This is a genomic window from Chloroflexus sp. MS-CIW-1, assembly GCF_030444705.1.
Lineage (GTDB): Bacteria > Chloroflexota > Chloroflexia > Chloroflexales > Chloroflexaceae > Chloroflexus.
On the sequence record NZ_JAUBWR010000003.1, the window covers coordinates 57,672 to 115,342 of the forward strand.

Here is a 57,671-nt window from a genome sequence, read left to right on the forward strand (position 1 = left end):
AGGAAGGGAGGACGGTTGGCACCCTCACGCAATGATTGCACAGCTACGGTACGTGCTCAATGCGAAAGCTGGGTTTTTGATTACGCTCTGAAAGCGGGTGAGGAGCACCTGTCTCCGCTGCTCATTCCTCTTCTTCGTGAAGCGACGAGCAAGGAATGAGGGGAAGCTGATGATCTGACGCCAGCCGATGCGCAAAACGAGTCGTTTCAGGAAGGCGATACCGGGTCGTGCAGGCCATTACCAACTCTGGTGATCGATCAAGGCTAACCCGATGACCGGGCGAGACAAAGACCGGTTGGGCGGTGGCTCGGGTCCGTAACACCCAACCGATCTGTTCATCACCGTCGTACAGTGGCTGACGGGCGCCACGTTCGGCAGGCGGAGGTGTAAATTGTCCGATCAAACGATGCTTGGCACAACCAATTGTTGGCCGATCAAGCAGTACACCGATATGACAGGCAATCCCACAGCGCCGTGGATGCGCGATTCCGTGACCATCACAGATAATCAAGTCAGGTGATGTGCGCAGACAACTAATGGCGGCAATAATGGCTGGCGCCTCACGAAAGGCCAGCAGGCCCGGTACGTAGGGAAAGGTAACTGGTTGCCGTACCAGTGCATAATCAACAGGAAGCAAATCGGGCAGGCGCAAGACCACAACCGCAGCCCGAATAATCGTCCCTTCGGCTTCAAAACCAGCATCAACACCGGCTACCAGACGAAGTTCACCGTAGTCATCGTGCAACCGTACTCGTGTACGTAGCACGTGTTGTTCGGCAATTGCTGCCGCAATCTGCTCATCAAGTTCTTTAGTCATCCGCGTAACGTTCTTCACGCCAGGGATCGGCATTATTGTTATAGCCGTAGCGCTCCCAGAAACCGAGACGGTCGTGATCGAGAAATTCAATACCCCGCAGCCACTTCGCACTCTTCCAGAAATACTTCTTTGGCACCAGCAAGCGCAAAGGATACCCGTGCTCTGGTGTCAGTTCCTGACCGTCATACTTATACGCTAACAGCACATCGTCATTGAGCAATACGTCAAGTGGTAGATTCGCCGTATAACCCTGCTCACTATGGGCAATCACAAAACGAGCCGAAGGCTTCAACGGCGGAATATGGCGGAGAAACTCGCGAAAACTTACCCCCTCCCAGACGGTATCGAGTTTGCTCCAGCGCGTGACACAGTGAATATCGGTTTTGATGGTCGTTGTAGGTAATGCGCGAAACTCGCGAAAACTGAAGCGGATCGGTTCGGCCAATTCACCCCAACAGCGGAGATCCCACTGCTCCTCAACATTGGTATACTTAGGTACAGAACCGTAGTGCAAGACAGGAAACTTATCGGTAACATACTGACCGGGCGGGACGCGATGACGCTGATCCGACTGAACCTGGTCTTTCTGCTTAAACGGGTTGAACATTCGTCCCTCCTTCGAGACTATTGATTAGGATGATCTTTTCAAACGGTATTATATCGCAGAAGTGAGGTTTTGCCTATGACAACCTTCGTCCGTGCATCCCTGGATCGACCGGCTTACACACTGCCCGGCCACTATTTTACCAGTTCAGAAGTATTCGCCCGCGAACAAGAGCGTATTTTTGCCACACAGTGGATTTGCGTCGGACGTAGCGCCGAAGTGCCGGCTGCTGGCTCCTATCGATTGATAGAGATCGCTGGTGAGAGTCTAATCCTGGTTCGTGATCACAACGGCCAGCTTTACGCCCATTATAACGTCTGTCGTCACAGAGGTGCTCGTCTCTGCACAGAAATGCAAGGTCAGTTTCATGAAACTATTCTGTGCCCATACCATGCCTGGGCCTATCGGCTCGATGGAACGCTGGCTGCTGCTCGTTATATGCAAGATGCACCCGGTTTTCGGCGTGAAGACTGGCCGCTGATCAGTGCGGCGGTAGCTGAGTGGGACGGTTTTGTCTTTGTATCGCTAGCTAGGCAACCAACACCATTTGCAGAAGCCTTTGCGCCGTTGATCGGTAAGTTTCAGACATGGGAAATGAGCCGCTTGCAACGTGGCGCGCAGATCGTCTATGAGGTTGCCGCCAACTGGAAACTGATTGTGGCCAACTATTCAGAATGCTATCATTGCCCGCTGATTCACCCTGAGCTGGTGGCCGTCTCTCCCTGGCAGAGCGGACGTAATGATCTGACCAGTGGCCCATTTCTCGGCGGTTACATGGAGCTTACTTACGACAGTATGACTCTGAACGGCCAGACCCGTCGGCCACCACTTCCCAAGTTGGCTGCTGAAGATCACAAGCGCGTCTACTACTATTCCATTTTTCCCAACCTCTTGCTCAGCCTGCATCCTGACTATGTGATGGCCCATCGGCTGATCCCGCGCCAACCGAATGCCACCACCGTGATCTGCGAATGGTACTTTGATCCCGAAACGATGGCTTCACCAGACTTTGATCCATCTGACGCCGTAGAGTTTTGGGATCGAACAAACCGGCAGGACTGGCACGTCTGCGAACTATCGCAACAGGGAGTCAGTTCACGCGCCTACCGACCCGGTCCGTATGCGCAATCAGAGGGACTGTTATGGCAATTCGATCAGGAATATTTGCGAGTGATGGGTGAAATGGTATCGTAAGGAAGTATCTTCTTATTGTGCAATACCGGTTGTCATTCTCCCAAAAGACAGGAGAGTGACAGAAGACACGCCACGGAAAGAGCATACTCAGCGACACGCTAGCGATGGGCAGGTGCTGGCAGGCTTATGCCAGACCTGCATCGGGGTCACCTTCAGAGACAGCAAGGCAACGATCGCGTTCAGATTTTCGACCCGCAGCACCGAAAGACACAACATGCGCATTCTGATGTTCACTTACGGCAGTCGTGGTGATGTGCAGCCATTTCTTGCCCTTGGCGTAGCACTTCGCCAGGCAGGGCACATACCGATTTTAGCAGCCCCAGAGCGCTTTGCACCATTTGCGATCTCACATCACATAGATTTTCTACCGCTCCCAGGCAATGTCGAGACCCTGGCCCGCCAGATCGCCGACGAAGCACGCAACCAACCACTCCGACTAGTATGGATCATCTATCGCTTTGCGATGCCAATTGGCGCAGAGATTGCCCGCCGCATCAAAAGAGCTGCACGTACCGTCGATATGATCGTATCCTCGTTTCTGACCGTCGCACTCAGTCATCTTTATGCCCAGGAATACGGGATTGCCGAATGCACGGTTGAACTCTTTCCCTTTTTCGATCCACCGGTCGAGATTGCCAGTATTATGTGGCCTACCGACCTCATTGGTCTCACCGGCAGACGCCTCAGCCACGTGTTTACCCAAACCGTCTTTCGTTTGAGCCAAAGCCTGAGTTACCGGATTCTGCGCTCCCGTTTTCCCGATATTGGCCCTGCCCGTCTCTCGTGGGCTACACCGGGACGTCATTTTGGGTTGTTGCAAGCGTATAGCGCTGCGCTCGTCCCACCCGGTTGTGCACCACTGACGGTACAAACCGGTACGTGGACATTCCCCCAATCCGAATGGCAACCGCCACCTGAATTGCAAGCCTTTCTGGAAGCTGGTCCACCACCAGTTGTTGTCAGTTTTGGCAGTATGGTAAGCCGCGACACACCATCGCTCATGACAATGATTATAAAAACGTTATGTCAAACCGGACTGCGTGGCATCATCCAGCGTGGATGGGCAGACGCTACGGTTCAGCGCGTTCCCAATACGATTTACCTGGCCGATGAGATTCCCCACGATTGGTTACTGCCCCAGGCAGCGGCAATGATTCATCACGGCGGCGCTGGCACTACCGCCAGCGCCCTGCGCGCAGGTGTGCCGTCAGTGATCGTTCCACTCGCTGCCGACCAGCCGTTCTGGGCCTGGCGTGCACACAAGACTGGGGCCAATCCACCACCCATTCCGGTCACTGAGCTATCGGTAGAACGATTGCAGAGCGCCTTGCAACAGGCACTCGATCCAGCGTACCGCTCACGAGCAGCAATAGTCAGTGCGATGATGCGAGCAGAAGGCGGTGCTCCTGCCGCAGTGCAGCATATTGAGCGTTGGGCTAGAGATAACGGTAGGTCAGGGTCGGAACCTGCACCAGCGCAACGAAGCGCGGGCAAATTGGAGCCTCACTTCTAGAGATGGGTGCCGAACGGTCTACGATACCTATCGGCACCCAAACGTAATCGCTGGTCATACTCGGATATAACACTTTCGGCAGATGAATGAAATAACAGGGCTGCTCCGCCAACATGCAGGCAGATGAGTATCATCTGACGGATCAACGAAGCGATGTCAGATCAAACAGAACAATCCCTTCATCGCGAGTACTGACTGCCAGTTGTGAACCATCAGGATTTATAGCGACAGCCAGAACTGCACCGGCATTTGATAAATCAATTTCGCGGAGTAACGTCCCATTATCCCGCTGGTAAAACATCAAATGACCACTTATTGTCCCTGCAACCAGCAAACGACCATCGGGAGAAATCGTCAGGCTGGTCAACCAGCCACGTTCTTCAGGAACGTTGAGCTGGAATACCTCGGTATTCTTACGAGTCACATCACGAACTCGTAACGAGCCGTCACTACTGGCACTAAAGAGCAGGTTGTCGAAGAAGATCAAACTGGTAATTGGTCCATTGTGACCTTGCAAAATCTGGGGTTGACCGCCACGAGTTACGTCCCAGACAGCAATCTTTGGCGAATCGGCGGGTTGATTCGTGATCGCAGCAAGATATGCATCATCCTTGCTAAATGTCAGCGAGTAAACCGGTCCGCCTAAACCACTGAGGCGACGTAAAAATTTGCGGCTTGCTGTCTCCCACAGATACACTTCACCCTGCTCATTCCCAACTGCAATCATGCTCCGATCTGAGCTGACCGTCAGATTGAGTGGGAATCCGTTCATTCCACTCAACTGCTCATTGGGGCGCCGATTGGTCAGATCAATGGCAACAATCTCACCGGCTTCACTGATAGCCACTACTTCAGAATCGCTAATGAAATCGATATACTGAGCCGTCGCTGCACCACCATCGAGACTGAATGTACGACCCGTATCGAGCATGTGCACCCGAACCGCACCATTGGCACCACTGGCGACCAGTAATTTGCCATCTGGCCCGTACCGGACGCCTGTAACTACACCCTGGGTTACCTGAAAACTTTGCACGACCTGGGATGAATCAACATCCCAAACCACCAGGTTCCCTCCCATATCACTTGACGCCAGGATGCGCGTACTATCTGGATGCCAGCTCAGACCGAGCAGACGCAATCCACGTTGCTGCAATACCCCACGCTCAGCCCCACTCACCGGACTCCACAAACGGACACTTCCGTCAAGACTGGCGCTGGCTAGCAGGCGGCCATCAGGACTATACGCCACACCTCGGATCACCACCCAACCATCGTGACCACGCAATTCTCGCTGTTCATTACCGGTTGCCGCATCGAGAAGGTAGACACTCCCGTTGATCGATCCAACAGCGATCTGACGACCATCGGCGGAAAAGGCGATACCGGTTAACCAAAAAGGTGTGTTCGTTTCAGGGTTCACCGGCGCACTAAAACGAAACGTCTCAATCTGACGACCACTTTCTACATCCCACAAGCGCGCTGTACCGTCACGCGATGCCGAAGCTAGCCGCTGTCCGTCTGGACTGAACGCCACATTTCCGAGTAGATCGGTATGACCACGGAGAACGGCTACAACCTGCCGTTTTTCTACATCCCAAATCCGAATTGTGCGATCGGCACTGCCCGATGCAAGCAACCGTCCATCAGCACTGAACGCCAGCGACCGAATCCAGTCTTCGTGACCGGCTAACTGCGCTAACTCACGACCCTTGCGCACATCCCACAACCGCACAACCGGATCATCTTGCGCACCAGAGGCTAGTATTGCACCATCAGGACTAAACACCAGCGAACTCACTTCTCCCTTGTGACCGCTGAAGGTGGTCTGTATGGTCAGTGAGGTAGCATCACGCAATTGAATAGTCTGACCAACAGCGACGGCAATCAGGGAACCATCAGGGCTGTAAGTAGCCGCTCCCAGATCATCTTCGCGCAATTGAGCAGTCTGCGTAATCGCTGCAACCTGTTGCAACAAATCGGCTTTTGAAACGGTTTCGGTGGTCGGTAGCGGAACATTGGTCGGCCTGGTCGCCAGTGCATTACCGGGCCAACCCGGTAATGAGGCGTTGGTCAGATACAGCCCTATCAATATCGCCAGGAGCACACAAACGCCAAGTGCAATCACCGCGAGACCGGCCACTATCGCCAGTAAGCACGAGGTACTAATCAGTGGTCGAGATGGTGCTGCAACCGGCGCACTCCCGACCGAAGAAGCTACCGGTGTCGGTGGAGGAGCAGGCGGTAACGTAGCTACCGATGTCGCTGTGGCGTAAGTTGGCGCGGGTGCAGGCGGTGTAGGAGTAGCCATGACCGGAGCAGCAGGCTTCTCGATAGGCGCTGTTGCCCCCATTGGCCGACCGGCCATCAAGCGCACCGTTTCTAGCGCGCTGCGCATCTCACTCACCCGTTGGTAGCGATTGGCCGGTTTCAGTTCCAACGCGCGCAGCGTAAGTTGTTCGGCCAACATCGACACCTGCGGATTCAGCGCCCGCGGTGCATTGAGCGGCACCCCCGCCTGCCGCTGATGCGCGGGTGTTGGCGGCCAACCGGTAAGCAGGTGATAGAGCACCGCACCAATTGCATAAATATCACTCACCTGACTCGGTTCCACCGAATGATCGTACAGCTCAGGTGCGCGATAGGGTGTCACTTCAGTGCCAATGTGGCGTGCACAGGCAAACGGCGCCAGATTCAGACTACCCTCCGGTGAAGACCAGAGGTCACATGTTCGCAGATCACCCAGTAAGAGCGGTGGCTGATGCTGATGCAAACGCTCAACAACGAGAAGTAAGCGTTCTACAATTGCCAGCGTCTCGCTCTCAGGGAGCGGTGATCCCCGCTCACGGGCGAAGCGTTCCAAATCTGTACCGCCGGGATCGTCGGCAACCAGGTAGCACACCTGGTCAATCACAAAATAGTCGCGCAGCGCCAGAAATCCCGGCATCTGGATTTGCGCCAATTCACGGGCCAGACGTAAAACATCCTCAAGTGCAGTCCGATCAGGTTGCGGCAACGCACTAATCAGCACTCGCAGAGAAAAACGCTGATCAATGGCTCGGTATAACTCGGCATCAGGATACGCAGCGAGTGCAACCGTAATCCGGTAATGCTCATTCAACAGTGAATCGATAGCGAGCATGGTAGCCCTTCAGCAAATGACTAGATACTTCTTTTCCCTAACCATCTCTCTGGCAGAGAGAGATGGTTAGCGTCGCTACCATCAGTATACGGGATGTCTCAATCGGCTGCTGCCACAAAATACGGCTGCAAAACGAGATCGCCACGGGCCTGAGCTTCAGTGATCCGCTCGACACAGCGATTAGCACTAATCACTGCCCCCTCGATAGAGGCCAGAAAATGCTGACGAGTGTAATCACCGGCCAGGAAGAAGTTGCGTACCGGTGTTGCCTGATCGGGGCGATATTGATCGACTCCCGGCAACGCCTGATACACTGAATTAGGGATGCGTACAATCGTGTGCTTCAGCAATTTCGCTTCGCGCGCATTCGGATGGAGGCGAACAAATTCACTCATCACAAACTGCACCAATTCATCGTCGGGCAGATTGATCAGCTCGGCTGCCGGCGCAACCACAAACTGCATAATACTCCGTTCACCTTTGTGGTACTCTGGGGCAACCATCGCCATATCGGCATAAACACTCAGGTGGGTTCCGGCACTGAAGAGAAGATTGTCAACTCCTGCAATCCGGCGATCAAAGAAGAGCTGCATCGTAATAACCGGTGAACCCTTCAGATGGCTCAGATTGGCAAAGTAAGGCAGCTCACGCAACGCCGGTGGAATCACCTTGCGCAGATTATGGACCGGCATCGCCGACACATACACATCGCCAGTTACTAAACGTCCATCCGCCAGCCGAAAGCCAGTCACCTGATTGGTTTCCTGATCGTATTCAATTGCCACTACGCGCGCGTTCAACTCTACGCGACCGCCCAGCCGTTCAATCTGAGCAATGAGCGGGCGCCAGATGTTGGTATCGGGTGAACCCTTTACCAACGCCATCCGCGGCGCTTCCTTCTCGTGGGCAAAGTGCAGCATTGCGGTGAGCGGTAACTTTGCCGAAACCCGATCGGCACGCTGGAAGTTGAGTGCTAGGGCCATCGTGTGCATTACTTCATCAAGCGAACGCTGCCCCATTCCATGGCGCAGATGCCAGGCGGCGTAGGTTTCGTGATCTTGCTCATCGACATACTTCTGGTCACCAAAGATCACCCGTAGCAACCCAAGCCCCATCCGCAGCTTGTCACCCAATGACAATGGCTTGAAGGCCAATACGCCGGCCAGCCCGTTAAAGGGTGTCGGCAGCCAGGGGACAAACCGAATGGGCGCCAACCCGTGGCGTTCGGAAACGAATATCATCTCGGCGGGCTTCCAGTTGAAGGTATCACCAAGACCGTACCGATCTAGAAAGGCCAGAAGGTTGTGGTAAGCGCCAAAAAAGACATGGAGGCCACTCTCGATCCAATCGCCATCGGCATCCTGCCACGCCGATACTTTCCCACCTGGCACATCACGCTTTTCTAACACAATAACGTCGTGCCCGCGTTCGACCATTGTGCGAGCAACTACCATGCCGGCTGGACCGGCTCCTGCTATCACGATCCGCATAGTGCTGTCTTCCCAGTATTCAATGTGCAAAAATGAACAACCTATATGGTTATAGCACGGTTAGCAGCTCTGCGCAAGGCAAATGAACAGTTCTTGCACAAGAAGGGAGAGGCGGCCTGCATGTTCCCGTGCTAACGACTGACTGTCTGTGGCGTCGTTCCCAGCGTTCTGCCGATTATGCCTGCACCGCATTAGTCGGGGCAGGTTTCGGCCATCCACTATAGAACGCGGGCCTTCGGCCCGCGCTCCTAGGTGAACGGCATCTGAAAGCTGTGAAAAGCCCTGTGTTCAGATACGCAAATACTCGTTGACCGATAGAATGTGATACAATCAAGTTGATCACCAACACCGTGCTCTTACCCTACAAACAAGTTTATGGTACGACATACTGCGCTTGCGCTCTTACTCTTATTGATTATGAGCGGGCAATTCTTTGTCCCCCGGTTGCCTCGTCCACTCAATCTGCCGCCGCCCCGTTCGGTTACAACCACCAATCCCCTGATCGGTGTACACACCCGGCTCACCGGCATTGGCGACGAATCGTACATTCATCGTACTCTTGCCCAGGTTAACGAAATGGGTGCATCCTGGATTGTCGAACTCTTTCCCTGGGCCTACATTCAACCTCGCTCACGCTACGGTTTTGACTGGACGGGCGCCGATATGGTGATCGCCCACGCCAGAGCACAAGGTCTCAATGTCGTAGCCCGCCTCGACATTGTGCCAGCCTGGGCGCGTCCGCCTGACACAACCGACCGTTACCTTGACCGCGAACACTTTGCCGATTTTGCCCATTTTGCTGCTGCTTTTGCCGAGCGCTATGCGCCGCTTGGTGTGCGTCATATTGTGATCTGGAACGAGCCAAATTTACGTTTCGAGTGGGGTGAACGCCCACCTGACCCTGGTGCGTATACCGACCTACTTAAGCAGACATACCCGGCGATTAAAGCGGTAGCGCCCCAGACCATTGTCATCGCGGGTGCACTCTCTCCTGGTCCTAGCCTTGACGGTGGTGCGCTGCGCATGGACGACATGCAATTTCTGGCTTCGCTTGCTGATGCCGGAGCATTCCCCTTCTTCGATATGTGGGCAGTCCATGCCTACGGCGGTCGCGAACCGCCTGACGCCGAACCGACGCATGATCGCGTCAATTTCCGACGTATCGAGCTGGTTCGCGAGCTGCTCGACCGGCTGGGTGGGAGTGACAAGCGTATCATCATCACCGAAGGCGGCTACAACGACCATCCCCGCTGGAGCGGCGCTGTGCGACCTGCCGACCGTCTGCGGTGGACAATCGCCACTTACGAGCAATCACGGCACTACCCCTGGCTAGAGGCCACGGTGCTCTGGCAATTTAGTACCCCATTTCTAACCCGCTCGTATCCTGACGCCTGGAACTTTGTTGACCCCGATGGAACACCTCGCACAATATATCTGGCGGTGCAAGAATATGCGCGTACCGGCCGAGTACCGGATGCTATGAGTGATAGGTAACCGTTGTGAACTCTTCAACGGCGTGCTGAAGCGATACATTGTTTACCAACCTCTACACACAAACAGCGCAAGATTGAAAGAAAGCGTGCAAATCACCACTCACTGTTTAGACGAGTCAAGATTAGACTGCTCACCTGCCTGCTGTGCGGCTCGTGATTTATCAATCAATTCTTTGAAAAAGACAATATGTGGTCGCTGTGCTGAATACACAACGTCGATGCTATCTCCTGGCTGAAAGCGATGATATTCTGAGCGAAGGACGATCCGATCTTTACGGTGCAGACGACCTGTTATGTCCCGGTATTCAAACACAATCCGATTGCGCGCATATTTACGTACAACATTGGCAGTCGTTGGTATTCCATTGACCATTACTTCCCGAAAATGATTGATACTCTGAACAAAACTAAATGCGATCAGACCAGTAGTAACTAGCGAGAGAAGACAGAGAACGAGCATGAAGATAATGAGTAGAAGTTCTGCATTCATGTGGTTATTCCTGATACGAATAGCTACTGGTATGAGCAACATTATACATGCATGTACGACGTGTCAGGTGGATTCGATTTGTGATGACGCAAACCTGCTGCTACCTGCCTTTGTAGCCGAATGCGGTATGATGGAAAGCAGCAACATCGGTCAGAGCAGGTACAGGTGTTGGTGATGGAAAAGAACCGGATCAAGATACTGGGTATACCTATTGATGACATCACCGAGCAAGAGGCGCTAGAGCGGGCAGATGCCATGATCAACGACGGTGCATGGCATCAGATCTGCACGGTTAATCCTGAGTTCATTATGGAGGCCCGGCGTAATCCATCCTTTCGGGCAGTCTTGCAGGCTGCCGATCTGAACACGCCAGACGGGTTTGGTATACTGCTTGCTGCACGCTGGCTGGGTACACCATTGCGTGGGCGGGTGACAGGCGTAGAGTTGACACTAGGTCTGGCACAACTGGCGGCTATGCGAGGGTATCGCATCTTTCTGCTGGGTGCGGCGCCGGGCGTAGCCGAGGCAGCCGCAGCCGCTTTAGTGAAACGCTGGCCGACATTGTGTATCGCCGGTTGTTACTCAGGCTCACCTGCACCAGAACACGATGAACAGCAACGCCAGATAATTGCGCTGGCGCATCCCCACATTCTGCTGGTAGCGTATGGGCATCCGCGCCAGGAACTATGGATTGCCCGCAACCAGCCTTTCTTACAGGTCCCGCTCGCTATCGGTGTCGGCGGGACATTCGATTACCTGGCCGGTAAGGTACCGCGTGCACCACGTTTCATACGCCAGCTCGGATTGGAATGGGTATTCCGCCTGGTAATGCAACCAACGCGCTGGCGACGGATCATCGATGCAGTACCGCTGTTTCTGTTTACCGTACTCTGGCAGGAAAGAATGATTCGCTATCGCGGTTAAGACATCTGAACCTGATGTTGATCGTCATTACCGACAGTAGAAGTGAGGAATGCTATGGCTCAAACGACAGCAGAGAAGATCGCCGCCCTCCGTGAACGACGTGAACGAGCGCGCAATCAAGACCCGGTGGCAATCGCTCGTCAACACGAGCGGGGAAAATTAACCGCCCGTGAACGCATTGATCGTCTCCTCGATCCCGGCTCGTTTGTTGAACTGGATGCGTTTGCCGTGCATCGTACTACGGCGTTCGGTATGGATCGGCGCAAACCACTCGGCGATGGGGTGATCACCGGTCATGGCACTATTGATGGCCGACCCGTCTGTATCTTTGCGCAGGATTTTACCGTCTTCGGTGGTTCACTGGGTGAAGTCTTCGCCGAAAAAATCTGCAAAGTGATGGACCTGGCTTTACGAATGGGTGTCCCGTGCATCGGGATTAATGATAGCGGTGGTGCGCGCATCCAGGAAGGTGTGGTCAGCCTTGGCGGGTATGCCGAGATATTCTACCGGAATGTGCTTAGCAGCGGCGTGATCCCCCAACTCTCGATTATCGCTGGCCCATGTGCCGGAGGTGCTGTCTATTCACCGGCCATGACCGATTTTATCTTTATGGTCAAAAATATTAGTCAAATGTTTATCACCGGGCCGGATGTTATCAAGACGGTCACCGGAGAAGAAGTTGGCTTTGAAGAATTGGGTGGGGCAATGACCCACAATACCCGTAGCGGGGTAGCCCATTTCGCGGCTGATAGTGAAGATGAATGTTTCGATCAGTTACGGACTCTGCTTTCCTTCCTACCCTCTAACAACATGGAAGACCCGCCCTACCAGCCGCCAACTGACGATCCGGAGCGGATGGACGAAGACCTTCAGAGTATTATCCCCGACAATCCACGCAAAGCCTACGATATGATCAAAGTTATCGAGTCGGTCGTTGATGATGGGTTCTTCTTCGAGGTGCAACCGGCCTGGGCGCAAAACATTGTGATCGGTTTTGCCCGTCTTGATGGTCATGTCGTGGGGGTTGTTGGGAACCAACCGTTACAAATGGCAGGAACCCTCGACATCGACAGTTCGGTGAAAGCGGCCCGCTTTGTACGTTTCTGTGATGCGTTTAATATTCCCCTGATTACATTTGTCGATGTACCAGGCTTCTTACCAGGGACGCAGCAAGAATACGGTGGTATCATTCGCCATGGCGCAAAGCTCCTCTACGCCTATTGTGAAGCAACCGTGCCGAAATTAACAGTCATTACCCGCAAGGCGTATGGTGGTGCCTACGACGTGATGGCAAGTAAACATATTCGAGCTGATTTTAACTTCGCCTGGCCCACCGCTGAAATCGCTGTAATGGGGGTTGATGCGGCAGTCCGGATCATCTTCCGCAAAGAGCTGGCCGAGGCCGATGATCCGACAACCCGCCTGGCTGAACTGGTCGAAGACTATCAAAATCGCTTTGCGAACCCGTATGTAGCCGCCGAACGTGGATACATTGATGCTGTGATCGAGCCACGCGAAACACGACCCGCTCTGATCCGTGCCCTGCGCCTGGCCCGCACGAAACGCCAGAGCCTGCCAGCACGGAAACATGGCAATATTCCGCTGTAGATGAGCGGATAGGAGGGGTGCAGCGACGCTGCACACTGCCTGGCTTTCGGTTTTTCAACATTTTCACCCTGCCCAGCAGCGCTGAGGTGAGAGGGTAAAGGAGGGAGAGCAGAAGCGACGGCTGCCCAGCCTGTGCGCAGCACGTGCAGAGCGCGCAGATACCCGTTCCGACTAACGTCTGCGGTCACCCCCTTGGGGAGGTCAATGTGCTTTCACTCCAACCACCTCACCTTCCCCCTTCCTCTCCTCGTGGCGGATCGGAAGGGGGCCGAGGGGAAGGTGAGGGCCGCCAACCGTACTCCGCAGCACCGGCACTGCAACCGGCATGGAGCCGTATGCGTTGCCCGCCAGCGTTCCTCGCACCATTTTAGCGTTGCCATGTCGAGCCTCATCAAAAGCCTAGGTGTTTGATCATGGTCTGAGAACTCTGAAAAGCCCTAGCCCTGATTACCTGAACTTGCACAACCGGACAGGAAACTGGTAACATATGTACCTGAGCCTATGCTATCATACAGCTACGGCTTTGATATTATCGGCATTCATCCATCAAACAGGATGGAAAGCATGAGCGAGGCAGATGGCGCGACAGAACAGATCATCGAAATGCGCCTGCCGAGTCGGTTGGGGTACGAGCGAATTGCGATGGATACTGCGGCTTCACTGGCAAGGCGCATGGGCTTCACCCCTGAGCGAATCGATGCGTTACGCACGGCCATCGGTGAGGCAGTAACCAATGCCATCGAACACGGCAATCAGGCCGACGCGGCAATGAAGGTAGTGGTCGTCCTGACAATACGAACCGATGAACTCATCATTAGTGTAGCCGATCAAGGACGAAAGGTACTCGATCCAGCTCAAACTTTCTTGCAACCACGCATTACCGATGCGTTTCAGCGGGCAGATAAAGGGGGATGGGGAATATGGCTGATCCGTGAATTAATGGACGAAGTCGAGTTTTCTTTTGCCCCAGGTAGTGGCAATCAGGTTCGGATGGTTGTACATCTTGAACGACCACCGGTTATCAAACCATAGGCCAGGCAGCTATGCAGCTTATCATTCCCAGCGTTCTTGGCTACGAAGTTGTTGTGCGTGATGCGGTGGCCTCTTTCGCGCAACGGTATGGGCTACCACCTGACCGAATCGAAGATGTCAAGACGGTATTGTGCGAGGCATGTACAAACGCGATTGAACATGGTAACGGCTCCGATCCGCATCGCAGAGTTCGGGTCTGCTGTACTGTTGACGAGCAATCGCTGGTTATTGCAGTTTGTGATGAAGGAGAATTGCCACCGACATTGCCCGGAAAACCGGTAGAATGGTTCTCAATGCCCTACCCTTCACGCCGTGGCCTAGGTCTTAAGTTGATCGTCGCGCTATCAGATGAAGTGAGCATCGCCGCTGACCCAACGTTCGGAACTTGTATCCGTCTCGTCTTTTATCGTGATCCTCGTTCAGGGATCCATACGTCCTGAGCTTACTGAAAGACTTGCTAAATAAGGAGCGCTCCATGTTGGAAGACGAGTTAACTGTGAATATCCGCCACCGTGATGGCGTCGCCGTCATTGATTTAATAGGTGATGTGACGACATTTGCTGAAGAGAAGATCAATAATGCGTATCGCCAGGTAACAGACAAAGGTGCTCGCTACATTCTTTTCAATTTTCGCCAAAACGATTATATCAACAGCGCCGGTATTGCCATCCTGATCGGCATCGTGACAGAAGTTAATCAGAACGGGCAGCGTTTAGCAGTGAGCGGGTTATCGCCGCACTTCCAAAAAATCTTTCGCATGGTAGGTCTTGCTCAGTACGCCGAGATTTATCAAACTGAAGACGAGGCGATCAGCGCATTTAAACGACTCAATACGATTAACTAAGAGCGGGGGCTTTTCGGCGTTCTCAGCTTCGGGTTGCGTTCAATAACCGAACGGTTCAACAGCAGAGCGAAACCAACGAACGTCACCTCGTGCTTCAGCGATCCCTATTCCGTGCGGGGGCATGTGATTCGCTATCCTGCTCTTTGCAGGGCATAGCCAGAAGCCATCGTCTGACGTATCAGTACTCTATATTCATCCCCCAGGCCCTCGCTCGCGAGGAGCGCGGGGGAGAACACTAGCCTGCTCAGCGCCAGACATTATCGGCAAGATGGCCAAAGCATGCCAGCGTTACAGGCATCCGCGTAAGATCGGCTCGGGATGAGAACGCTTCCTTTCCTCTCACTTTACCCCGAACCCGAAAAGGAACCTTCCCACACCTACCGCGGAATACCAGAACGATTATCGGTCATAATGGCAGCACGCAACTCTTCGGGCGTGACAACGGCATTCCCCAAACGACGTACTACGAGCGCTGCTGCAATATTAGCCAGCGCCGCCGCAGTACGACCGCGACAACCGGCAGCAAGCGCCAGCGTTGCAACTGCAATGAAGGTATCACCGGCACCGGTCGTATCAAAGACTTCGCTCACGTGGTAGGCAGGGATGTGTTGACATGGCTCATCATCGCCGACAAGCACTAATCCTGCTGGCCCCCGCGTCACAATAACCAGCCGGGCAGCCAGTTCTTGGTAGAGACGAATCACCCCGACTGTCAGCGCTCCTTCATCTGTCAGTGATGTGCCTAATGCCGCAGCAGCTTCGGCATCGTTACAGCGAAAGAGGTCGGCGTGATGGTAATAATGTGAATTCCCCTGCGCGTCAACGGCAAACAGAACACCATGCTGCTGACACAGAGTACGAATTGCCTCTACGACGCGCGGGGTAAGCAAACCGAGCTGATAATCGGAACAGATAACGGCATCGGCATCAGGCAGGTGATCGGCCAACGCTGCGATAATCAGCGCTTCGGAATCTGATGATAAAGGACGCCGGTCGAGGTAATCGAGCCGAGCGATCTGTTGGGGTAAGCGTGGCGCAGCATCAGCTAGAATGCGAGTTTTACGAGTCGTAGTCCGCTGAGGCAGCGTAATCACCCCTCGATCATCAACCCCAGCCGCCCGCAGCAGGGTGCGCAAATGCTCTCCTTCTGCATCATCGCCAACAATCGCCACTAAACTGGCCTGCGAGCCGAGGGCAACGATGTTACGTGCCGGATTGGCAGCTCCACCAAGAATCGTCTCACGGCGCAGAAATTCGAGCACTGGAACCGGCGCCTCGCGGGAAAGCCGGGTCGCTCGACCGTACAGATATTCGTCGAGTGTAATGTCACCAACCACGATAATGCGTCGACCGGCGAGCATAGCCGGGTCAGGAAGGGTATGATCAGCGTGATGATCAATGGTCATAACAGTTCGCAAGGGCGGCTCCGGTTGGCCGAGCCGCCCATCTGTTGCCATCAGGCACGATCGCCGCCGAGTACGGCATCGCGGAATCGCTGCATACCAACTCGAATCTCATCACTGCCAGTCGCATACGACAAGCGTAGATAACCGGGCGCACCAAAGGCTTCACCGGCCACACAGGCAATATGCGCCTCTTCGAGCAGATAGAGATTCAGCTCGTCGCTGGTAGTGCAGACCTTCCCGTTGCGCAGTGGTCGGTTGAGCAGCGCACTCACGTTGGGGAAAACGTAGAACGCACCATCGGGAACCGTGCAGGTAATACCGGGAATGTCAGCCAGGAGACTGAGGATCAGATCGCGACGCCGCCGGAACTCAGCCGTCATTGCGGCAACCGTAGCTTCGATAGCCGGATTGGGCGTGTAGGCGGCCAGGGCTGCATCTTGCGAGATGCTAGAGGTGTGGGTACTAGTGTGACTCTGAATTGCCTTGATCGCCTCGATAATCGGTTGTGGACCGGCAACATAGCCAACACGCCAGCCGGTCATTGCATACGCTTTGGCTGCACCATTAACGACCAACGTGCGTTCGGCGAGATCAGGGGCTATACGTAACAGACGTGCGTAAGGCACATACGAAATCGCATCATAAATCTCATCGGTAATGATAATCGCCGGATGATCGCGCAACACTGCCGCCAATGCAGCCAGCTCTTCGGCGCTGTACACCGCACCGGTCGGATTTGAAGGCGAATTGAGTACCACAATCCGCGTTCGTTCGCTCAAGCTGGCACGCAATTGATCAGGAGTCAGCTTAAAACCGGTCTGTTCAGTTGTCTGAGGCGTCACGGGGGTCGCACCGGCCAGCTTCGCCTGTTCCACATAACTTACCCAGTATGGTGCAGGAATAACCGCTTCATCACCCTCATCGCAGAGCGCCTGAAACGCAAGGTAGAGGGCCTCTTTCGCACCGGTCGTCACCGTCACCTGACCAATTCCGTAGCTCAGCCCTTGATCGGCACTAACACGGGCAGCAATCGCCTTACGCAACTCAATCGTACCACCGGTAGGCGTATAGTGCGTATGGTTGGCATGAATACCGGCAATTGCAGCCTGCTTGATCGGCTCGGGGGTGTCGAAGTCTGGTTCACCAACACTAAACGAGATCACCTTAATGCCGGCCGCCCGCATTTGGGCAACACGCGCCGTCATTGCCGCCGTAGCCGAAGCCTCAAGCGAAGCAAGCCGACGGGCAAAGCGATATTCCATCCTGGCTGACATGATCGCTCCTGTCTACATGCATAGTTTGTGTAAACGTCGGTATAACAAATACATTTAGAGCGATTATACCAGAGACGGTACCTCTTGCGATCGCGAGCGACAGCAATGCAGAGCTTTTCGGCGTTGTCGGCTTGTTCAACGATGGATCAACACCGACGAATATCACCCGTTCGCTGACGATGGCGCCTGACCTGCGCGTTCAGCTAAGTGTGTGAGAAATCAGGAGTGGAAAGGATGGCTAAAGTGAAGGTCAACCGCGTCTACAACATGCACTGCCTTCCACGCGAATCTTGCGCTAGGTCGGATGAAACCTTCAAAAACCTTTACAGCGTTGTCCTCTTGTTTTGTTGTAGAGATGCCAAATTGTAGTACAGTTGACATCACAGGGGGAAATCCGAGATATGCCGTACTATTACAAGCAATCGCCGACGTACTCCCTGAGAGGACGGACACCTCTTGTTGTAATCAGGCAGGTCGGTTAACGCCGTGGACGTATCTCCATACCAAGTATCTCAAGTGCAGTAATAATGCCTTCGCGCAGCGTCCCCCGACTACGAACGTCACCGAGATCGATACCAAGTCCAATCATTGTTTGCGCAATAGTGGCCCGAATACCGGTAATAATAATTTGCGCACCCAGCAACCGTGCAGCGCGAACCGTCTGTAGCAGATGATTGGCTACCGCCGTATCAACCATTGGCACACCGGTAATATCGATAATAACCACGTCGGCCATGTGTTCGGCAATACCCGATAACAGATGTTCCATAATGTATTGGGAACGGCGAGAGTCGATGCTCCCAATGAGCGGAAGCAACAACACACCTTCAAACAGTGGGACAACCGGTGCGCCGACTTGGGCGATAGTCTCCTCGAGTGTACCCTGACGTTCGGCAAGAGCCTGTACTTCGGCCACCAACTGCCGTTGTTGATCGTAACGTCGCTGCATATGGGCAACAATCTCAGCGACAATTTGGGTCAGGTACGGTCCTATTGGCGCACGTGGGGGAAATTGAGTACGCGCATAGGCCAATTCAGCCGCACGATCAGGCTGATATCGTTCTACAACCGGAATGAGTACATCAAGCACATTTGAGACAACTTCAGGCTGAAAAGTAAGGAGCGTAGCAAAGCTGCGATCGGCTTCGCGCTCAACGGGAATCTGGTTATCAAGCCCGCACAACACGGCGCAAAACCATTCAGTCAATACGAGCAAAAACCACTCTTGACGCAACGGATCATCGGCAGCAAGAGTGACCGCGATATGACGCTCCTCTGGAACCGGGGGTTTACCACCGGCGAAAATACAGATCGTGCTAGCGATATTCGCCAATTCCAGGTAGCGTTGGGTCTCTTTACGCCAGTGACTGCTTTCCTGGAAACCGGTAAAGATCACCGCAGGTAATTGATTGCGCAGAATACAATCCTCGAGGGTGTGACTAAGATCGACCAGCGTCGCTTTACTGGCCATAAATGGTTGCACGTCTGGCGCCAGTGTGTTTTTGATCAGATTGAAGAGAGAGGGAAGACGCTGATTCTCACTTGTCACTGATAACTCCTAACGTTTGCGCAATATAAAGGGGAATGTGAGTGCGTAGATAGCTAAAGTGTAATTTGAGTTACAGGGTTTGTCAAGATTATATGTAAAGCTGGGCTTTTCTGGCCGTTTTCGCCAATGAACGTATTTCACATCCCTACGGCGATGCCCGACCCACACGATTGCCCTTAGGTGCACGGGCCGGTGCGCGAGCCTCCGGCCCGTCTCCTCCGGTATGCGGCTGACACCCGTCGTTCAATCGAGACCCACCCTTGAGGACAGGCGCCCCTCACACGATTGCCTTTAGGTGCGCACGCCTCCGGCCCGCCGCCTCCGGTATGCGGCTGACACCCACCGTTGCTCCTATCAGCAAGTCATCAGGGCGGGTTCACGCCTCAACCTTCCCCTTCCTCCCCCTTGTAGAAGAGGAAAAGGGCCGGGGAAGGTGAGGGAGCGAGGCGTAATCTACAGCATGTATCCTGAAAACCTCGAAAAGACCCAAAATGTTCAAGCAAAAAACCTTGACGAAGGAGCGAGCGGTATGCTATAATTCGCACAATAGTTCGAGATCGTGCGGGAAAGCTCTCGCTCGGTTCGGTACAGATGGGACGATAACACACGAGAGACGAGGAGGGTTGACATGGCAAAGGATCTAAACAAGGTACAACTAACGGGTCATCTCGGCGCCGATCCGGAAATGCGTTACACTGCTCAGGGAAGCGCAGTAACGACCTTCCGAGTGGCGAGCAACCGCACGTGGCGCGACAAAGATGGCAACACCCACGAAGAGACCGAGTGGTTCCGCATTGTCGCGTGGGACAAGCTCGGTGAAATCTGCAATCAATACCTCACCAAAGGAACCCGCGTCTATATCGAGGGTCGCCTCCAGACCCGCAAGTGGACCGACCGCGACGGTCAGGATCGGTACACCACCGAGGTCATTGCTCAAGATATGATCATTCTCTCCCCGAAAGGTGAGCGTGGCCCTGTTCCTGATGTCGAACCATCATACGAAGAGCCGGTTGATGAGACGGTACGCCGTATCCCACCACCGGCAAACTCACGCCCGGCCAATACTCCTCCCCCAGCCCGTACACCAGCGAGTAAGATACCATCACGGAACCAGCCACAACCGATTGACGACGAGGACATTCCGTTCTAGCCTTCATCAAGGCGAGAAGGTTCACCGATAGAGGAGGTAAACGTTTTTTCCTGGTCGGCAGGGACGCGCAGGTGTGACGACCGTGAGCGGCTCTGACCTACAGACGGCGCGCTAGTTTTCCTCGTTCAGCAGGCGCACGCGGGTGTGACGGGGCGAGGTTCCACGCCGTCTACCCGCGCTGTCCCACGTCGGCTGGGAGGATGGCGCTTTTCACCGGTCAGCAGGCGCACGCAGGGCGGACAGAGCGAGGTTCCACGCCGCTCATTTGCGCGGTCTCGCGCCAGCAGAGGGGATAGCGCGGTTGCACCGGCCAGCAGGAGTACAAGGGGCGGACAGAGCGAGGTTCCACGCCGCTCATTTGCGCTGTCTCGCGCCAGCAGGGGGGACAGCGCGGTTGCACCGGTCAGCAGGCGCACGCGGGGCGGACAGAGCGAGGGTCCACGCCGTCCATCTGCGCTATCCCGCGCCAGCGAGGGGGATAGCGTGGTTGCACCGGTCAGCAGGACGCTCCCGGTTAGATTGATGTACCATCCGAACACATCATCTCCCTAAAATGCGACAACATTCGGTATCACCGGTTCAATGCCCATCGTCGTGGACAACTCTTGTAGGGAGAAGCGCTGCCTCACTCCGACCGGTTGCCGTGCCCACACGGTTCACCCAACAGCGCCGCCATCAGGTGCATCCTATGGCCATCGTCCTGGCGGATAGCGGTGCAACGGATACCGCTCCGACCGACGCATCACTGTGTACAGGCGCAGCGCCGCTGCACACTAAACGATCTGCTTCTGTGACAGGATATTTCAAAGAGGCTCTTATGCTGAAAAGCCCTGCATCCTTACTAGGATACACACGGTGAGCAAAGGCTTGCTGTGGGATCGTCGGGGAAGGTGTCAATACTGAGCGAGATGACATATTCCAGACGAAGGTACAGTCATAACCGGGTATATCCTGTAACCGATTACACACCAACCGTAGCACGGGCGAGTCGGAGGGCAGCCTCAGGATTCGGCGCCGTTACTACCTCTTCCAGACCGATATTGAGATGAACCAACGTTTGCGCCACCGCAGGACCAATGCCACTGATCAGCGTGCGCGCACCGAGTAACCGAATCGCTGTAGCGGTATCAATCAAAGCTCTGGCAACTGCCGTGTCGATAATCGTGATGCCGCTAACATCAATAATCACTGCCTGAGCACGACGTTCGGCAACAACCTTCAGCACCCGCTGGCGCAACGCCTCGGCCCGCCGACTGTCGAGGTGTCCAACCAGGGGCACCAGCAAAACTCGTTCGTCAATCGTCAATACCGGCAACTCAAGAACAGCAACCAGTTCAAGCAATCGTTGCTGCTCGAGTGCACGCCGTTCAATCTCCTGGCGGGCAGTCTCTGCCGTATTCCGAGCAGCTTCAGCCTCTTCCGCACGCTGTTCAGCAATCTGCAATGCCTGCATTTGAGCGGCAAGGATGCGGTCGAGAAAGGCCCAAAGGGCGATGAATAGAGCGGTAATACTGCTTGCTTCTAAAAAAGTTACTAAATGAGGATCGATACGCAACCCATTAGGCGATTGGTTAAAGGTTATGATTGGAATTGCTGCTCCGATACAGACAAGTAAAGTGATGATTGAGAAAGCTCGGTTCCCTTGCAATCCTGCTAATAAGATAATAACAGAGAGAAATGGTACGACAGACAGGCTTATTTCAGAGAGCCAAACAGCAATTGCTACCTCACAGCTAATGACCATGATCCCAAACGTTGCAATTGCCTGCCAGAGTTGATAATTACGGACCAGTAAAAGTAAGGTCAGGCTACAACCAATGATAGTAATCACTGTGATTGTCAGGATGACAACAATGAAAATGCTCTGGCTAACGAGGTAGGCCACTAGTGAAACAACGAAAGCAATAAGTGCAATTATCAACGTGCCAAGGGCAACTGTTCGGACGATTTGCCGGTATAGTTGTTCAAGCGACGGTTGTGTGTTACTCATGGCGCGCCCCTGTTTGTAACCTTTTTAGCCAGAGATATATCGTAAATTATACGGCTTTGTAGAATAAAAACAAATAGACTCTTCGCAACATTCTGTATCGACAAGCTAACGCCTATGCTATACTGCTGAGCAAATGGTATCAGTTGACGGTCTTACAAGTATATCTGTTCTGTGTTAAGTACCATTGTCATCGTAAGAGGTGTCTACTGTGTCTTATCGAAAGACTGACACCCTGAAACTATAGGATACGGAAGCACAAAGCTTTCTCGTATATTCTTCCAAACGAGTCAGAAGGTGGACAGGTGCCTTTATAGAGGAAGACCGTTGCGATTGAGTTCATTCGTTTTGGCAAAACATTCTCGTACAAATCATTGCTGAAAACAGTTGAAAAAACATTGTACAGCTAGTATCATCTACGATGTATTCTAAGAGCAACACTTCACGTTTTCAGGAGCCAACAATGCACACTTCAGTCAGTTTTCCGGCTATCAAATCATTCCGCTGGCTCGATTTCATCCGCTCGGAAATGATCCTCTATTGGCGGTTCACTCGTTACGACATTTCAGCAACGGTCATTCCAGGATTACTCTTCTTACTGGCGGCCTGGCACAGTGATCAGCTCAATTGGAGCACCTTGCCAAATCTCATTTTCTGGGGTGCTATCTATTTTTGGCTCTACTGCATCTGCTTTTGCATCTCTAACCAATTGGCCGGTGAGGCCGAGGATCGCCTGAACAAACCGGATCGACCGCTCGTGCAAGGACTCGTGTCGCGGCAAGGTGCCTTCATCCGCTGGGTGATCGCAATGGGATTATTCTCGCTGCTCGGCTGGTGGTTAGGGGTACTGGAATGGACCTTGCTGTGGCAAGTCACACTGACACTACACAACTTTGGTCATTGGGCCCGTCATTATTGGCTGAAGAACCTTTCGATGGTGCTCGGTGCAATCGCGCAATTAGCAGCCGCATGGCAAATGGTACGACCATTAACACTGGAAGCCTGGACATGGTTACTGGTGCCTGCGATTACGTTGTTGTCAAACGCATCGTTGCAAGACCTACGTGACATAGAAGGAGATCGGATGAACCGACGCCGTACCATGCCAATCGTGTTTGGTGAGTGGCCTACCCGCATATTTGTTGCAATTGCTTTCATATTGCTGGCAGTGCTCTCACACATTGCCCTCTTTGTCCCAACAGGTCTCAGTGCCGGTACACTGCTACTTGATGTTCTGCTTGCAGCGCTTTGCGTGGTGATTGGCGGTCGAGTGTTGTTGCTTCGTAACCCTCATGCCGATCACGTCTCGTACATGATGTACACGTACTGGTACTGCTTCGTGCTAGCTGCGGCAATTGTGGCGTTGTAATACCCCTTTGTATTTATTATCAGGATCAAGAAAAAGGGATCGCGCCATCGCGTTCCCTTTTGCACATCGTCAGGCAGTATTTAAAACCGGCTCCACAAGTACTGATTCGTTACTTCGTGGTGAAATTGCACTTCGGCACGCTTGATCAGTGTCCCTAACTTCCGCGGACAACGGTCGGCAACGATCAGCTTGAGATCGGCAAACCGGCTGTGTACCCCTTCACCGAGAATACTTGCCATGAATGCACTCTGGCGGAAGTTGGTAATGGCGTCGTAGATGTTGTCGGGAAGGGTTGCTGTACCATTACGAACATCAGTAGTTGGTAGTGGTCCTTCAAGACCGGTGCGCAGTAAGGCATAGATCGCCATATAGGGGTTGGCATCAGGAGCAATTGAGCGCACCTCGATCCGGGCCGAACGAACGTTGCCGATCGGAATGCGGATCATCGAGCCGCGGTCAGTCGGTGAGGCTTTGATCTGATTGGGTGCCTCGAAATGAGGATCGAGCCGTCGGTATGCGTTGACGCTCGAATTCAAGATCAAACAGAGATCCTGAGCACTATTGAGAATGCGATCAATGAATCTCCAGGACAGTTCTGAAAGTTGTTCAGGGCCATTGGCATCGTAGAAGAGATTGACGCCCTGACGCGATAGCGAGATGTTCGTGTGCATTCCATTACCATTCACACCGGTAACGGGCTTGGGTAAGAAACAGGCCGTCATATCGAGCTTGCTGGCTACCTGACGACAGATCAACTTGTACAGGAGAATCTGGTCGGCAGCAATCGTGGCTTCGGTGTAGCTGTAGTTCATCTCAAACTGCGATGGCGCTACCTCTGGATGATCTTTCTCGTTCTCAAACCCCATTGCCCGCTGCGCTTCTGCCGCCATATCGATAAACTGACGGAGCGGATCGCCGGGTAGCGAGTGGTAGTAGCCACCGGTGCTGACCATCGTAAACTCACCGGTTTCACGGAAGCGCTGTTCGGCATTGCGACCTTTGAACAAGAACCCTTCGATCTCGGTCGCGACGTTACAGGTGAGACCATCACGCTGGTACAGTTCATTCACGTAGCGGTGCAGCCGTCCACGCATATCGGCTTCGTAAGACGTACCATCTTGATTGAGCACATACCCAAATACCAGCACCTTCCCCGGCCCAAAAATATCAGCCGGTAGCCAGTAGAAGGCTGACCAGTCAATCGCGAGCCGCAGATCCGATTCGGCCTGTACCGAGAAGCCTCGTACCGATGAGCCGTCAAAGGTGAGGTTGTCAGCCGAAGTCAACAGAAACTTTTTGTCGTAATCGAGCATGTGCAACCGGCCTTCGAGATCGGTAAAACAGACGGTGACCGCCTTGATCCGGCGCTCATCGGTCAGGTAGCGCATCCGTTCTTCGCGCATCACCTCTAGCGAGACTCTGGCCAGGCGCTGGCGCTTGACGCTCAAGTTCAGCTCTTCCAACTGCTCATAGGGAATTTCGAGGAAATCGCGTAGCTCTGCCATGATTGTTCCTTATGTTCTGGACGGCGGTAACTGTTGTTTCTGCGTATTATACTCTGAACCGCAACCGACGCTGCGACGCAGGTCAGCTGCGGTTCAGTTGGTTTCACACCTGCGGTTATCGTCCTAGGGGTTGGAATAGGGCAACCGGATGTCAGAGACCTGCCAACCTTGTACGGTGAAGGTGACCGTGACCGCAAACTGTGCATTCCCGTGGTGACAGGTCAGGCGAAGTGGGATCACCAGCTCGGCACCGGGGAGTGGAAACGCAGGAGACCGGTACGGCCCTAAGACGATGATCGGTGGTTGTTGAGCCTGTTGCCAGGCTTTGCTTAGCAGATGGAGTGCAGCCGGTTGACGAAGCTGACCAGCAACATTGCGAATCGCCGATTGATCTTGATGGTCGATCACGTGAAGTAGCTCGTAAATCGGTGCAGTGGGTTGGTGAAATGGTCGGATCAGTTGTACGGCGCTGTTAACTAAGTAGTCTGCTTGTACCAGCGCAAAGTAGAAAAGGATAAAGAGGCCAGCCAATCCAATTAGGAAAGAGCGCTGCATATCGTTTCCTGACGGGTGACAAAGCACAACCGGCGGCGATCATCAGGATCGTCGCCGGTTGGTCGCAGGTTACTTCAGGGTACGTAAGTAAGCCATCAGATCAGCCATCTGCTGGTCGGTAAGGTCATGTGGTGGCATGTACCCGATCCGACCACTGCCGCCAGTGCGAATCCATTCGGCGATATTGGCTTCGCTTCGCTCTTTACCGTTTGGCAACCGACCTTTGTAATCTACTCCTTTAGGTAACGACGGGCCACTGGGGCTGAGTACACCGGCCAGTCCTGGCCCAACAAGCACTTCTTTCGTGGTGGTATGACAGGCAGTACACTGACCGAAAACTTCTTTCCCTTTCTGGACATCGCCTTTGGCCGAGATCGAAGTGTCACGGAGCGCTGCCGGCAGTTCGTTGGCTGATGCCGAGGTTGATGACGAAGTGGCCTGATTACCACCACCGCAGCCGGTGATGACAGCGATCATAAACAGGGTAAACAGCCATGCACTCAAGCGATTCATCGGTGTCCTCCTTGTTCACCTAAACACACCTATCCCAAAGAAAGACCGACAACGTCTAAGCCAGGGTTTAAACAATCAAGCAGCCAGGAAAATTGGGAGGGTGCGCGGTGGCGGTGTCGGAGGATCACAGGAGAGTCTGGGTAAAAGTGAGGGGGAAGACAAATGAAACAGCAGTATCACAACGATGATCACAAGAGCAGTTACTTGCGCCGGTGGCAGCGTTTCAAAAACCGCCCGTGGTCGCACGGTTTCGATAGGCGACGATGTCGGCAACTCGTGATCAAGCGTCGTAGATGATGATGGGACGTTGCAGAGAAAAACACCGGCCGAGTTACGCTCGCGCAGAAGGTCGTGAATGAAACAATGTATGACACAGCTCAGCGGGCTAAGGAACCCTAGCTCAATCACGACCAGAACGGCAAGGGTGTGAATCCCCCGTTCGCCCAATCGATATAATCGCCGAAATGTGCGGCTTTTGTGCGAGATCGTGCTATTTTTCACGCTCTTATGATGCGACAGGTGAGGTCGTTTGTCAAGCACTGAGGGGAATCGGTTCTGGAGATGAACGTTAACCTGGATCGCCATCTGATCGGTCATCGTTGTCAGTAGCAATTGCGGGACTTGTACCAGCTTATACTACTTCTGGCACGAAGAACCAGCTCTCATCGCGCCACCCGCGTGCCGTACCGCCCACATCCGTTCACACCGTTCCGTTCGTCGACGCAGGAGGGTGGGTGCACGAAACCCCCAGACGCAGTCCGAATGGGCTGTAGCGCCACTCCGCGCCATGCGGTGAAGGGAGCAGCCAATCAGGGATGATTGTCGCCGTACCGTTCTGCGAGAAACACAACGGTGCTGGAGAAACGCTGGCCGCCGATCTACCCCATCGTGGTAGTTGCCACCTGCCACGGCCACTGTGAGACCAAACGATGCGATACATCCCTATCCCCACAGTGGCGGCGGAACGACAGACGCGGGTGGTATGGTCACAGTGGTACTATACCCTACCAGGCGCACCGTGCTCTACAGGTCGGCTATCGGGTTCCATTCAGCGTTGGCAGGTAGTATATTTCTTTTATATAATGTGCTGGTACGAGAAAAGTACGAGATATGGAGGAAGGTTTAAGGTAAGGAAGGAGGTTTCGCCATCATCGCCCTCTGGCATGCTGGCGTCTCGCTCTTGCAGAATATCCGCCGGGAGGATGCGTTCGCCCCTGTTCCCGTGCTGTTCAAATCCTAATGACTCACCTTGCCACTCGCTGCTCACAAGGAGGAATACATGGCCATCACCAACCAGGAACGGATCGGGAAAGCACTCGAACTGCTGCGTCAGGGGCTACAACCCTTCATCGAGCGTGAGTTGCAGAATCACTACGGCAAATATTGGGTGACGACCGTCACCAGTACCTGGCGCAATGAGCTGGCCTGGCGTGACGATGATACCCCTCATCTCGATACTGCGGCACTGCTGAAGATCATGTGGGAGCAGTGGAATGAGGTGTTTCGTAAGACCCTAGGATTTACCGAACGTAGTCTGGTCAGTGAGCTGCGCGAGTGGCGCAACAAATGGGCACACCAGGAGTCGTTCTCAACTGACGATACCTACCGGGCGCTTGACTCAGCAGCCCGATTGCTTGCGGCGGTTTCCGCCACGGTGCAGGCTGATGAGATCGAACGCATGAAGTTTGATCTGCTCCGGGTCCGATTTGACGAGCAGGTGCGGAGCGAAAAGCGCAAGGCGGGCGGCTCGCTGATCGAGGCTGCGGCCAGTGGCATGCTCAAGCCTTGGCGCGAGGTCGTGACGCCGCATCCCGATGTGGCCAGCGGACGCTACCAGCAGGCCGAGTTTGCTGCCGATCTGTGGCAGGTGCATCTCGGTGAAGGGAGTGACGAGTATCGCGATCCGATAGAGTTTTTCCGTCGTACCTATGTGACCGAGAGCCTGAAGCGATTACTTGTGGGCGCCGTCAAGCGACTCACGGGCAAGGACGGCGATCCGGTGGTGCAGTTGCAGACCAACTTCGGCGGCGGGAAGACCCACTCGATGCTGGCGCTGTATCATCTCTTTTCCGGGTATCGTCCTGCGGAGTTGCCCGGTGTGGATACGGTGCTCACCGAGGCCAGTGTGACGGAGTTACCAAAGGTGCGGCGGGTGGTGTTGGTCGGCAATAAACTATCGCCCGGCAACCCAACGGTCAAACCCGATGGGACGGTCGTGCGGACTCTGTGGGGAGAGCTAGCGTATCAGCTTGGCGGCCCAGATGCCTATGCCCGGATTGCTCACGACGACGAACGCGCCACCAACCCCGGTGACCGGCTGCGTGAGTTGTTCAATGCCCATGGCCCGTGTCTCATCCTGATTGACGAATGGGTTGCGTATGCCCGCCAGCTCCACGACCAGAGCGACTTGCCGGGAGGAAGTTTCGAGACGCAGTTCACCTTTGCGCAGGCGCTGACCGAGTCGGCAAAACTTGCGAATCGCTGTTTACTGGTCATCTCGCTGCCGGCTTCTGATACAGCAACCTCCTCACCGGTCGATGATGTGGAAGTCGGCGGGATCCGTGGTCGTGAAGCACTGGATCGGCTGCGGAACGTTGTCGGGCGTGTCGAGTCGTCGTGGCGTCCGGCAACCGCCGAAGAGGGCTTCGAGATCGTGCGCCGCCGGTTGTTCCAACCGCTCGCCGGTCCAGAGGCCTTCAAGTATCGTGATGTGACGGCGCGGGCGTTTGCCGAGTTGTACACGACTCATGCCGCTGAGTTCCCGCCGGAGTGTCGCAACACAGAGTACGAACGACGGATCAAGGAGGCGTACCCGATCCATCCTGAGATTTTTGACCGCCTCTACGAAGACTGGTCAACGCTGGTCAAGTTCCAGCGCACCCGTGGCGTCTTGCGTCTGATGGCGGCGGTGATTCACTGCCTATGGGAAAAAGGTGACCGCAGTCCGCTGATCCTGCCATCGACGATTCCTATCGACGATTCGCGGGTGCAGTTTGAACTGACGCGCTACCTTTCCGACAACTGGGCGCCGATTATTCAGAAGGATGTTGACGGCCCGAATGCACTGCCACTGAGCATCGACCGCGAGGTGTCTAATCTGGGCAAAGTGTCGGCAACGCGGCGCGTGGCGCGGACGATCTACCTCGGTTCGGCCCCGAAGTCGGCGGTGACCCGGCGCGGATTGGAGGAACGCCGGATCAAGCTCGGCTGCGTCATGCCGGGTGAGTCGCCCTCTGTCTTCGGTGATGCGCTGCGCCGACTCGCCGCAACCGCAACGTACCTGTACCAGGATGGAACCCATTACTGGTACGATACCCAGCCGACGGTCACCAAAATGGCCGAAGATCGCGCCGAACAACTTCGCCACAATCCAGATGCCGTGGCCATGGAGCTGGAAAAGTACCTGCGTGAGTACGCACGTGCAATGGGAGGTTTCTCACGGGTGCATTTGCTGCCGCGTTCAGGTGCCGATGTACCAGACGATCTCGAAACTCGTCTGGTGATCCTGTCAACCGATCATCCGTACAGCAAAGGGACGGGGAATGCTGCCGAGCAAACCGCACGTACTTTGCTCGAGTCGCGTGGGTCGGCGCCGCGTCACTACCGCAATACGCTGGTCTTCCTCGCCGCCGACAAGGCGCGGCTCCCAGACCTCGACGGGGCGCTGCGCACATTCCTAGCCTGGGAGTCGATCCTGAATGAGAAAGAGACGCTGAACCTTACTCCGTTTCAGGTCAAGCAGGCCGAGAACCAACACAAGAGCGCCAGGCAGACTGTGGAAGCCCGCTTGCCGGAAGTCTATTGCTGGCTGCTGGTTCCCGAACAAGCGACGCCGCAATCCCCGATCACGTGGCAAGCTATTCGTCTCAGCGGAGACGGTGCGCTGGCCGTTCGTGCCTTCAAGCGATTGCAACACGAGGAGCTGGTTCTGACTCGGCTGGGATCGACCATTCTGCGCCGCTACCTGGATCAGATACCGCTCTGGCGAGGCGATCACGTGACGGTGCGGCAGCTCGTAGAGGACTTTGCGACCTACATCTATCTGCCGCGACTGACGATGCCAGAGGTGCTGATCGCCGCCATTCAGGATGGGATTGCCTCACTCACCTGGGTTACAGAGACCTTTGCCTATGCCGAACGCTACGACGAGCAGACGCAGCGGTATGTCGGGCTACGCGCCGGTGAGCGGATCACGCTCACCGTTGATGATGCCGGAGTCATCGTCAAACCGGATATCGCCCGTCGGCAACTGGACGCCGATGCCCAGGCCGCACGTCCGGCCGAGGTCGTGCAGCGTGATCTGCCCCCGACGACCCATCCGCTGCCGTCCCATCCGACCCCGCTTCCGTCGGATTCACCGCCGCCCCCTCGCCCGGCACCATCCACACCACATCGCTTCTACGGCTCGGTCCGCCTTGATCCCAATCGGGTCGGTCGCGATGCCGGTCGGATTGCCGAGGAAGTGATCGCGCACCTCATCGGACAAGTAGGCACCGACGTCACTGTCACGCTTGAAATTGAGGCCAGGTCGCCAAAGGGCTTTTCCGACCAGATTGTGCGCATCGTGCTCGAGAATGGTCGAACGCTGAAGTTCACGACGTGCGAGTTTGATGAGTGATGGTGCATGTATTGGTGGTCCTGTTCCCATCTCGTTATGATAGCTTTCGGAAAGGAGGTTCGTATACGATGGTCGCCGTGTCGTGACCATCGCATGCGCTGATGTATATGGCACGCCTGGAAGATATTCAACCTGATGCACTCCTCCGCGGTATCTTGCCCAACGTCACGGTTACGGTGGTCAGTGTTCAGTGGCATGGATCCGATGCACTGACCCTCGTGTATCGTGAGCCAAACGGGCGTGTCGCCGATCGACTGCTCTTCCGCAGCGACGAACCCAATCTCGCGCTGGTTGAGCAGGGGCGCCCGTGGGCGTTTGATGGCGATGGCACGCTGTTCCGGCTGGTCGCCGAAGCCCATCGCATCCGGCTCGCGCATCTGTTCGATCCACTGCTGGCAGTGCATACCTCGCTGGTGGATCCGCTCCCCCATCAGATTACCGCCGTCTACGAGCTGATGCTGCCACGCCAGCCACTGCGCTTTTTGCTGGCCGACGATCCCGGCGCGGGGAAGACGATTATGGCTGGACTCCTGATCAAGGAGCTGATCGCCCGTGGTGATCTCCAGCGCTGTCTGATTATCTGCCCCGGTAACCTGGTTGAGCAGTGGCAGGATGAACTTGACCGTCGCTTCCACCTGCCCTTCGAGATTCTGACCAACGATAAGCTCGAAGCCGCTCGCACCGGCAACTGGTTCCTGGAGAACCATCTGGTGATTGCTCGCCTCGATAAACTGGCGCGCAACGAGGACGTTCAGGCGAAACTCGCGGCGCCGGATAACCGCTACGACCTGGTGGTGATCGATGAGGCCCACAAGCTCTCGGCCAGCTTTTTCGGCGGTGAAATCAAGTACACGAAGCGCTACCGGCTGGGTCAGCTCGTTTCCGGCCTTACCCGCCATTTGCTCTTGATGACAGCGACACCGCACAACGGGAAGGAGGAAGATTTTCAGCTCTTTCTGGCCCTCCTCGATGGTGATCGCTTCGAGGGGCGCTTCCGTGATGGGGTGCATCAGGTTGATGTCTCCGATCTGATGCGGCGCATGGTTAAAGAGAAACTGCTCACCTTCGATGGGACACCGCTCTTCCCAGAGCGGATAGCCTACACGGTGCCATACAAACTCTCGCCCGAAGAGGCGCTTCTCTACCGCGAGGTGACGACCTACGTGCGTGAAGAGTTCAACCGCGCCGAAGCGTTGCAGAACGATACCCGGGCAGGGACGGTGGGGTTTGCGCTGACGATCTTGCAGCGCCGGCTGGCTTCCTCGCCAGAGGCGATCTATCAGTCGTTGCGCCGAAGGCGCGAGCGGTTGGAACGACGCCTGCGTGAGTTGGAGTTGGCGCAGCGGGCAACGATTGTTTCCCCAAACCTTCGTGATCTCTCGACCGAAGATATTGAAGACCTCGAAGATGCACCGGACAACGAGCTGGCGCAGGTCGAAGAAGAGATTCTCGATCAGGCCACCGCTGCACAGACGATAACAGAACTCCAGCGCGAAATCGCGGCATTGAACCGCCTGGAGCAGCTCGCCAACCAGGTGCGCCGGAGCGGACGGGATACCAAGTGGCAGGAGTTGTCGAACCTGCTGGGTACCATATTTACGCCCGCAGCGTTGGCGACTCGGATCACCGAGACATCACCACCGTATGATGCAGGAACCGTTCCAAAGCCAACCCCTTCGCCACATCAAAAATTGGTTATCTTCACCGAACATCGCGATACGTTGACCTATTTGCACCAGAAGATCGGCAGTCTGTTTGGTCGGCCTAACGCAGTCGTGGTCATTCATGGCGGTATGGGGCGCGAAGAGCGACGAAAGGCGCAGGAACTCTTCCTCAACGACCCAGACGTGCGTGTCTTGCTGGCGACCGACGCTGCGGGTGAGGGTATCAACTTGCAGCGGGCGCACCTCATGATCAATTACGATCTCCCCTGGAACCCCAATCGTCTCGAGCAGCGTTTTGGACGCATTCATCGCATTGGTCAGACGGAGGTCTGTCATTTGTGGAACCTGGTGGCCGATGAAACCCGCGAGGGCGATGTGTACCGGCGCTTGCTGGACAAGCTCGACGAGGCCCGGCGAGCGCTTGGCGGTCAGGTGTTCGATGTCCTTGGGAAGCTCCAATTTGATGGCAAGCCCTTGCGCGATCTGATGATCGAGGCGATCCGCTACGGCGACCAACCGGAGGTACGCGCCCGTCTTTCGCGCGTCGTTGAGGACGCAGTGGATAAGGAACGATTGCAATCGTTGCTCGAGGAGCGGGCATTAGCCCACGACGTGATGGACGTGAGTCGGGTGATCCGCATCCGTGAAGAGATGGAACGCGCCGAGGCGCGCCGACTGCAACCACACTACATCGAGTCCTTCTTCCTCGCTGCCTTTCGTCGGCTCGGCGGCGTGGTGCGCGAGCGGGAGTCGCGGCGCTATGAAATTACCCGTGTCCCGCCATTGGTGCGCAGGCGCGATCGGCAGATCGGGGTGAGAGATTCGGTCCTCGAGCGCTATGAGCGTATCTGCTTTGAGAAGGACCTCATCAATCCTCCGGGCCGACCGCTGGCCGCGTTTGTCTGCCCCGGCCATCCGCTCCTCGATGCGGTGATTGATCTAACCCTGGAACAGCATCGTGACGTGCTGAAACGCGGTGCGATTCTGGTCGATGAACGAGATGTCGGAACGGAACCGCATGTCCTCTTCGTTCTCGAGCATGCCATTCAAGACGCCAGCCTGCTCCCGTCTGGCGAACGGCGCACGATCTCACGTCGCATGCTCTTCGTCGAGATCGATGCGCACGGGCGGAGCCGCCTCCTTCAGAACGCACCCTACCTCGACTACCGCCCGCTCGCCGAGGATGAACCCGATGCCGCTACACTGCTGGCGCGTCCTGAACTGAAGTGGATCGGCCGTGAGCTGGAACAGCAGGTGATGAATGATGCCATTTCCCGGCTGGTTCCTGAGCATCTCCGCGACGTGCGTGATCGTCGCATTGCCTGGATCGAGAAGACTCGCGCTGCGGTGCGTGATCGTTTGACCAAGGAGATAGCATATTGGGATCATCGGGCCGAAGAGCTGAAACTCCAGGAACAGGCGGGGAAGCGGAATGCACGGCTCAACTCCCAAGAGGCGCGGAAACGCGCCGATGATCTGCAGGCGCGCTTGGAACGACGGATGGCCGAACTTGACCGCGAAGAACAGATTTTTCCCCTCCCGCCGGTTCTCGTTGGCGGAGCCGTAATCGTGCCGCTGGGTCTGATTGCCGCGATCACCGGCCGTCCGCTGCTGTCGCCACTCCAGCCGGTGGATACGCAGGCAGTTGCTGCGCACGCTCGCGCCATCGTGATGGACATCGAACGTCGGTTGGGATACGAACCCTCCGACCGGGAAACAGAGCGCCTTGGCTACGACATTGAAAGTCTTCATCCGGCGACGGGTGCGCTGCGGTTTATTGAAGTGAAGGGTCGAACCGCCGACGCCGATACGATCACGGTCACCCGGAATGAGATTCTGACCGCACTGAACAAACCTGACAACTATATCCTTGCCATTGTCATGTTCCAACCCGACGGCAGCACCGCCGTGCGCTATGTGCGCCGTCCCTTCCGCCGTGAACCCGACTTTGGAGTCACGAGTGTCACCTACCACGTCGCCGACCTTTGTAGCCGCGGAGAGCACCCGCTATGAACCACATTCGTTCGCGCAAGAAACTCATCGAAGTCGCCCTGCCGCTCGACGCCATCAACGCGGCCAGCGCCCGCGAAAAGTCCATCCGCCACGGCCATCCCTCCACCTTGCATCTGTGGTGGGCGCGTCGCCCGCTGGCGGCTGCCCGCGCCGTCCTCTTTGCCCAACTGGTCGACGACCCGTCGGCTTGGCCGGAGCTGTTCCCGACCGCAGAGGCCCAACAGCGCGAGCGGGAACGGCTGTTCGCCATCCTCAAGGAATTGGTGCAGTGGGAAAACACTACCAATGAGGAGGTGCTCGAGCGCGCCCGCTGCGAAATCCGCCGAAGTTGGGCGCGGCACTGCCTGGGCGGAACGGCGGCAGAACGCCTGTCCGACGACGAGATCGCTGAGGCCATCCGTACCGGACAGATCCCGCCGCTGCCGGGGGTACACGATCCGTTTGCCGGTGGCGGGTCCATCCCGCTCGAGGCGCAACGCTTGGGGCTGGCGGCCTACGCCAGCGACCTCAACCCGGTGGCGGTGACGATCAATAAGGCAATGATCGAGATTCCGCCGCGGTTCCGCGACTGCCTGCCGGTCAATCCGCAGGATCGCCAGCGGCTTGATCTGAACTCCTGGCATGGCGTGCAGGGCCTGGCGGCCGACGTGCGCTATTACGGGCAGTGGATGCGGGAACAGGCGCAGCGGCGGATCGGGCATCTGTACCCGCCGATCACCATCACTGCGGAGTTGGCGGCAGACCGTGCCGACCTGCGGTCGCTGATCGGGCAGCAGCTCACGGTGATTGCCTGGCTGTGGGCGCGCACCGTGCGCAGTCCCAATCCGGCCTTTGCCCACGTCGAGGTGCCGCTGGTCACGACGTTCATCCTGTCCAGCAAACCCGGTCACGAGGCGTATGTCGAACCCGTGGTGGCAGGGGACACCTACCACTTCACGGTGCGCGTGGGCAAACCGCCGGAGTGGGCGAAGCAGGGCACGAAGCTTGTCCGCGGCGCCAACTTCCGCTGCCTGCTGTCGGGCGCGCCGATTGCAGGCGACTACATCAAGGCCGAAGGGCAAGCGGGGCGGATGGGGGCGCGGATGCTGGCGATCGTCGCCGAAGGATCACGGGGCCGGGTCTACCTGCCGCCGACTGCCGAGCACGAGGCGATAGCGCGCAGCGCACAGCCGACGTGGAAGCCCGATCTGCCATTACACGGGAAGGCCCGCGACCAGATGCCGCTGTATGGGATGGAAACCTACGGCGACCTCTTCACCCCGCGCCAACTGGTGGCATTAACCACCTTTGCCGACCTGGTGGGGGAGGCGATGGAGTGCGTCAGACGAGATGCCCAGGCCGCAGGACTGCCGGACGATGGTGTCGGACTGAACGATGGCGGTACCGGCGCGACCGCCTATGCCCAGGCCGTGGGGGTGTATTTGGCGTTGGCGCTTGACCGACTCGCAATGACTGGAAACAATCTTGTGCGGTGGAATGGGGTTGGGGAGAAAGCACAACACTGTTTTGGACGACAGGCTCTTCCAATGATTTGGGATTTTGCTGAGCCAAATTTCTTGGCATCTGCCACAGGAAGTATAGAAGCGGCGGTGTTTTATGCATGCGATCCTTTAAACTTGATGAACGCTTCAGCGTCAGGGTTCGCAGACCAAGTTGATGCACAATCACAAACGATCAGTTCAGGAAAAGTGATTTCCACTGACCCACCCTACTACGACAACATCGGCTACGCCGACCTGTCCGACTTCTTCTACGTCTGGCTGCGTCGCACGCTTCGACCGATCTTTCCCGACCTCTATGCCACCCTCTCCACCCCTAAAGCCGAGGAGCTAGTCGCCACCCCCTACCGTCACGGCAGCAAACCGGCCGCCGAGCGGTTTTTCATGGACGGGATGACCCGTGCGTTGCACAACCTGGCCGAGCAGGCCCACCCTGCCTTCCCGGTCACCATCTACTACGCCTTCAAACAGCACGAAGTGCGGGAAGCGCAGCGAGACGAGAGCGCGACAGGTGAACTGGGTGATCCCGACCCACCCTCCTCCCTCCGCTCCGCTCCCTCCTCCACCGGCTGGGAAACCTTCCTGGAAGCGGTCATCCAGGCTGGCTTTGCCATCACCGGTACCTGGCCGATGCATACTGAGATGAGAACACGACAGATTGCTATGAACACCAACGCCCTCACCTCCAGCATCGTGCTGGTCTGTCGGCCCCGTCCGGCGGATGCGCCCATCGCCACCCGCCGCGAGTTTCTTGCCGCACTCAAGGCCGAACTGCCAGCGGCGCTGGCCGCACTGCAACACGCCAACATCGCGCCGGTCGACCTGGCGCAGGCCGCCATCGGGCCGGGGATGGCCATCTATACCCGCTCTGCCCGCGTGGTTGATGCCCAGGGCACGCCGGTGCGGGTGCGCGAAGCGCTGACCCTGATCAACCAGGTGCTCGACGAGGTACTGGCCGAGCAGGAGAGCGACTTCGACGCCGACACCCGGTGGGCGCTGGCCTGGTTCGAGCAGTATGGCTTTGCCGAAGGCGAGTACGGCGTGGCCGAGACGCTCTCGAAAGCCAAGAACACCAGCGTCGAGGGGCTGGTCGCTGCCGGGATGGTTGAAGCGAAACGGGGCAAGGTGCGCCTGCTCGCACCGAAGGACCTCCCGTCCCATTGGGACCCGGCCGGTGATAGCCGGGTCACGCATTGGGAAGCCGTCCATCATCTGATCCGGGTGCTGAACGACGGGGGTGAACTGGCGGCGGCGGCGTTGGCAGCGAAGCTGGGCAGTCGAGCCGACGTGGCGCGCGAACTGGCCTACCGGCTCTACACCATCTGCGAGCGCAAAAAACGCCCGGATGAAGCCTTTGCCTACAACGCGCTGGTGCAGAGCTGGAGCGAGATTGCGCGGTTGATGTACGAACAGCGCCAATCGCCCTCGATGCAGCAAGCGATGGATCTGTGACGTGCGGTGTCGGCACCCCCTCACCTTCCCCCCAGCCCCCCTTCCTCTCCCACGCTGCGGGAGAGGAAGGGGGGAGGGTGCTCCCTCACCTTCCCCCCAGCCCCCCTTCCTCTCCCACGCTGCCGGAGAGGAAGGGGGGAGGTGCCCTCTCGCCTACCCCCTAGCTTCCTTCCGCTCCCATACGGGTAGAGAAAGGGGGAGTTGAGCGTAGCAGTAGCGATCCTGCGTCTTTAACGATACCGAGTTCACGAACTAGATCACCCCTCTCCCGCAGCGCGGGAGAGGGGCCGGGGGTGAGGAACACCCCTCTCCCGCAGCGCGGGAGAGGGGTTGGGGGTGAGGGCCACCCGCAGCGCGGGAGCGGGGCTGGGGGTGAGGGCCGCCCGTAATCTCCTTAAGCCCCTACGGCAGCCACCGTTCCAGCCGATACGCACTGTCCCAGAACATCCACTCTAGCCGGGAGGAATAGATAAAAGCCTCACGCATCCGCTGTTGCAAGATAGCTGAAGTGTGTTCGGCGACGCTGTCGGTCAGCGCAATCGCCTGTTTGACCACCTCATCAAATTCTTGACCGGCGTAGGTGTCGATCCATTTCTGATATGGATTGTTCGGCGCTGCACGATGGTAGATATTGTGACCGACTTCTCGGTAGATCCAGAAACAGGGCAGAAGCGCCGCCATTCCTTCTTCATAACTACGACAGGCGGCAGTGGCTAGCAAGAAATTGGTATACGCAAAGCAGGCTGGCGACGGTTGTCGGGTCGGTGATTCAATGCCAAATTCCCGGAAGTAGGTGTGATGCAGGGCGCGTTCGACGACTGCTACCCCTTCGGCGAAGCGGACAAACTGAATGATCGCGGCTTCGTCGGGCGCCCGTCCGGCCATGGTTGCCAGCGCTCGCGCAAAATCGGCCAGGTAGAGCGCATCTTGCTGCATGTAGAAGGCAAATTTCTCGCGTGGCAGTGTGCCCTGGGCTAACTCTTCATTGAAGGGGTGTTGAATGATTGCCTGGTAGATGTCGGTAATCGACTCCCAAAGTGTTTCGGTGAAACGCATTGTAGTTCTCCCTGCGCATGACGAACGGAATGCTTGCCCGCAGGAAGCATAGACAGAGAGGGGAAATCAGCGATATCGGGGGATCATGTTCATATCCGTTCCGATTTCCTACGCCGGTATTACCCGGATCAGGTGCAAGGGTCCCTCTCAGCCTCGCGTGAATTGCGAAGCGCCCCTACGGAACGCTTTCGCGTATAGCGAGTACTGAGAGGAATGTCAAGCCTCTTTTCTGTCACATCGCTGGCCTATGTCGGGCAGGAATGCTGGGGACGGCAGGCAGGTTGAGCATCTGCCCCTTCCGTGGGGTGACCGTCCGGTGTTCCCGGAGACGGCAGTGCGGCAGGCGGGTCGAGAACCCGCCCCTCCCATACGCTGACGATACAATCGACGAGCGAAGCGTGGCGTGGTGAGACCACTGTCGGAATGGGAAGCCGAGCACTGCTGCGCGTACTGGAGAGAAGTGAGGAACACCTCTGCTACTCTCATTTCTCTTTCCTCTCCCTTCTCGCCACACCTCTACTTGGTAGGGTGAAAACCTTTGAAAAGCCCTATCGGTCACAACCGCCTGAACCAACTAGTGTTGGCCCCATTGCTAACCGCTTATCACGAACTATTGCGACAAACGTCTGATTGGCTGCACAACGATAGCCTTGGTGGTGAAAAAGAACGCCGACCGTTCGTCGTGGAATTGGGTCTACTAAAGCAATAGCGCTGGTTGATTGGTTAAGACGAATGCCAGCAGTACTGTAGGTGCTGTCTGGCAACCGCTGGGAGGCATTCCGTCGTACACTGGCGCCGGGGGTGTCGTATGGGCACAGCGCCGTCGTGTCTCTCCTGGTCGACTATCGGGTTCTATCCATCGTTAGGAGGCATCCGTCGCGCCTTGACACGAGGGGATGCGGATAGGCGCTCTTCTCAGCACTGGCAAAATGCACCTGGACGCAGTAAATGATTGAAGACACCCCGTTATCTCGCCGATCACGCTCGTCAGCGGATGGTAGGGGTAGGTTTTCAACCCGCCCGCATGGCGTTCTCCTGAGACGGACGCAGATTCTCCCGCTGCCACTACAGGACGCGGGCTAGCAGCAGCGGATGGGTGATGTTCGTCGGTGTCGCAACGTTGTTGAACCGTTCGGTCATCGTGAAGAACCCGAAACTGAGAACGCCGAACAGCCCTACCGAGGCACACACCAGCCGGCCACATGAGGGGAAATGTTCCGTTGGCGGCGAAATGACAACCCAGCACGCAACAGCGATATTGCCATCGCATGCTATACGAATGCTATACGATCAGCGCCGCAGCACATTCTTCGTGCATAACTGCCCGAAACCGGCCCCAACTTGACCATTTGCCATTGATGGCTGCATCGGATTGATCAGCTAATTGACGCAGTTGAGCTGCTAGCAGCGGTAATTCAGTTGGCAAGACTGACCGAAATTCGGCAACCTGTTCGGCTGGATCGGCAGCTTGAAGGGTACCGGCTAATTCATCGAGCAAGAAGACATAGCTGACGAAGAAACGAGGTGCTGGGGTATCGAGCTGGTAGGTGATCATGCTCAAAAATCGATTGATCCTCACCGTGAGACTAGTCTCTTCGAGCACTTCGCGGTTTAGTGCTTCTATGATACGCTCGCTATGACCGATCCCGCCGGTCAGCAGACGAAAAACGCCAGGCGGGTAATACGTCTTGCGTGCTGTGATCAGTGTTCCGTCGGGACGTCGGATGACCATCCCCACTTCACCAACCCGATCAGTTTTCGTCAGCGGATCGAAGCGACCGTCATCGAGGTGAATATGACGATAGCGAGGTGAACCGTAAGCTGCAACCAGATGCTCAATTTCACTACGATGCCATGCTGGGATACGAGCATACGCAGCCCGCCAGTTCAGATGAGCGTTGTGTTGACTCATACGTGGTATCACCTCACAGGCGCGAGACGATGGTCAAATCTGCTGCCGACCAGGTTGCCAGGTCTTGATGCGGATGATGGGAATCGCTGCCGCCAGAAATGAGCAGATGATGACGCTTTGCAGCGGCCAGCAATCGTTCACGGGTGGCCGCATCATGGGTTGGATAGTAGACCTCAATGCCGTCCAGACCAATGGCAGCCATCGCCGCTATATCCTCATCACTCGCCGGAACTGCATAGATTCCTTTTTCTCGTCCTGGATGGGCCAGCACGGCCAGGCCACCCAAATCATGCGCCACACCGATAATCTCGCCGATACTCAGCGGACGATATGCAGCAGCGAAGTGGGTCAGAATAAAGCGCATCCCGGCCTCTTCGTCTCCTTCACCAGACACCCGACCGGGTAATTGGTTATGGCGAGCCAGCACCGACGCAACATCGGCTACCGTCGGCGGTCGATCACGGTCGCTAAGGCCGGGTAAGACAAAACCGGCTGCGACCAGATCACGTCGTAACTGAGCCGCATCAGCCGCATTGCGCTGCACGACTTCTGCACAAAGATCAAGGATCAGGGGCGATTCTGGATCAATTGCATAGACCAATGTATGCCATAACTTACCATTGAAAGCACTATCGATTTCAACCCCACTGATAACTCGTACACCGTAGTGCATACCTACCATCACGGTCGTGATCACATTCGCCGTCGTATTGTGATCGGTCACAGCGATCATGGTCAGACCACGAGCAGCCGCTGCCGCCGCCAGCGCTACTGGCGTCCAGGTTGCGTGATGGGGAGTGGCGTTAGTGTGAATATGTAAATCGATCATGGTCGCTCCACCGGCAGGTTAGCGGCCTGCCATGCTTCAATACCGCCGTCAAGCTCTGCCACCGATCCGTAACCAAGATCACGAAAGATCTGCGCACCCCGCTGCCCGGCAGTTGGTTGATTGGCATCACCGTAAGTAACGATCAAGCTGTCTGCTGGCAGTGCTGCCAGTCGTTGATTGAGTTCAGGCGTTGCCAGACTCAGTGCACCTGGCAGATGAGCGGCCCGATACGCTTCACCGGATCGCATATCGACAAAAATAACCTGCCCAGCCTGCCAGCGCTGATATGCCTCGTTGACAGAAATGGTTGGTGCGGGTGGACTATTGGTCAGATCACCGTGTCCGGCAGCAGCTTCAACTGTCGGGACACTGGTTGGCGTAACTGCTGATGCTGATCGGCTACTGGTACTGGTAACTACGAAGGCCAGTAGACCGGCCAGAATAACGATACTGCCGATAATGACCGGCAATCGCCAGGTTGATGGTTGAGGAGTTTCGGATGAATCAAGATTTTCCATACGTCAAATATCGCCTTGTCTGGTGCTCGTCGTATTATAATGCAGATAGGACATCACCAACGCGCTGCGTCATGCACAGGACTGAATTATGCTCACCGAAATAGTACCAAACCTCTATCTCCTACGCCTTCCATTACCCTTTGCTCTCAACCATGTGAACGTCTACCTGCTCCGTGATGAACAGGGATGGACTGTCGTTGACGCAGGGTTACACACACCGGCTGCCGAAGCCACCTGGCAAGAGGGTCTCGCAGCATTGAACATTAACCCACAGCATATTCATACCATCGTTCTAACTCATTTTCACCCCGATCACTTCGGGATGGCCGGCTGGTTGTACCAGCATTCTGGCGCCACGGTCTTCCTTTCCCCGCGTGAAATCGAGTTGGCCGAGGAAGTGTGGATCCGCCGTGCCGATCATGACGATCCCAGTTTACACCATTTTCTCCGTCACGGTATGCCATCCGATCTGGTTAAACAAGTTGTTGGCGCCATCGCAACACTCCGTGCCGCCACTCGACCACATCCACCGTTAACTCCGTTACTGCCGGGGAGTCGTCTGACACTGGGAGGGCGATCTTTCATTGCCATCCACGCTCCCGGTCATAGCGACGGCCAACTGATCTTCTACGCACCAGACGAGCAACTGGCGCTGGTCGGTGATCAGGTACTGCTCAAAATTTCACCCCACATCGGTGTCTGGCCAGAAAGTGAACCAGACCCTTTACGCAAGTATCTGGCTTCGCTGGCCGAACTATCTACGCTGAGTGTTACACTGGCTCTCTCCGGTCATGGCAAACCGATCACCGACTGGAAAACACGCATCACTGAACTACAGCAACACCACCAGGAACGGCTGGCCGCGATGTTACATGCTGTTCAGAACGGAGCCGAGACAGCATTTGCGGTAGCGCAACAGGTTTTCGATGTCGAGCGATTTACACCGCATGAGGCACGTTTTGCGATTGCCGAAACCATTGCCCACCTCGATATGCTGGTAGCCGATGGACTGATCACACGCCATACGGCTGAGATAGTACGATACACACCCTAAGCACAGATTCGCCAATCTGTAATCTACGTGCGATATACATATTTCAATCCGCATGGTACGCTGCGAACGCCAATGAAGAATGGCGTCTGCGAGGCGTACCTATGCGTTGGATTGTTTCTGATCGAACCGGATGGCTCATCGTCGGATTAAGCGTACTCGCCGTGGTCAGCATGTTTGTCGATCTTGCCCTTACCATAGTGCTGATGGCAGGTTGCATCCTGATCCTGTTTAGCGAACGCTACCGACTCTTACGCTCGATGCGCATACTTGTCGATCATCTTCGTGATAACCCATTCAATGTCAAATTAGAAGTGGGGGTAGGCATCTGGGGCGAGTTTTGTTATACGCTCAATCGCTTCTTCCAACAATGGCGTACCGAACAACACCTGCAACGTCTTCAGCTTACCCAACCGGCCCTCCGTCAGCTCAACCCCCTAGCCATCAACCCACCGCTTGCTGGTACTGTCACCCGAATAGCTGTGCTAGGCATTGGCCGACTGACGATGATGGACCCGCTCGATGAAGCCCGTGCTCGCATTGCCCTGATCATAGAGCAGATCGGTTATCAGCAAGCCTTGATCGATTGGCGTGGTGACCATCTTTTACTCATCTTCGGTGCTCTGCACCCCGACCCCGATCCGATCCAGCGTGCGATAGCCCTCGTTGATGCGACAGTTGCCACCGCTCATACCAGTGGTCTGCCACTCCCACCATTTACACTGTGCAGTGGGATCGGGCGCGTTGGTCTGGTTCCGATCATCGGCCTCCACATCAGTGGGGAAGTTCTTGACCAGGCTTCAATCCTGACCCACCAAACCCTCCCCGGTATGATCACCTGTAATGAAGAGGTCTATTTTCATCTCCGAAGTACCGGCCAGCTCCCTCTTACCGCAGTTCGTTCATCTACTATGAACCGTGGTTACACCCTGGCTGTGAGCGACATCTTTGCACACCAGCGTGTTGAATAAGAGCCTAACTGCAATCTCCCCCTTTCCTCACCCCTCGCGGGCACGCCGGGCAGAAAGAGATGAACCACCTCCCCCTTCCTCTCCCCTTGTGGGAGAGGAAGGGGGCTGGGGGGTAGGTGAGGGCGCCAGCCGTCCTTAAAAACTCTGAAAACTCCCAACACAGTATCCTGAAACCTTGCGTTTTACATCAGCCCGACGTATAATATCTTTACGAATCGCTCCGACCAAGCCCCGTCGAATAGCGCGCTGCTGCTTCTGCGCAGGGATTTCTCATGGAAGAGCTTAATCATGTCAACCAAAACGAAAACAAAGGCATACACAAACCCGATCTGAACGACCTGCTCGACCGTGGCGATCAGGCGCTGATGGAAGTTATCATGCGTGATCCCACGCACGCCTATCGTAATCTCAAACACGGCGACACGGTTGATGGGCGGATCATGCGTATTGATCGCGATGAAATCCTGGTCGATATTGGCGCTAAGGCCGAAGGAGTGATCCCAAGCCGCGAGATGCAAACGCTCAGTGAAGAAGAGCGTGCGGCCCTTAAAGTGGGTGATCCTATTCTGGTCTTTGTAGTACAGTCAGAAGATAAGGAGGGGCGGGCTATTCTCTCGATTGATAAAGCTCGCCAGGAAAAGAGCTGGCGTGTACTGCAAGAGCGCTACGAACGGGGTGAGATTATCTACGCTCGTGTCAAGAACTATAATAAGGGTGGTTTGCTTGTCGATCTCGACGGTGTACGTGGCTTTGTTCCGGCATCACAGGTGTCGAGCATCAGTCGTAGCTCAGAGGCGCAAAAGCAATCTGAGATGGCACGGCTGGTGAATGTGGAACTGCCACTGAAAGTTATCGAGATTAATCGCAATCGCAACCGTCTCATTCTCTCTGAGCGTCAGGCGCTGGCCGAAACACGCGAGAGCAAAAAAGACGAGCTGCTCAATTCACTTCGCGAAGGCGATGTTCGCGAAGGGGTTGTCTCATCGATCTGCGATTTCGGCGTCTTCGTCGATATTGGTGGCGCCGATGGGTTAGTCCATTTGTCGGAGATCTCGTGGTCGCGGGTCAAACATCCCGGCGATCTCTTGAAGGTTGGGGATAAAGTAAAAGTCTCGATCCTTAGCATTGATCACGAACGCAAGCGGATCGCACTTTCCATTAAACGCACGCAGAGCGAACCATGGACGAAAGTGGCCGAACGGTACCAGTTAGGTCAGATTGTTGAAGGAACGATCACCCAACTGGCATCATTCGGCGCCTTCGCCCGCATCGAAGATGGGGTAGAGGGACTGATCCATATTTCTGAAATTGGTGACGAGCGGATTCAGCACCCACGCGAGGTGTTGAGTGAAGGTCAAGTGGTGCAGGCGCGGATCATTCGGATTGATCCGGCCCGTAAACGCATCGGATTGAGTCTCCGACTCCACCACGAGCCGACCGAAAGTAGCGAAAAAGCGGAGGAGGCTGACTAGTGGTGGTTCCTGATCGCCTACGATGGCGCTCGTAGACGGTCAGCGTATCGTATGGATATATACTATCCCCGGTTTGTTGAGCAATATGTAGTCGTTTCCTCCAAGTGAACGAGTGGAGAATCGTATGTCTGACCTGTACAGCAAATTTACCAAACGTGCCAAGCAAGTCCTACAATTGGCAGCCGAAGAGGCACGTGCATTTAACCATCCATACATCGGTACCGAGCATATTCTGCTCGGTCTGATCCGCGAGAGCGAAGGTATCGCAGCTCGCGTGCTCGACGAGCTAGGGGTAAAGCTCCCACAGGCGCGCAGTGCGGTTGAGTTTATTGTTGGGTCTGGTGACAGCACCATGGTAACCGACCAGGAGTTGACCGCTCGTGCGCAAAAGGTCATTAAATACGCTATCGAAGAAGCGAATCGCCTCAACCACCACTATATCGGCACCGAACATCTGCTGCTGGGCCTGGTACGCAACGGCGAAGGTGTTGCGACCGGTGTCCTCGATATTCTGGGCGTGTCACTTGAACAGGTTCGCAATCAAGTGATGCGCGTGCTCCGTCACGGTACAACTAGCGCAACCGGTGAGACGCGGGCAGCGCCTGGCCCAACAACAACCCAACGCCAGTCGAAAACACCCTATCTTGATGCGCTTGGGACCGACCTGACTGAAATGGCCGAGCAAGGTCGTCTCGACCCGATTATCGGTCGCCAACATGAAATCGAGCGCGTCATCCAGATTCTCTCGCGCCGCACCAAGAATAACCCGGCGCTGATCGGTGAACCTGGCGTGGGTAAGACGGCGATTGTCGAGGGTCTGGCGCAGCGGATTGTGCAGGGTGATGTGCCCGATAGTATCAAGGGCAAGCGCGTGGTGACGCTCGATATGGGCGCACTGGTTGCCGGTACTAAGTATCGTGGTCAGTTTGAAGAACGGCTGAAGCGGGTGATCGACGAGATCAAAGAGTCGCGCTGCATCCTCTTCATTGATGAGTTCCACACAATTATCGGCGCCGGTGGCGCAGAGGGGACGCTCGACGCGGCTAATATTCTCAAACCGGCTCTGTCGCGCGGTGAGTTGCAGACGATCGGTGCAACAACGCTCGATGAGTACCGCAAGTATATCGAGCGTGATGCTGCTCTGGAACGCCGCTTCCAGCCGGTGATGGTCGAAGAACCATCGATTGAAGATACGATTCAGATATTGCGCGGTATCAAGTCGCGCTACGAAGACTTCCATCAGTTGCAGATCAGCGATGAGGCCATTCGAGCGGCGGCTGTGCTATCGGCACGCTATGTTCCCGACCGGCAACTACCTGATAAGGCGATTGACTTGATCGACGAGGCGGCTTCACGGGTTCGGATGTATCGCTCAGCTACCCCACCACGACTGCGTGATGCCTTACGCGGTCTGGAAGCGCTACGGAAAGAACGTGAAGCAGCGCTTGAGGATCAACAGTTTGAACTGGCGAACGATCTGAAAGAGCGTGAAGAGCGGATGCTGATGCGCATCCAGGAAATTGAAGCCGAGTTGGGAACTCGCAGCAATGAACGTTACGAGCGACCATACGTAACCGAAGACGATATTGCTGAGGTTGTCGGGATGTGGACGGGTGTACCCGTGACTCGGCTGACCGGTAATGAAACTCAACGGCTGATGCAGATGGAGGAATTCCTCCACAGCCGCATTGTCGGTCAACACGAGGCTATTGTAACTATCTCGAAGGCGGTACGCCGTGCACGTGCCGGGTTGAAGGATCCGAAGCGTCCAATCGGGAGCTTCATCTTCCTCGGTCCTACCGGTGTTGGGAAGACAGAGCTGGCGAAGGCGCTGGCCGAGTTTATGTTCGGTACCGAAGAGGCACTGATCAAGATTGATATGTCGGAGTTCCAGGAGCGCCATACTACCTCGCGACTGGTTGGTTCTCCGCCAGGCTACATTGGCTATGGCGAGGGTGGGCAACTGACCGACGCAGTGCGCCGCAAGCCCTACAGTGTGGTGCTGTTCGATGAGATCGAGAAGGCCCATCCCGATGCATTTAATCTGCTCCTCCAGGTGCTCGAAGATGGTCACCTGACCGATGGCAAAGGGCGACGGGTTGATTTCCGCAACACAATAATCATTATGACCAGCAATGTCGGTACCGAGCACATCCGCCGTGCGTCACGGATCGGGTTCGGCGGCAATGCCGCTGAAATTGACCAGAACGATATGCGGCGCAAGGTGGAGGAGTCGCTCAGAATGCTCTTCCGGCCAGAGTTCCTTAACCGGATCGACGCCACTATTATCTTCCATCCGCTCACAACGGAGGAGATTCAGTCGATTACGCAGTTGATGCTCAAGCGCGTCCAGACGCAACTTGACGAGCATCAGATCAAGTTGGTGGTGCAGCCCGACGCACTCGAATTGCTCGCTCGCCGCGGCTACGATCCGGCCTTCGGTGCACGCCCCTTGCGACGAGTTATTACGAACCTGATCGAAGACCCGCTGGCCGAAGGGTTGCTCTCTGGTCAGTTCCGCGACGGTGATACGGTGATCGTCGATACGTTTGAGGATCAGTTGCGCTTACGCTCGCAACGTGAGATCGATCAGGAAAAGGTTGAAGAGAGTCCTGCTCTGGTGTAAGACTTGATATTCACCCATCGGAAGCACCCCTCCACTACCGTGGAGGGGTGTTCGTTATTTACACAGGACTGGTGAACGGTATAATGAAAGCAAGACTCACGCCTTGAGTGGAGTAAAGCGATGATCCGATTCCTCGGCTGGGTGACAGGCATTGTGCTGGCGCTCGCAGCAATGCCATTGCAGGCCCAAAGCAATGCGCTCTACTTTATTGCGACCGGTCAGCGCCTCGATGACACGTATGGGTTTCTGACGGCCTGGATGTCAGGTGATGGAGCGTTGACACTTGGTCAACCCATCAGCTCACCTTTTCGCGACGGTGATCTGATTGTCCAGTATTTTGAGCGGGGTCGCCTTGAACTCCATCCAGCCTATAACAATGCCATTTTACGCGGACGTGTCGGCGCAGAGTATGTTGCTGCGCTAGGGAAATCGTTTCCCCCACCCACGAAAACCGCACGCGAGTCACCTGATCGGCGCTGGTTTGCCGAAACCGGCTATACCCTTGGGGCACCATTTCTTACCTTCTGGGAGACCCACGGCGCCGTTGATGTCTTTGGCCTGCCGATCAGCGAACCACGTTGGGAATACGTTGGGGGTACACTGCGATACGTTCAATATTTTGAACGGGCCAGGCTAGAAATTGATCCACGGACAACGAATGCAACCCCTTCCATCCAGATCGGTAATCTGGGACGTGATCTGGCCCGCTTGCGTGGCGTCGATCTGAGACCAGTTCCGGCAGACAATGCGATTCCGGTCGATGCCAACGGTCAACCACAAATCACACTCCCTGCCGCTCCGTCTCCATCGGCTACAGCACCACCTGCCACTGTACCAACCTCCACACCCGTGAGCAAGCCTGTGACACCCAAACCACTACCACCGACCGACCATACCGGTAAGCAGATCATTGTCGATCTCAGTGACCAGTGGCTCTATGCCCTTGAAGGTGACCGGATCATCTTTGACGCCCCCGTCTCCACCGGACGCGACGGGTTTAACACGCCGATAGGACACTTCAGCATTTACGCTAAGGTGCGCGAACAGACCATGCGTGGCTGCGCTGGTGGTGAATGCTGGGTCGTGCCACGTGTTCCCCACGCGATGTATATTGTCGGTGGCGTAGCCTTGCACGGAACGTACTGGCACAATCAATTCGGTACCGGTGTGCGCCGGAGCCACGGCTGTATCAACTTACCGCTCAAGGCAGCCGCCTGGCTCTACGATTGGGCGCCGGTCGGCACGCCGGTGACTGTGCGGCGCTAAGGCGATGATCTACCGACAGAGAGAAGGAGCGAACAGTGAGCACAGTTTCATCTACCGCAACGGAGATCAGAGACTGGCACCTAATCCCCCAATCCGGTGACGGACAAGCCTCATTCTGCGGCAAGCGAGAGATAGCTTCAGACGAAGATCGGGGTACAACTCCGAAATAGCTCAGGCTACCGTCATTCAACAATCACCGTCGCAACGGTCTGCCAAGTCCCGATATTACCCGCATTATCTAGCGGTTTCACGCGCAGCACGTACACGCCAGGCATTAACGGCGGCGTCATCAATACTGGTTCCGTGACAAACCACTCACTCTCGCCGACCGGGTCTGGCCCGAGATAGATACGATAACCGGCCACCCCGGACAGGGCATCACTCGCTGCTGGCCATGTCACACTGGTCGGCTGTAAACGTGGCAGTCGTAGCTCTGCAGGAGCTGCATCGAGCGTTGGTGGTGAAATATCGTATCCAACCGGCCCATAGCTTGCCAGCGTCTGACGACCATCTGGCCCCCACGCCCGCACATAGAGCGTATGCCATCCCTCACCCATATCGGCCAGGCGCGCATAACCATCGATAGCAGCGGGGAACATTGGCGCATCGGCAGGTGGTTCAGCATCCCAGGCCTGGCTCAACCCGCCGCCGCCCCAGGCCACGCTGAAGTCAATCTGATGATCAACGTTGTACCACCCACCTGGTTGTCCTTCACCGGTAAAGGTGATTACCGGGTCTTGCATGGCCATCGCGGTTAATATTTTGCCACCATGCTGATTGCAGCCGCCTATCTCTGGCAAATCATAGCCTTCGGCAAACCGCAACGGTACCGATTGTCGCTGGCTCCAGCCATTATTCGCAGCAGTGAACGCCGTAAAGTGCAGATGAGGAATACCAGGTGAACCTCGATCACCGGCATACCCCACCAGATCACCAACCGCAAAAGGAAACCCACGCTCGGTCGTCACCGGACGACTGAGATGAGTATACATCGTAAAGAAATTGTTCCCATGGGCCAGAATAACCGTACCACTGCGCGCTTCCCAATGCCAGAGTGTACCGGCAGCCGCAGCACGAATCGGTGCGTTGTATGTTGGCCCATGTACCTGAGCCAGATCGAGGGAGTAGCGATCCCAGCCATTGTGGGTACCGCATGCATAGCCTTGAATGATACGCCAGGGTTCGCCTGGTGGAGTGGGTAAGACGAGGGTAGGAGCAGCAAGCACAGGCGTTGGTTGCCCAAGCAGCGCAAGCATTCCGGCGATCAGCCAGCCCAGCACGAAGAGAGCACTGCGCCGACACGTCGAATGCAGCGACATGCAGTTGTTCCTCCGGGCGTTGTCCTGTCAGGGACATACGCCATTCAACGCGGAATCACATCGTCGCACATTGGTGCGACAAGAAACAGGACGATCCTGGTCCTGTTGCGGAGAGCACTCTCGTACACAACGAGGTGTACGAATATAAAGTTCCCTCATCTTCATCGATACAGGGACGGCAGCAAGATACCACAACTCGCGCAATCGGTCAAATGAGCATAGGCTTCCTTATGGTACAATGCGTGCAGTATACAGATAAAACAATCGCGACAGAACACGTATGCAGGAACAGCATTCTTCTCCGGCACCGGTGGTCTTAATCGTAGGTGCTGCCGATACCGGGCGGGCGCCAATCGCCGTTGCTCTGTTACGGCGCCTGGCACAAGAGCACGGTCAAACGTGGGATATTGCTTCGGCCGGTGTTGTCGGTCACGACGATGAACCACTGCAATCAACGGCTCGTGATGCACTGGCTGTGTTGGGGTTATCGCTGGATAATCACCTGGCCCGTTCACTGACCGATGAATTAGCCGCTTCGGCAAATGTGCTGATCGCGATAGATAGCGGTATTGCGCGTGTGCTGCGTAGTCGGTACCCGCAGGCAACCATCGCTTCGCTGGGTGAACTGGCCGGACGTAACCGTGATATTCCCGATCCGGCTGGCATGCAGATCGGGGCCTGGCTACACTACAGCCGCGAGATGGAGCAGTTGCTGAAAGCCGGTTTCGAGCGGATACAGGCTCTGCTCTGCGGGGAAACACTACCTAAAGCATCGCCATCATCGCCGCCACCAACGACGGCGCCCCCCCAACCTGCGGACACACCGTCTGAGCGCCAGACGATATGTACGCAGGCACTGCACCTGCTTGATACGATCCAGATGATGCCCGATGTCATTGATTGGGCGGCAGCGCGCAATCGTCTCCAAACGACACTTGCCGAATTGATTCCGCTGGCAAGCGGGCCAACCGATCTGACAATGCTCTACGTAGAAGCCCTGAATCGCTGGCTCAACCAGCGCAGCACCGTTCCATCTGCCGAACAGATCGCACGACTACGGACGGCCATTGAACGGCTACAGCAACCGGTCGATCAGGTTGCTGTCGCTGCGATTATGCACTGGTCAGATTGACCATATCGCTGCTGTATGACATAAGGAAGTCGTCCTACCCCCTGATTGCCCCGACAAGCGCACAGACGAAGACGATCAGCCACGGCGGAACGTGCCAGAGATGCAGGGCTGCAAACGCAGCTAACGCGATGGCAACATCAGCCGGATCACGAATAGCACTGGTGATCACCGGCTGGTAGAGCGCTGCCAGCAAAATCCCAACTACAACGGCATTAACACCAGCCAACGCGGCCTGAACTTCTGGTCGCGCACGTAGTGCAGCCCAAAAGGGTAGTACCGCCCAGACCAGCAAAAAAGAGGGCAGGAAGATTGCGACAAGTGCCAGCATTCCACCGATCCATCCACCAGGTGGTACAGCCGCCACGGTACCAATATACGCGCTAAAACTCAACAGTGGGCCTGGCACAGCCTGAGCAGCACCATAACCGGCAATAAACGTTTCACCACTCAGTACCCCAGAACCTACAACAACCGGTTCAAGGAGTGGCAAAACGACATGCCCGCCGCCAAATACCAGCGAACCGGTACGTACCATGCCTGCTAACAAGGTAAGTGTTGGATGAACAGCAAAGATGGTCATCAGGAACGAGCCGATCAGCAAGCAGGCAAAGAGGATACTAAAGAACAAACCGGCGCGTGGTGTGATTGGTGATGTGATATGAGCGTTCTTGTTTCCGTTGTCGGCAAGAAAACGCCAACCGAGCAACCCACCACACCCGATCACGATCAGTTGAACCAGGGCATCTGACCAGATCACGAGAATCATGGCGGAAATAATCGCCATAGTGGCCCGTAATCGATCCGGAGTGAGCCGTTGTGCCATCTGCCAGACAGCCTGAGCGACCACTGCTACCACAACCACCTTCAGGCCATGCAACCAGCCACTGGCCGGATCACCAAACACGCTTACACCGTACCCAAATCCGATCATGAGCAGTGCTGATGGCAAAGTAAAACCGAGCCAGGCGGCCAGGCCACCGATTACGCCTGCGCACATCGTTCCGATAGCAATGCCTACCTGACTACTGGCCGGCCCCGGCAGAAACTGGCAGAGTGCGATCAGATCGGCATACGTCGCTTCATCAATCCAGCGTCGCCGCTCAACCAGTTCAGCCCGAAAATAGCCCAAATGAGCCACCGGCCCACCAAATGACGTTAATCCTAATCGTAAAAAGACCAAAAAGATATGCAGTGGGGAAGGCGATGAAACCATAATATCAAGATGAAGAACGAAACACGATAAAATACCGGTAGCACTTGATGGAGTTCGGTCTTTCACCACTCGTAGCGTGGCCCGATTCAGGGTATGAGGAGACGCTGTAGCAGATCGGTCACCCGCACCACGAAACAAATACGATCAACAGATGGCTTCCGCATGCGCAGCGAGAAGGTGCATCAGCCCCGACAAACCGCAGCAAGGGTCATGGTGCAAGGTTCATGAAACGGTCTGCTACAACCCTCATTGCCGATGCTGCTGATACCAGCCGCACACCGGGCGCAGGGGACAGCCATCGTGGCGATCGAGGAAGCTATTCCGGCCCGGTTGCCGCGAATAGACCCGCCGCGCTGGTGGTCCATCACACCGTGGCCGGCTCAAACAGTAACGTACAGCCAACTCATTGAGTTGAGCATGGAAGTCGGCAAACAGTTGCGCGTCGATGGGCAATTGTGCCATAAGAACCTGTTGAACGTGCTGATAACCAGCCCGTTCCCAGGGAAATTGATCCGGCATGAGGCGGCCAAAGATACGACGGGTATACGCATCAATAACGAACAGGGGATGCTGACCAGCATAAAGCATAATCACATCTGCCGTCTCTTGCCCAATGCGCGGCAAGGTCAGCAACTCGGCGCGCAGAGTAGCCGTTGGCCGTCGAAGCATCGTTGCCACATCACCATAACGTTCCCGGATCGCATTGGCAAGCGCAACCAGACCACCGGCTTTCTGCCGATAGAACGCACATGGAAAGATCAAGGTCGCGACCAATTCAGGCGCGGCCTTAGCCAGAGCCGCTAACTCAATCAACCCGGCCTCGTACAGATGCGCCAGCGCGTCTTCAACCGTCTCCCAGCGGGTCTGTTGTACCAATACCGCCCCGATAATGATTTCGAGCTGAGGATCAGAACTGATAACCGGCCACCACGGCTGGCGCGCCGCAGGGCCGTAGAGGAGACCAAAATGATCAACCAGTCGTTGATAAACATCGAGCGGGCTGACGCGAAGGTGACTAACTATCGGCGATCTGAGTTGATCAACCTCTTGCATAGCATTCACCTCGAACCGACAATAGCGACACCAGCACGTCAGCTCAATAACCTGTCTACAACTGCGGAATCGCGCCCTGTACAGCGACCGGCATATACATTTCGCGCATATAGTCGGTCAGCATCCGGCGCGTGCTAAACATGGGAGCAACGGTTGCAATTGCCTCTTTGCAAATCTGCACCCACTCGACCGGCACACCGTTGGCGTCACGATTATCGTAAAAGCGTGGCGCAATCTCGTGTTCGAGCAGATGGTAGAGCGACAGCGCATCATTCCAATCTTGTTCTTCCTGATTGGCATACTCACGCTCTTCGCCAACCGCCCAGCCATTTCGCCCGTTGTAGGCCTCTGGCCACCAGCCATCGAGCACCGAACAGTTCGGAGCACCGTTGAGACTGGCTTTCATACCACTGGTACCACTGGCTTCATACGGACGGCGGGGAGTGTTAAGCCAGACATCCACCCCTTGCACTAGCGCCCGTCCGACCGCAATATCGTACTCTTCGAGAAATACAATGCGTCCGGCTAGACCCGGCTGCATCGCCATACGGTAAACCTCTTGAATGAACTGCTTACCCGGATCATCTTTGGGATGCGCTTTACCGGCAAAGATAATCTGGATCGGCTTACCAGGCCGATTCAGAATGTACTTCAGACGCTCAACATCTTTGAACAGCAACGTGGCCCGCTTGTAGGTGGCAAAACGGCGGGCAAAGCCGATCGTGAGAATGTTTTCTTCGAGCACCGGCCAGACCGGCGCTGGAATTCCCAAGCGCATGTAATGCTGTTGGAGACGTTGCCGACTAAAGGCGATCAGATCGCTTTTGAGCTTTTGCCGGGTATGCCAGAGCGTCTCATCAGGAATCTGATAGACTTTGCGCCAGAGTTGCGGATCATCAAGATTTTCTTCCCAATTCTTCCCAAGGTACGAATTGTAGAGGGTTCGTATCTCTGGTGCCAGCCAGGTCGCTGTATGAACACCGTTCGTAATAGAGGTAATAGGCACTTCGTCCTGAGCACGACCAGGGTAGAGCCATTGCCACATGCCGCGCGCAACGTGGCCGTGGAGTTTGCTCACGCCGTTATGGAAGGCCGAAAACCGCAACGCCAGCGCAGTCATGGCAAAGGTTGGCCCCCAATGCTGCTCTTGCAGAGCCAGATTCATGAACTCATCGCGCGTCAGGTTTAATTGCGGCCAGAAGCTCCAGAAAAATTTCTCGATCATCGGCAAGGGGAAGGCATCATTACCGGCAGGAACCGGCGTATGGGTGGTAAACACACAATGCGCTTTTACCTGCTCCATCGCCTCTTCAAAACTATAGCCCTGTGCTACCAATTCACGGCACAATTCAAGCACCAGAAATGCCGAGTGGCCTTCATTCATGTGCCAGACCGTCGGCTTATACCCAAGCCGGCGTAGCGCTCGTACACCACCAACGCCCAATACCAGTTCCTGTGAAATGCGCATCTCCTGATCGCCGCCGTAAAGCCGGGCTGAAAGCTCGCGATCCTGCGGACTGTTGGGATGGATGTCGGTATCCATCAACAACAACTGATTGCGCCCAACCTGAAACTTATACACTTTCGCGTAGATCGTCCGTCCAGGCAATTCAACCTCGACAACGACCTCGCGCCCCTCTGGATCAAGGGCCGGAAGCGCCGGTACATCGGCGAAATTAAGTTTGTTATATTCGGCAAATTGCCAGCCGCTCTGATCCAGACGCTGGCGGAAGTAGCCCTGTGGATAGATAAAACCGACACCGACCAGTGGAATACCCATATCACTGGCCTCTTTGATGTGATCGCCCGACAGAATGCCGAGACCACCCGAATAGATGGGCAGACTTTCATGGAGACCAAACTCGGCGCTGAAATAGGCAATCAGCGTATCTTTGGCGTCGGGGTAGTTTTTACTAAACCAGGTCTTTTTGGCGCTCATGTAGCTGTCAAAGCTCTTGAGCACTGCATCGTAGCGCTTTAGGTACGCCGGATCATTGGCGGCTGCTTCGAGCTTTCGTTGCCGAACATCACGCAAAAACTCGACCGGATTGTGGTAAACCAATTCCCACAGCTCTGGATCAATCGAACGGTAGAGGTCTTGCGCCTCGGGATGCCACGTCCACCAGAGGTTGTACGCAAGTTCGCGCAGACGGGCAATTCGTTCTGGACATGGCGTGAACAGAATCTCGTGTTCAAACCGCAGCATGATTTCCTCACCTGATATAACGGTAGTCAGTAGCCGGATATACCGGCATGATACCAGGAACTCCTCGATCACCGCCATTTTCATCAGTTTCTTCACACGCTGCGCAGCAGAAAATGACGGCTGAGTGCATTGTAGCGGTTTACGGCGAATTTGTCTACTATGCAACTAATTCTGTAGGTTGCAGTTGTGTCGGATGCGCTAATGAACACGACACAAGCACTTACGGCGATCCCTTCCCCTGCGTGAGCCTGGAAACGCTGGCCTCTAGACCGCACCCTGCCGTGCAAGGATAAAACGAGCGACCGTCTTACCAACAAGCCATCGGTACGGTTGAGCACCCATTTCTACGGCTCACGCCCTCTCTTCTGGAGTGGTGGCAATAGTATAATGGCAACGGCAAAGCAAACGATTGGGACGATCTGGCGACCAAACCACGAGTAAAGCATTCATGAAGCATATCCTTTCGGCAAACTGGGTCATCGAGCTACGAAGCGAACATCTCACTGCTCAGTTCGCCGCCCAAGAATTACGTCAGGCAGTACAGCGAATGGGTGGTCCTCCTTTACCAATCGTCGGTCAGGCCCACACCCAGCGCATTAGTCTCCGTCACGGTACAGCAGGTGATGGCTTTGTCCGCATGGCCGACGAGCACGGTTTACTTCTGATCGGCGAAGGGCCAACTGGCTTGCTATATGCAGTTTACAGCTTGTTAGAGACATTGGGCTGGTGTTGGGTTGGACCGGGCGCCGAGAATGAATACATCCCACACTTCACACACATCCCGTTACCTGATGCAACCGTCGCCGAACAACCGGCATTTACCCGTCGTGGTCTGGTCATCGGCCACGACATATTCTTAGCGCAGGCTGAAGCATGGATTGAGTGGGCAGCACGGGCGCGTCTCAACACGATATTCATTCACACGATTGGCGATAGCGGAATGCCATTGGGGGCCTGTCGGCTACGCTTTTGGCAACAACGACGGCACCAACTCTGGCCGTTGCTCAAGGAACGGGGATTACAGCTTGAAATCGGTGGGCACCACCTGAGCGATGCTCTCGCTACCCAACGTCTGCGAGACCAACCGGACGTGTTCCGGTTTAATGGTCAACGCCGAGTAGCCGATGGTAATCCGTGTCCGACGAACCCAACGACCCAGGCCCTAGTGCGCGAATGGGCAGGCAACTTCTTCAATATCGAACCAAATGCTGCCATGTACCACATCTGGCCGGTTGATCGACTCTACGGCGGCTGGTGCTCTTGTGCTCGTTGCGCAACGCTATCTCCGGCGGATCAAGCATTATTGCTGGTCAATGTTATGGCAGAAGAGCTGGCAACCGTC

At 55.7% G+C, this 57,671-nt stretch carries 42 protein-coding genes and 1 riboswitch (1 of these 43 only partly in view); of the genes, 21 read left to right on the forward strand and 21 right to left on the reverse strand.

Annotated elements, in window-relative coordinates; genetic code table 11:
- Positions 1-121: 121 nt before the first annotated feature.
- Together nfi and QTO31_RS17405 are read right to left on the reverse strand one after the other, a co-directional pair.
- Entirely contained in the window at positions 122-817 is a 696-nt protein-coding gene (gene nfi / locus QTO31_RS17400; protein WP_301430354.1) for a deoxyribonuclease V, read from the reverse strand.
- The gene (locus tag QTO31_RS17405) at positions 810-1,424 is read right to left on the reverse strand and encodes a sulfite oxidase-like oxidoreductase (protein WP_301430355.1); all 615 of its coding nucleotides are present in this window, start codon (positions 1,422-1,424) and stop codon (positions 810-812) included. The genes nfi and QTO31_RS17405 overlap by 8 nt, the downstream gene beginning before the upstream one ends.
- Positions 1,425-1,499: 75 nt before the next feature.
- Between QTO31_RS17405 and QTO31_RS17410 the strand changes: the two genes are divergently transcribed.
- Both QTO31_RS17410 and QTO31_RS17415 read left to right on the forward strand, forming a co-directional pair.
- Positions 1,500-2,615, forward strand: a complete 1,116-nt coding sequence (locus QTO31_RS17410) for an aromatic ring-hydroxylating oxygenase subunit alpha (protein ID WP_301430356.1) — start codon at positions 1,500-1,502, stop codon at positions 2,613-2,615.
- A 214-nt stretch (positions 2,616-2,829) separates the two neighbouring features.
- On the forward strand, positions 2,830-4,128 hold the full coding sequence (locus QTO31_RS17415; RefSeq protein WP_081910072.1) for a glycosyltransferase: 1,299 nt from the start codon (positions 2,830-2,832) through the stop codon (positions 4,126-4,128).
- A 142-nt stretch (positions 4,129-4,270) separates the two neighbouring features.
- Here the strand turns inward: QTO31_RS17415 and QTO31_RS17420 are convergent, their stop codons facing one another.
- Entirely contained in the window at positions 4,271-7,270 is a 3,000-nt protein-coding gene (locus QTO31_RS17420) for a protein kinase domain-containing protein (RefSeq protein ID WP_301430357.1), read from the reverse strand.
- Positions 7,271-7,368: 98 nt separating this feature from the next.
- The gene (locus tag QTO31_RS17425) at positions 7,369-8,760 is read right to left on the reverse strand and encodes an FAD-dependent oxidoreductase (RefSeq protein WP_031460893.1); all 1,392 of its coding nucleotides are present in this window, start codon (positions 8,758-8,760) and stop codon (positions 7,369-7,371) included.
- Positions 8,761-9,135: 375 nt separating this feature from the next.
- On the opposite strand from QTO31_RS17425, the gene QTO31_RS17430 reads away from it, so the two are divergent.
- Positions 9,136-10,254, forward strand: a complete 1,119-nt coding sequence (locus tag QTO31_RS17430) for a hypothetical protein (RefSeq protein ID WP_301430359.1) — start codon at positions 9,136-9,138, stop codon at positions 10,252-10,254.
- Positions 10,255-10,353: 99 nt separating this feature from the next.
- Here the strand turns inward: QTO31_RS17430 and QTO31_RS17435 are convergent, their stop codons facing one another.
- Positions 10,354-10,743, reverse strand: coding sequence for a DUF3592 domain-containing protein (locus tag QTO31_RS17435; RefSeq protein WP_301430361.1), 390 nt, complete (start codon positions 10,741-10,743; stop codon positions 10,354-10,356).
- 174 nt (positions 10,744-10,917) lie between these two features.
- Between QTO31_RS17435 and QTO31_RS17440 the strand changes: the two genes are divergently transcribed.
- The 5 genes from QTO31_RS17440 (at position 10,918) to QTO31_RS17460 (ending at position 15,151) form a co-directional block, all read left to right on the forward strand.
- Complete coding sequence (locus tag QTO31_RS17440) at positions 10,918-11,667, forward strand: WecB/TagA/CpsF family glycosyltransferase (protein WP_031460896.1); 750 nt, start codon at positions 10,918-10,920, stop codon at positions 11,665-11,667.
- A 54-nt stretch (positions 11,668-11,721) separates the two neighbouring features.
- On the forward strand, positions 11,722-13,275 hold the full coding sequence (locus QTO31_RS17445) for an acyl-CoA carboxylase subunit beta (RefSeq protein WP_031460897.1): 1,554 nt from the start codon (positions 11,722-11,724) through the stop codon (positions 13,273-13,275).
- A gap of 564 nt (positions 13,276-13,839) precedes the next feature.
- Positions 13,840-14,307: an ATP-binding protein gene (locus QTO31_RS17450; RefSeq protein WP_031460898.1), complete on the forward strand. Its 468-nt coding sequence runs from the start codon at positions 13,840-13,842 to the stop codon at positions 14,305-14,307.
- An 11-nt stretch (positions 14,308-14,318) separates the two neighbouring features.
- Positions 14,319-14,747: an ATP-binding protein gene (locus QTO31_RS17455; protein ID WP_301430364.1), complete on the forward strand. Its 429-nt coding sequence runs from the start codon at positions 14,319-14,321 to the stop codon at positions 14,745-14,747.
- A 35-nt stretch (positions 14,748-14,782) separates the two neighbouring features.
- Positions 14,783-15,151: an STAS domain-containing protein gene (locus tag QTO31_RS17460; RefSeq protein WP_031460900.1), complete on the forward strand. Its 369-nt coding sequence runs from the start codon at positions 14,783-14,785 to the stop codon at positions 15,149-15,151.
- A gap of 377 nt (positions 15,152-15,528) precedes the next feature.
- On the opposite strand, the gene QTO31_RS17465 is transcribed toward QTO31_RS17460, so the two are convergent.
- From QTO31_RS17465 to QTO31_RS17475, 3 genes are all read right to left on the reverse strand, one after another.
- A complete protein-coding gene (locus QTO31_RS17465) occupies positions 15,529-16,557 on the reverse strand; it encodes a bifunctional ADP-heptose synthase (protein WP_301430367.1) in 1,029 nt (342 codons plus the stop codon).
- 50 nt (positions 16,558-16,607) lie between these two features.
- The gene (locus QTO31_RS17470) at positions 16,608-17,831 is read right to left on the reverse strand and encodes a pyridoxal phosphate-dependent aminotransferase (protein ID WP_031460902.1); all 1,224 of its coding nucleotides are present in this window, start codon (positions 17,829-17,831) and stop codon (positions 16,608-16,610) included.
- 478 nt (positions 17,832-18,309) lie between these two features.
- The gene (locus QTO31_RS17475) at positions 18,310-19,380 is read right to left on the reverse strand and encodes a DICT sensory domain-containing protein (protein ID WP_301430368.1); all 1,071 of its coding nucleotides are present in this window, start codon (positions 19,378-19,380) and stop codon (positions 18,310-18,312) included.
- 628 nt (positions 19,381-20,008) lie between these two features.
- Here QTO31_RS17475 and QTO31_RS17480 point away from each other — a divergent pair.
- Positions 20,009-20,530, forward strand: a complete 522-nt coding sequence (locus QTO31_RS17480) for a single-stranded DNA-binding protein (RefSeq protein WP_031461418.1) — start codon at positions 20,009-20,011, stop codon at positions 20,528-20,530.
- A gap of 961 nt (positions 20,531-21,491) precedes the next feature.
- Here QTO31_RS17480 and QTO31_RS17485 read toward each other — a convergent pair.
- Positions 21,492-22,520: an STAS domain-containing protein gene (locus QTO31_RS17485; RefSeq protein ID WP_301430370.1), complete on the reverse strand. Its 1,029-nt coding sequence runs from the start codon at positions 22,518-22,520 to the stop codon at positions 21,492-21,494.
- Positions 22,521-22,980: 460 nt separating this feature from the next.
- Here QTO31_RS17485 and QTO31_RS17490 point away from each other — a divergent pair, with 460 nt between their 5' ends.
- The gene (locus QTO31_RS17490) at positions 22,981-23,886 is read left to right on the forward strand and encodes a UbiA family prenyltransferase (protein WP_301430371.1); all 906 of its coding nucleotides are present in this window, start codon (positions 22,981-22,983) and stop codon (positions 23,884-23,886) included.
- An 80-nt stretch (positions 23,887-23,966) separates the two neighbouring features.
- Here QTO31_RS17490 and QTO31_RS17495 read toward each other — a convergent pair whose 3' ends face one another.
- From QTO31_RS17495 to QTO31_RS17510, 4 genes are all read right to left on the reverse strand, one after another.
- Entirely contained in the window at positions 23,967-25,391 is a 1,425-nt protein-coding gene (locus QTO31_RS17495; protein WP_301430372.1) for a glutamine synthetase family protein, read from the reverse strand.
- 123 nt (positions 25,392-25,514) lie between these two features.
- The gene (locus QTO31_RS17500) at positions 25,515-25,946 is read right to left on the reverse strand and encodes a hypothetical protein (RefSeq protein WP_301430375.1); all 432 of its coding nucleotides are present in this window, start codon (positions 25,944-25,946) and stop codon (positions 25,515-25,517) included.
- A 69-nt stretch (positions 25,947-26,015) separates the two neighbouring features.
- Entirely contained in the window at positions 26,016-26,459 is a 444-nt protein-coding gene (locus QTO31_RS17505) for a c-type cytochrome (protein ID WP_301430377.1), read from the reverse strand.
- A 75-nt stretch (positions 26,460-26,534) separates the two neighbouring features.
- Complete coding sequence (locus tag QTO31_RS17510) at positions 26,535-27,044, reverse strand: hypothetical protein (protein WP_301430379.1); 510 nt, start codon at positions 27,042-27,044, stop codon at positions 26,535-26,537.
- Positions 27,045-27,738: 694 nt separating this feature from the next.
- Between QTO31_RS17510 and QTO31_RS17515 the strand changes: the two genes are divergently transcribed.
- From QTO31_RS17515 to QTO31_RS17525, 3 genes are all read left to right on the forward strand, one after another.
- Positions 27,739-31,077, forward strand: a complete 3,339-nt coding sequence (locus QTO31_RS17515) for a Swt1 family HEPN domain-containing protein (RefSeq protein WP_301430380.1) — start codon at positions 27,739-27,741, stop codon at positions 31,075-31,077.
- A gap of 107 nt (positions 31,078-31,184) precedes the next feature.
- Positions 31,185-34,754, forward strand: coding sequence for a helicase-related protein (locus QTO31_RS17520; RefSeq protein ID WP_301430381.1), 3,570 nt, complete (start codon positions 31,185-31,187; stop codon positions 34,752-34,754).
- Positions 34,751-37,705 (forward strand): DUF1156 domain-containing protein, encoded by a 2,955-nt coding sequence (locus tag QTO31_RS17525; RefSeq protein WP_301430382.1) that lies wholly within the window; start codon positions 34,751-34,753, stop codon positions 37,703-37,705. Before QTO31_RS17520 ends, QTO31_RS17525 begins: the two co-directional genes overlap by 4 nt.
- Before the next feature lie 402 nt (positions 37,706-38,107).
- Here the strand turns inward: QTO31_RS17525 and tenA are convergent, their stop codons facing one another.
- Positions 38,108-38,761 (reverse strand): thiaminase II, encoded by a 654-nt coding sequence (gene tenA, locus QTO31_RS17530; protein ID WP_031460180.1) that lies wholly within the window; start codon positions 38,759-38,761, stop codon positions 38,108-38,110.
- Between the two features lie 87 nt (positions 38,762-38,848).
- Positions 38,849-38,948, reverse strand: a riboswitch (TPP riboswitch).
- Between the two features lie 351 nt (positions 38,949-39,299).
- Here tenA and QTO31_RS17535 point away from each other — a divergent pair.
- Positions 39,300-39,470, forward strand: a complete 171-nt coding sequence (locus QTO31_RS17535; protein ID WP_160173287.1) for a hypothetical protein — start codon at positions 39,300-39,302, stop codon at positions 39,468-39,470.
- A 573-nt stretch (positions 39,471-40,043) separates the two neighbouring features.
- On the opposite strand, the gene QTO31_RS17540 is transcribed toward QTO31_RS17535, so the two are convergent.
- Genes QTO31_RS17540 through QTO31_RS17550 form a run of 3 tightly spaced genes read right to left on the reverse strand, consistent with a single transcriptional unit; the run spans position 40,044 to position 42,020 of the window.
- Positions 40,044-40,673, reverse strand: coding sequence for an NUDIX hydrolase (locus QTO31_RS17540; protein ID WP_301430384.1), 630 nt, complete (start codon positions 40,671-40,673; stop codon positions 40,044-40,046).
- 13 nt (positions 40,674-40,686) lie between these two features.
- Positions 40,687-41,502 carry a PHP domain-containing protein gene (locus tag QTO31_RS17545; protein ID WP_301430386.1) on the reverse strand — a complete coding sequence of 272 codons (816 nt, stop codon included), beginning with the start codon at positions 41,500-41,502 and terminating at the stop codon, positions 40,687-40,689.
- The gene (locus tag QTO31_RS17550; RefSeq protein ID WP_031460183.1) at positions 41,499-42,020 is read right to left on the reverse strand and encodes a rhodanese-like domain-containing protein; all 522 of its coding nucleotides are present in this window, start codon (positions 42,018-42,020) and stop codon (positions 41,499-41,501) included. The genes QTO31_RS17545 and QTO31_RS17550 overlap by 4 nt, the downstream gene beginning before the upstream one ends.
- 88 nt (positions 42,021-42,108) lie before the next feature.
- Here QTO31_RS17550 and QTO31_RS17555 point away from each other — a divergent pair, with 88 nt between their 5' ends.
- The 5 genes from QTO31_RS17555 (at position 42,109) to QTO31_RS17575 (ending at position 49,406) form a co-directional block, all read left to right on the forward strand.
- Complete coding sequence (locus QTO31_RS17555) at positions 42,109-43,074, forward strand: MBL fold metallo-hydrolase (RefSeq protein WP_301430387.1); 966 nt, start codon at positions 42,109-42,111, stop codon at positions 43,072-43,074.
- Positions 43,075-43,175: 101 nt separating this feature from the next.
- Positions 43,176-44,042, forward strand: coding sequence for a DUF3329 domain-containing protein (locus QTO31_RS17560; RefSeq protein WP_301430389.1), 867 nt, complete (start codon positions 43,176-43,178; stop codon positions 44,040-44,042).
- Positions 44,043-44,314: 272 nt separating this feature from the next.
- Positions 44,315-45,514 (forward strand): 30S ribosomal protein S1, encoded by a 1,200-nt coding sequence (gene rpsA, locus QTO31_RS17565; protein WP_301430391.1) that lies wholly within the window; start codon positions 44,315-44,317, stop codon positions 45,512-45,514.
- Positions 45,515-45,638: 124 nt separating this feature from the next.
- A complete protein-coding gene (locus QTO31_RS17570) occupies positions 45,639-48,140 on the forward strand; it encodes an ATP-dependent Clp protease ATP-binding subunit (RefSeq protein WP_031460187.1) in 2,502 nt (833 codons plus the stop codon).
- A 120-nt stretch (positions 48,141-48,260) separates the two neighbouring features.
- Positions 48,261-49,406: a L,D-transpeptidase gene (locus QTO31_RS17575; RefSeq protein ID WP_301430393.1), complete on the forward strand. Its 1,146-nt coding sequence runs from the start codon at positions 48,261-48,263 to the stop codon at positions 49,404-49,406.
- A 182-nt stretch (positions 49,407-49,588) separates the two neighbouring features.
- Here QTO31_RS17575 and QTO31_RS17580 read toward each other — a convergent pair whose 3' ends face one another.
- Positions 49,589-50,725: a M23 family metallopeptidase gene (locus QTO31_RS17580; RefSeq protein ID WP_301430395.1), complete on the reverse strand. Its 1,137-nt coding sequence runs from the start codon at positions 50,723-50,725 to the stop codon at positions 49,589-49,591.
- A gap of 280 nt (positions 50,726-51,005) precedes the next feature.
- On the opposite strand from QTO31_RS17580, the gene QTO31_RS17585 reads away from it, so the two are divergent.
- Positions 51,006-51,857, forward strand: coding sequence for a low molecular weight phosphatase family protein (locus QTO31_RS17585; protein ID WP_031460190.1), 852 nt, complete (start codon positions 51,006-51,008; stop codon positions 51,855-51,857).
- A 34-nt stretch (positions 51,858-51,891) separates the two neighbouring features.
- On the opposite strand, the gene chrA is transcribed toward QTO31_RS17585, so the two are convergent.
- From chrA to glgP, 3 genes are all read right to left on the reverse strand, one after another.
- Complete coding sequence (gene chrA, locus QTO31_RS17590; protein ID WP_367620659.1) at positions 51,892-53,070, reverse strand: chromate efflux transporter; 1,179 nt, start codon at positions 53,068-53,070, stop codon at positions 51,892-51,894.
- 246 nt (positions 53,071-53,316) lie between these two features.
- Positions 53,317-54,123, reverse strand: coding sequence for an endonuclease III domain-containing protein (locus tag QTO31_RS17595; protein ID WP_051871152.1), 807 nt, complete (start codon positions 54,121-54,123; stop codon positions 53,317-53,319).
- A gap of 55 nt (positions 54,124-54,178) precedes the next feature.
- A complete protein-coding gene (gene glgP, locus QTO31_RS17600) occupies positions 54,179-56,329 on the reverse strand; it encodes an alpha-glucan family phosphorylase (RefSeq protein ID WP_301430399.1) in 2,151 nt (716 codons plus the stop codon).
- 448 nt (positions 56,330-56,777) lie between these two features.
- On the opposite strand from glgP, the gene QTO31_RS17605 reads away from it, so the two are divergent.
- Positions 56,778-57,671: the beginning of a DUF4838 domain-containing protein gene (locus QTO31_RS17605; RefSeq protein WP_301430401.1), read on the forward strand. The gene runs 1,077 nt beyond the window's last position; only the first 894 of its 1,971 coding nucleotides appear in the window; it begins with the start codon at positions 56,778-56,780; its stop codon lies off the right edge, out of view.

Coding starts and splice junctions, on each gene's coding strand:
- QTO31_RS17505 (WP_301430377.1), bottom strand. CDS start 26,459: ATGAATCGCTTGAGTGCATGGCTGTTTACCCTGTTTATGATCGCTGTC.
- QTO31_RS17415 (WP_081910072.1), top strand. CDS start 2,830: ATGCGCATTCTGATGTTCACTTACGGCAGTCGTGGTGATGTGCAGCCA.
- QTO31_RS17470 (WP_031460902.1), bottom strand. CDS start 17,831: ATGTCAGCCAGGATGGAATATCGCTTTGCCCGTCGGCTTGCTTCGCTT.
- QTO31_RS17585 (WP_031460190.1), top strand. CDS start 51,006: ATGCAGGAACAGCATTCTTCTCCGGCACCGGTGGTCTTAATCGTAGGT.
- glgP (WP_301430399.1), bottom strand. CDS start 56,329: ATGCTGCGGTTTGAACACGAGATTCTGTTCACGCCATGTCCAGAACGA.
- QTO31_RS17510 (WP_301430379.1), bottom strand. CDS start 27,044: ATGGCGATCCAGGTTAACGTTCATCTCCAGAACCGATTCCCCTCAGTG.
- QTO31_RS17500 (WP_301430375.1), bottom strand. CDS start 25,946: ATGCAGCGCTCTTTCCTAATTGGATTGGCTGGCCTCTTTATCCTTTTC.
- QTO31_RS17420 (WP_301430357.1), bottom strand. CDS start 7,270: ATGCTCGCTATCGATTCACTGTTGAATGAGCATTACCGGATTACGGTT.
- QTO31_RS17575 (WP_301430393.1), top strand. CDS start 48,261: ATGATCCGATTCCTCGGCTGGGTGACAGGCATTGTGCTGGCGCTCGCA.
- QTO31_RS17425 (WP_031460893.1), bottom strand. CDS start 8,760: ATGCGGATCGTGATAGCAGGAGCCGGTCCAGCCGGCATGGTAGTTGCT.
- QTO31_RS17440 (WP_031460896.1), top strand. CDS start 10,918: ATGGAAAAGAACCGGATCAAGATACTGGGTATACCTATTGATGACATC.
- QTO31_RS17490 (WP_301430371.1), top strand. CDS start 22,981: ATGCACACTTCAGTCAGTTTTCCGGCTATCAAATCATTCCGCTGGCTC.
- nfi (WP_301430354.1), bottom strand. CDS start 817: ATGACTAAAGAACTTGATGAGCAGATTGCGGCAGCAATTGCCGAACAA.
- QTO31_RS17580 (WP_301430395.1), bottom strand. CDS start 50,725: ATGTCGCTGCATTCGACGTGTCGGCGCAGTGCTCTCTTCGTGCTGGGC.
- QTO31_RS17410 (WP_301430356.1), top strand. CDS start 1,500: ATGACAACCTTCGTCCGTGCATCCCTGGATCGACCGGCTTACACACTG.
- QTO31_RS17545 (WP_301430386.1), bottom strand. CDS start 41,502: ATGATCGATTTACATATTCACACTAACGCCACTCCCCATCACGCAACC.
- rpsA (WP_301430391.1), top strand. CDS start 44,315: ATGGAAGAGCTTAATCATGTCAACCAAAACGAAAACAAAGGCATACAC.
- QTO31_RS17520 (WP_301430381.1), top strand. CDS start 31,185: ATGGCACGCCTGGAAGATATTCAACCTGATGCACTCCTCCGCGGTATC.
- QTO31_RS17445 (WP_031460897.1), top strand. CDS start 11,722: ATGGCTCAAACGACAGCAGAGAAGATCGCCGCCCTCCGTGAACGACGT.
- QTO31_RS17455 (WP_301430364.1), top strand. CDS start 14,319: ATGCAGCTTATCATTCCCAGCGTTCTTGGCTACGAAGTTGTTGTGCGT.
- QTO31_RS17540 (WP_301430384.1), bottom strand. CDS start 40,673: ATGAGTCAACACAACGCTCATCTGAACTGGCGGGCTGCGTATGCTCGT.
- QTO31_RS17485 (WP_301430370.1), bottom strand. CDS start 22,520: ATGAGTAACACACAACCGTCGCTTGAACAACTATACCGGCAAATCGTC.
- QTO31_RS17550 (WP_031460183.1), bottom strand. CDS start 42,020: ATGGAAAATCTTGATTCATCCGAAACTCCTCAACCATCAACCTGGCGA.
- QTO31_RS17405 (WP_301430355.1), bottom strand. CDS start 1,424: ATGTTCAACCCGTTTAAGCAGAAAGACCAGGTTCAGTCGGATCAGCGT.
- QTO31_RS17525 (WP_301430382.1), top strand. CDS start 34,751: ATGAACCACATTCGTTCGCGCAAGAAACTCATCGAAGTCGCCCTGCCG.
- QTO31_RS17495 (WP_301430372.1), bottom strand. CDS start 25,391: ATGGCAGAGCTACGCGATTTCCTCGAAATTCCCTATGAGCAGTTGGAA.
- QTO31_RS17460 (WP_031460900.1), top strand. CDS start 14,783: ATGTTGGAAGACGAGTTAACTGTGAATATCCGCCACCGTGATGGCGTC.
- QTO31_RS17450 (WP_031460898.1), top strand. CDS start 13,840: ATGAGCGAGGCAGATGGCGCGACAGAACAGATCATCGAAATGCGCCTG.
- chrA (WP_367620659.1), bottom strand. CDS start 53,070: ATGGTTTCATCGCCTTCCCCACTGCATATCTTTTTGGTCTTTTTACGA.
- QTO31_RS17430 (WP_301430359.1), top strand. CDS start 9,136: ATGGTACGACATACTGCGCTTGCGCTCTTACTCTTATTGATTATGAGC.
- QTO31_RS17515 (WP_301430380.1), top strand. CDS start 27,739: ATGGCCATCACCAACCAGGAACGGATCGGGAAAGCACTCGAACTGCTG.
- tenA (WP_031460180.1), bottom strand. CDS start 38,761: ATGCGTTTCACCGAAACACTTTGGGAGTCGATTACCGACATCTACCAG.
- QTO31_RS17570 (WP_031460187.1), top strand. CDS start 45,639: ATGTCTGACCTGTACAGCAAATTTACCAAACGTGCCAAGCAAGTCCTA.
- QTO31_RS17595 (WP_051871152.1), bottom strand. CDS start 54,123: ATGCAAGAGGTTGATCAACTCAGATCGCCGATAGTTAGTCACCTTCGC.
- QTO31_RS17555 (WP_301430387.1), top strand. CDS start 42,109: ATGCTCACCGAAATAGTACCAAACCTCTATCTCCTACGCCTTCCATTA.
- QTO31_RS17465 (WP_301430367.1), bottom strand. CDS start 16,557: ATGACCATTGATCATCACGCTGATCATACCCTTCCTGACCCGGCTATG.
- QTO31_RS17435 (WP_301430361.1), bottom strand. CDS start 10,743: ATGAATGCAGAACTTCTACTCATTATCTTCATGCTCGTTCTCTGTCTT.
- QTO31_RS17560 (WP_301430389.1), top strand. CDS start 43,176: ATGCGTTGGATTGTTTCTGATCGAACCGGATGGCTCATCGTCGGATTA.
- QTO31_RS17480 (WP_031461418.1), top strand. CDS start 20,009: ATGGCAAAGGATCTAAACAAGGTACAACTAACGGGTCATCTCGGCGCC.